General features: G+C 40.0%; 43 protein-coding genes and 1 pseudogene (1 of these 44 running past the window's edge). 23 read left to right on the top strand and 21 right to left on the bottom strand.

Annotation, left to right across the window (positions count from 1 at the left end; translation table 11 throughout):
• From ACM0OS_RS04415 to ACM0OS_RS04400, 4 genes are all read right to left on the bottom strand, one after another.
• On the bottom strand, positions 1-226 hold the 5' end (the start) of the coding sequence (locus tag ACM0OS_RS04415; protein ID WP_414541946.1) for a WecB/TagA/CpsF family glycosyltransferase. It extends 506 nt beyond the left edge of the window; only the first 226 of its 732 coding nucleotides appear in the window; its start codon is at positions 224-226; the stop codon falls past the left edge of the window.
• A gap of 327 nt (positions 227-553) precedes the next feature.
• Positions 554-1,075: a Ycf51 family protein gene (locus tag ACM0OS_RS04410; protein WP_414541945.1), complete on the bottom strand. Its 522-nt coding sequence runs from the start codon at positions 1,073-1,075 to the stop codon at positions 554-556.
• A gap of 573 nt (positions 1,076-1,648) precedes the next feature.
• On the bottom strand, positions 1,649-2,947 hold the full coding sequence (locus ACM0OS_RS04405; protein ID WP_414541944.1) for an O-antigen ligase family protein: 1,299 nt from the start codon (positions 2,945-2,947) through the stop codon (positions 1,649-1,651).
• Between the two features lie 32 nt (positions 2,948-2,979).
• Positions 2,980-3,822: a YaaW family protein gene (locus tag ACM0OS_RS04400; RefSeq protein ID WP_414541943.1), complete on the bottom strand. Its 843-nt coding sequence runs from the start codon at positions 3,820-3,822 to the stop codon at positions 2,980-2,982.
• 99 nt (positions 3,823-3,921) lie between these two features.
• On the opposite strand from ACM0OS_RS04400, the gene ACM0OS_RS04395 reads away from it, so the two are divergent.
• The 8 genes from ACM0OS_RS04395 (at position 3,922) to ACM0OS_RS04360 (ending at position 20,258) form a co-directional block, all read left to right on the top strand.
• Positions 3,922-4,911 (top strand): NAD(P)/FAD-dependent oxidoreductase, encoded by a 990-nt coding sequence (locus ACM0OS_RS04395; RefSeq protein ID WP_414541942.1) that lies wholly within the window; start codon positions 3,922-3,924, stop codon positions 4,909-4,911.
• Between the two features lie 1,267 nt (positions 4,912-6,178).
• The gene (locus tag ACM0OS_RS04390) at positions 6,179-8,560 is read left to right on the top strand and encodes a peptidase domain-containing ABC transporter (protein WP_414541971.1); all 2,382 of its coding nucleotides are present in this window, start codon (positions 6,179-6,181) and stop codon (positions 8,558-8,560) included.
• Positions 8,561-10,154: 1,594 nt separating this feature from the next.
• Positions 10,155-10,568 (top strand): HetP family heterocyst commitment protein, encoded by a 414-nt coding sequence (locus ACM0OS_RS04385; RefSeq protein ID WP_414541941.1) that lies wholly within the window; start codon positions 10,155-10,157, stop codon positions 10,566-10,568.
• 1,164 nt (positions 10,569-11,732) lie between these two features.
• A complete protein-coding gene (locus ACM0OS_RS04380) occupies positions 11,733-12,482 on the top strand; it encodes a peptidylprolyl isomerase (protein WP_414541940.1) in 750 nt (249 codons plus the stop codon).
• A 1,280-nt stretch (positions 12,483-13,762) separates the two neighbouring features.
• Positions 13,763-14,344, top strand: coding sequence for a helix-turn-helix domain-containing protein (locus ACM0OS_RS04375; protein ID WP_414541939.1), 582 nt, complete (start codon positions 13,763-13,765; stop codon positions 14,342-14,344).
• Positions 14,345-14,365: 21 nt separating this feature from the next.
• Positions 14,366-17,413, top strand: a complete 3,048-nt coding sequence (locus ACM0OS_RS04370; RefSeq protein ID WP_414541938.1) for an ABC transporter transmembrane domain-containing protein — start codon at positions 14,366-14,368, stop codon at positions 17,411-17,413.
• 119 nt (positions 17,414-17,532) lie between these two features.
• On the top strand, positions 17,533-19,080 hold the full coding sequence (locus ACM0OS_RS04365) for an HlyD family efflux transporter periplasmic adaptor subunit (protein ID WP_414541937.1): 1,548 nt from the start codon (positions 17,533-17,535) through the stop codon (positions 19,078-19,080).
• Between the two features lie 395 nt (positions 19,081-19,475).
• Positions 19,476-20,258, top strand: coding sequence for a peptidylprolyl isomerase (locus tag ACM0OS_RS04360; RefSeq protein ID WP_414541936.1), 783 nt, complete (start codon positions 19,476-19,478; stop codon positions 20,256-20,258).
• A 149-nt stretch (positions 20,259-20,407) separates the two neighbouring features.
• Here ACM0OS_RS04360 and ACM0OS_RS04355 read toward each other — a convergent pair whose 3' ends face one another.
• A complete protein-coding gene (locus ACM0OS_RS04355) occupies positions 20,408-21,631 on the bottom strand; it encodes an FG-GAP repeat domain-containing protein (protein ID WP_414541935.1) in 1,224 nt (407 codons plus the stop codon).
• Between the two features lie 469 nt (positions 21,632-22,100).
• Here ACM0OS_RS04355 and ACM0OS_RS04350 point away from each other — a divergent pair, with 469 nt between their 5' ends.
• Positions 22,101-23,411 (top strand): aminopeptidase P N-terminal domain-containing protein, encoded by a 1,311-nt coding sequence (locus ACM0OS_RS04350; protein ID WP_414541934.1) that lies wholly within the window; start codon positions 22,101-22,103, stop codon positions 23,409-23,411.
• 235 nt (positions 23,412-23,646) lie between these two features.
• Here ACM0OS_RS04350 and ACM0OS_RS04345 read toward each other — a convergent pair whose 3' ends face one another.
• The 5 genes and pseudogenes from ACM0OS_RS04345 to psbA form a co-directional block, all read right to left on the bottom strand.
• Complete coding sequence (locus ACM0OS_RS04345) at positions 23,647-23,958, bottom strand: helix-turn-helix domain-containing protein (protein WP_414541933.1); 312 nt, start codon at positions 23,956-23,958, stop codon at positions 23,647-23,649.
• A complete protein-coding gene (locus ACM0OS_RS04340; protein WP_414541932.1) occupies positions 23,945-24,343 on the bottom strand; it encodes a type II toxin-antitoxin system RelE/ParE family toxin in 399 nt (132 codons plus the stop codon). Before ACM0OS_RS04340 ends, ACM0OS_RS04345 begins: the two co-directional genes overlap by 14 nt.
• An 89-nt stretch (positions 24,344-24,432) precedes the next feature.
• Positions 24,433-24,540 (bottom strand): annotated as a pseudogene (locus ACM0OS_RS04335) (Uma2 family endonuclease); the annotation flags it as partial.
• Between the two features lie 76 nt (positions 24,541-24,616).
• Positions 24,617-24,832 carry a type II toxin-antitoxin system HicB family antitoxin gene (locus ACM0OS_RS04330; RefSeq protein WP_414541931.1) on the bottom strand — a complete coding sequence of 72 codons (216 nt, stop codon included), beginning with the start codon at positions 24,830-24,832 and terminating at the stop codon, positions 24,617-24,619.
• A gap of 172 nt (positions 24,833-25,004) precedes the next feature.
• Positions 25,005-26,087 (bottom strand): photosystem II q(b) protein, encoded by a 1,083-nt coding sequence (psbA, locus tag ACM0OS_RS04325; protein ID WP_414541930.1) that lies wholly within the window; start codon positions 26,085-26,087, stop codon positions 25,005-25,007.
• A gap of 161 nt (positions 26,088-26,248) precedes the next feature.
• Here psbA and ACM0OS_RS04320 point away from each other — a divergent pair, with 161 nt between their 5' ends.
• Together ACM0OS_RS04320 and ACM0OS_RS04315 are read left to right on the top strand one after the other, a co-directional pair.
• Positions 26,249-27,613 (top strand): NB-ARC domain-containing protein, encoded by a 1,365-nt coding sequence (locus ACM0OS_RS04320; RefSeq protein ID WP_414541929.1) that lies wholly within the window; start codon positions 26,249-26,251, stop codon positions 27,611-27,613.
• 18 nt (positions 27,614-27,631) lie between these two features.
• Positions 27,632-29,818, top strand: coding sequence for a WD40 repeat domain-containing protein (locus tag ACM0OS_RS04315; RefSeq protein WP_414541928.1), 2,187 nt, complete (start codon positions 27,632-27,634; stop codon positions 29,816-29,818).
• A gap of 102 nt (positions 29,819-29,920) precedes the next feature.
• Here the strand turns inward: ACM0OS_RS04315 and ACM0OS_RS04310 are convergent, their stop codons facing one another.
• Positions 29,921-30,775 (bottom strand): PD-(D/E)XK nuclease family protein, encoded by an 855-nt coding sequence (locus ACM0OS_RS04310; RefSeq protein WP_414541927.1) that lies wholly within the window; start codon positions 30,773-30,775, stop codon positions 29,921-29,923.
• Positions 30,776-30,881: 106 nt separating this feature from the next.
• On the opposite strand from ACM0OS_RS04310, the gene ACM0OS_RS04305 reads away from it, so the two are divergent.
• A complete protein-coding gene (locus ACM0OS_RS04305) occupies positions 30,882-32,321 on the top strand; it encodes a phosphoglucomutase/phosphomannomutase family protein (protein WP_414541970.1) in 1,440 nt (479 codons plus the stop codon).
• Positions 32,322-32,377: 56 nt separating this feature from the next.
• Entirely contained in the window at positions 32,378-32,656 is a 279-nt protein-coding gene (locus ACM0OS_RS04300) for a LapA family protein (protein ID WP_414541926.1), read from the top strand.
• A gap of 43 nt (positions 32,657-32,699) precedes the next feature.
• Here the strand turns inward: ACM0OS_RS04300 and ACM0OS_RS04295 are convergent, their stop codons facing one another.
• The gene (locus tag ACM0OS_RS04295; protein ID WP_414541925.1) at positions 32,700-33,068 is read right to left on the bottom strand and encodes a DUF3611 family protein; all 369 of its coding nucleotides are present in this window, start codon (positions 33,066-33,068) and stop codon (positions 32,700-32,702) included.
• A 40-nt stretch (positions 33,069-33,108) separates the two neighbouring features.
• On the bottom strand, positions 33,109-33,813 hold the full coding sequence (locus ACM0OS_RS04290; RefSeq protein WP_414541924.1) for a hypothetical protein: 705 nt from the start codon (positions 33,811-33,813) through the stop codon (positions 33,109-33,111).
• Positions 33,814-34,120: 307 nt separating this feature from the next.
• Here ACM0OS_RS04290 and ACM0OS_RS04285 point away from each other — a divergent pair, with 307 nt between their 5' ends.
• Positions 34,121-38,131, top strand: coding sequence for a response regulator (locus tag ACM0OS_RS04285; protein WP_414541923.1), 4,011 nt, complete (start codon positions 34,121-34,123; stop codon positions 38,129-38,131).
• Here the strand turns inward: ACM0OS_RS04285 and ACM0OS_RS04280 are convergent.
• Positions 38,128-38,544: an ATP-binding protein gene (locus ACM0OS_RS04280; RefSeq protein ID WP_414541922.1), complete on the bottom strand. Its 417-nt coding sequence runs from the start codon at positions 38,542-38,544 to the stop codon at positions 38,128-38,130. The two genes, ACM0OS_RS04285 and ACM0OS_RS04280, sit on opposite strands and share 4 nt — an antisense overlap.
• A 105-nt stretch (positions 38,545-38,649) precedes the next feature.
• On the opposite strand from ACM0OS_RS04280, the gene ACM0OS_RS04275 reads away from it, so the two are divergent.
• A complete protein-coding gene (locus ACM0OS_RS04275; RefSeq protein ID WP_414541921.1) occupies positions 38,650-39,810 on the top strand; it encodes a SpoIIE family protein phosphatase in 1,161 nt (386 codons plus the stop codon).
• Positions 39,811-39,921: 111 nt separating this feature from the next.
• Here ACM0OS_RS04275 and ACM0OS_RS04270 read toward each other — a convergent pair whose 3' ends face one another.
• Both ACM0OS_RS04270 and ACM0OS_RS04265 read right to left on the bottom strand, forming a co-directional pair.
• Positions 39,922-40,248, bottom strand: coding sequence for an STAS domain-containing protein (locus tag ACM0OS_RS04270; RefSeq protein ID WP_414541920.1), 327 nt, complete (start codon positions 40,246-40,248; stop codon positions 39,922-39,924).
• A gap of 111 nt (positions 40,249-40,359) precedes the next feature.
• Entirely contained in the window at positions 40,360-42,342 is a 1,983-nt protein-coding gene (locus ACM0OS_RS04265; protein WP_414541919.1) for a glycosyltransferase family 2 protein, read from the bottom strand.
• An 842-nt stretch (positions 42,343-43,184) separates the two neighbouring features.
• Between ACM0OS_RS04265 and ACM0OS_RS04260 the strand changes: the two genes are divergently transcribed.
• The 3 genes from ACM0OS_RS04260 (at position 43,185) to ACM0OS_RS04250 (ending at position 45,703) form a co-directional block, all read left to right on the top strand.
• Positions 43,185-43,616: a hypothetical protein gene (locus ACM0OS_RS04260; protein WP_414541918.1), complete on the top strand. Its 432-nt coding sequence runs from the start codon at positions 43,185-43,187 to the stop codon at positions 43,614-43,616.
• 137 nt (positions 43,617-43,753) lie between these two features.
• Positions 43,754-45,208, top strand: coding sequence for a DUF3131 domain-containing protein (locus ACM0OS_RS04255; RefSeq protein ID WP_414541917.1), 1,455 nt, complete (start codon positions 43,754-43,756; stop codon positions 45,206-45,208).
• A gap of 204 nt (positions 45,209-45,412) precedes the next feature.
• Entirely contained in the window at positions 45,413-45,703 is a 291-nt protein-coding gene (locus ACM0OS_RS04250) for a DUF3131 domain-containing protein (protein ID WP_414541916.1), read from the top strand.
• Positions 45,704-45,722: 19 nt separating this feature from the next.
• Here the strand turns inward: ACM0OS_RS04250 and pstB are convergent, their stop codons facing one another.
• The 4 genes from pstB to pstS form a co-directional block, all read right to left on the bottom strand.
• Positions 45,723-46,526 carry a phosphate ABC transporter ATP-binding protein PstB gene (gene pstB, locus ACM0OS_RS04245; protein WP_414541915.1) on the bottom strand — a complete coding sequence of 268 codons (804 nt, stop codon included), beginning with the start codon at positions 46,524-46,526 and terminating at the stop codon, positions 45,723-45,725.
• A gap of 104 nt (positions 46,527-46,630) precedes the next feature.
• Entirely contained in the window at positions 46,631-47,536 is a 906-nt protein-coding gene (gene pstA, locus ACM0OS_RS04240) for a phosphate ABC transporter permease PstA (protein ID WP_414541914.1), read from the bottom strand.
• 68 nt (positions 47,537-47,604) lie between these two features.
• Entirely contained in the window at positions 47,605-48,570 is a 966-nt protein-coding gene (pstC, locus tag ACM0OS_RS04235; protein WP_414541913.1) for a phosphate ABC transporter permease subunit PstC, read from the bottom strand.
• 115 nt (positions 48,571-48,685) lie between these two features.
• Positions 48,686-49,792 (bottom strand): phosphate ABC transporter substrate-binding protein PstS, encoded by a 1,107-nt coding sequence (gene pstS, locus ACM0OS_RS04230; RefSeq protein ID WP_414541912.1) that lies wholly within the window; start codon positions 49,790-49,792, stop codon positions 48,686-48,688.
• A 1,051-nt stretch (positions 49,793-50,843) separates the two neighbouring features.
• Between pstS and ACM0OS_RS04225 the strand changes: the two genes are divergently transcribed.
• Together ACM0OS_RS04225 and lspA are read left to right on the top strand one after the other, a co-directional pair.
• Entirely contained in the window at positions 50,844-51,431 is a 588-nt protein-coding gene (locus ACM0OS_RS04225; protein WP_414541911.1) for a biotin transporter BioY, read from the top strand.
• Positions 51,432-51,598: 167 nt separating this feature from the next.
• Positions 51,599-52,075 carry a signal peptidase II gene (gene lspA, locus ACM0OS_RS04220; protein ID WP_414541910.1) on the top strand — a complete coding sequence of 159 codons (477 nt, stop codon included), beginning with the start codon at positions 51,599-51,601 and terminating at the stop codon, positions 52,073-52,075.
• A 132-nt stretch (positions 52,076-52,207) separates the two neighbouring features.
• On the opposite strand, the gene ACM0OS_RS04215 is transcribed toward lspA, so the two are convergent.
• Positions 52,208-52,795, bottom strand: a complete 588-nt coding sequence (locus tag ACM0OS_RS04215; RefSeq protein WP_414541909.1) for a hypothetical protein — start codon at positions 52,793-52,795, stop codon at positions 52,208-52,210.
• Between the two features lie 440 nt (positions 52,796-53,235).
• Here ACM0OS_RS04215 and ACM0OS_RS04210 point away from each other — a divergent pair, with 440 nt between their 5' ends.
• From ACM0OS_RS04210 to ACM0OS_RS04200, 3 genes are all read left to right on the top strand, one after another.
• Positions 53,236-55,506 (top strand): transglycosylase domain-containing protein, encoded by a 2,271-nt coding sequence (locus ACM0OS_RS04210; RefSeq protein ID WP_414541908.1) that lies wholly within the window; start codon positions 53,236-53,238, stop codon positions 55,504-55,506.
• Between the two features lie 142 nt (positions 55,507-55,648).
• Entirely contained in the window at positions 55,649-56,782 is a 1,134-nt protein-coding gene (recF, locus tag ACM0OS_RS04205) for a DNA replication/repair protein RecF (protein ID WP_414541907.1), read from the top strand.
• Between the two features lie 87 nt (positions 56,783-56,869).
• On the top strand, positions 56,870-57,283 hold the full coding sequence (locus ACM0OS_RS04200) for a hypothetical protein (RefSeq protein WP_414541906.1): 414 nt from the start codon (positions 56,870-56,872) through the stop codon (positions 57,281-57,283).
• Positions 57,284-57,671 lie beyond the last annotated feature (388 nt).

Genomic DNA, 57,671 nt, shown 5'->3' with positions numbered 1-57,671 from the left:
GTCTGGCTGCCCAGCGAACACCTGTACCATCTGCAAAAACCACGGTGCTACTGTTTAAAACATCTCGGTACTCCGGGTGATCGGTTGCCAGATTGAGAGTGTGAGCGTTGACAATAGAGATGAGATGGACTGTATCCGGCTCTTCTTTGATAAATGATTCCATCATCTCTACAGCACCAAGCTCTGATGTATCTGTAATTTTTACTTTTAGAACAGATATATGCATATTACTTGTCCTTATGTCCTTAAACCTGGAACTAAAAATTAAAAGATCGCAAAAACAGCCGTAGCAAACTCTGTACAATAGTTTGCTGACAAGCACAAAAAAGGTATTTAAGGGATTAATTTCTTCTCCCCCTGGGGGAAAACACGCTATCTTAGCTTTTTTGGGGAAAACACACGTTATTTCGGGTTCTTTTGATTGAACCAAGGGTATTTTAACTTCTTTTGGTTCAACCAAAAAAATATTATTTTAAATTTTAAATTTTTCTGATGAAGAAAAAATCCCCCGGCTTTTAACCGTGGGGAGTGAGTCAGCCTGTATAGACCGAAATTAAGCCGCAGATTGTGGCAACTGAGCGAATTTATCTGGATAAATTTCGATTTGCATTTCTACATCTTCACGGCTAGCCAGTGTCCTTGTAATTTGACCCAAGTAAAGTGGTACAGAGATTCCTGGTTCCGGGTGAATAATGGTACGGGCGCGAATAGTCAGTTGATTATTTCCTCGTGTGCCTAAGCGACCATAAGAATAAAGATTACTAGCGGCTTGACGCAGAGTTGCTTCTAATTGCGTGGGGGAAATTTTAGGTGATGTCGCAATTACTGCTTTTGTAGAACCAGTATCATACACTAGAGTATATTTCACTGCGCCTGGAATCACAGTACGACTCAAAGGAACCAACGAAAGAGAAAATAAACCCACTGTCAACACCAGCATAAAGCCAGTCGTACCTACGAGCCGAAAGCGAAGACCCCATTTGAGGATAAAAGCCAGGACAGCTAAGGCAGCAAATACTAATGTAGCAATACCCGACCATTGGGCATACTGAAGAAAGTCAGCTGTTGTGAACATACAGATTGGCTACTTAGGCGTATTTTTGTTGATGACCGACACACCCATCTTACCGAGTAGCATGACCAAAACAATTGTCAATTCGCAATTCGCAATTCGCAATTCGCAATTCGCAATTTGCAATTCGCAATTTGCAATTTGCAATTAAAATGCACGACCATCTAATGTAGCGTTTCTCGTTTTTGAGGCTAGGGGCGAGAATATATTCCTGAACTATTTAATTAAAATACAAAATGTATAAAAGAGCATCTAAAATTAGATGCCCGTCATGCAGGAAAACCCAAAAGGGTTGTCCCTACACCTTCCCAACTATCAGCAACAGTGGCTAATTTGCGGTTAGCCACACTCACAGTCACAAATGTGAATATAGTTATATTAATCACTAATAACTATGAATGACTTCGGTGTAAACGCCGAATAAAATAACTGTTGTTGAACTGATGCCCATTCTATAATTCTTGGCGTTCTACAACCCTTGCAGGCATCTTGGTGAATCAGCGCTGTAGGAGGGTTAGCCCGACCTAGGCGACTGTGAACCCGTAGGGTGGTACTCTGCGGAAAGCCGCTTTGTATCTACGATAAATTAAGCTTTTGATGTTGTTGAAAGTTATAAACACCTCCGCACAAAACAGACAATAAAACCCAAGAAAATGTATTTATCCGAAAATCAAACAAAGTCACATCGACTGTATTAAATAGCACCCACTCAATAGTGACAACTAGATAACTAAAAAATATCAATTTATCTGTTAGAGCTATATTCTTTAATGTTCGCAATAGTTGGAACCCGGCAATTAATATCCAGCTCACTAAACCATAAAATAACAGGGCGCTAGGTAAACCAGTTTCCGCACATAGCATCAAAAATAGGTTGTGAGGATGACCCAAGTCAATCTGCATCTTGGCCTTGTAGAGTGCCGAGAAACTACGTAAACCCCAACCTGTCCAGGGCTGTTGTTGAGTCAAAGACCAGGCAAACTCCCATTGAGTTTTTCGCATCATAGCCACCGGTCTATCTGGATACATTTGGTCGTTTAATCGCCCCCAAAAGTAAGCAGGAACGACACGGCGAAAAATTTGGGCGATTGGTGAGGGAGCAAAAGCTGCCAACAGTACGGTAGTAACAACACCGACAACACTACCAACAATAATTCGCCAACCTTGATACATGGCATAGGCTAAACAGGCTACCATCGCCATCGCCCAGCCATTGCGTGAGTCAGTTAAAATCAAAGCGACAAAGTTGGTAATTATGGATATGGTTAAAAACAAAAGTAAGAAACGGCGAGGTTTTCGGATTTTTAATCGCCATTGTTCTAGCCACAACCCCAACCCTAGAGTGAAAGCGATCGCCTGATAAGCCGCAAAAATATTGGCGTGCATGAAAATAGCTGCCATGCGTCCTGGTGGTTCTCCTCCAGGTGCGATCGCTATATCTAATAAAATCCACAAAATTTGAATGTTGAGATTCCAACCCCAAAAAATCTGCCCAAAGCCCATCATTACTACTGGTACAGAACTGATGACCAGTATCCAGGCTATGTGACGTAATTGGGCGGGTGTTTGAATCAGGGTACTGAATCCAGCAAAAAAGAGAAAATAGGGTAATAGATTAAATAGACCCAGAAAAGCCTGTGTTTTGTCATAGGCAAAAATTGAACTAATAACTAGTAATACACTTAAGCCAGCAAATCCCCAGTTCAAGGGGCGGTGGATAATGGTGCGATATTCTCGCAGCCAAGTTAACAATGCTGCTAAACCTATACTGAAACCCCCTAGAGATGGACTAAAAGGCAATATTAGTAACCCAATTTGGGCATATCTCCAAGGGGCTTGTAAATTAGGGTCGGGGTGATCAAAAGCTAATTTCAACTGGAAATTTTTAGTTTTTAATGTTTAATTTTTCAAGCTATTTCCCAACATTCCGCACGAGTTAGACGAATTTGTGCCAAGGCAAAAATGGTAGGAATAATCCGACCATAGTTAGTAGAAATCGCTCTCCAGCCTAAATCGGCAAAAAACCAAGTCCACATCATCGGGCCTATCAAAGTAAAGACACTGCGTACAGCCCCATAACGAGCCGCATTCATCGTCATCCCTCGCCGTGCCATTTGCAAAGCTACATAGCCTTTAAACTGCGTGGTAGCTGCTTGAGAACCAGCAATTGCCGTCTGTTTAGCTACTTGATACTTAGCAAAGTGGATAGCAAATTGACGGGCGATTTGTTGCAGTACCAATGGCTGGAGTATAGAAGTAACAGCCAAAGCGCTACCACCTTTAAACAGTAATCCTAAGGGGTCACGTTGCAAGAAAAGTGGTAAGGGTTGTTTGATTTCTGAATTGACGAGATGAAGTTGTATACTCTCAGTCAACTTTTGTTTATCCTTTGTCGGCAACTTTTTCCAAACCTGCCCCAGTAGATGTAAAAATACTTCTGCTTCTAAATCAACAGTTGTCAACTCTTGAGAATAAGTAATTTTCAGATACTTACATACATGAATTAATGCTTGGCGGTAACTGACATGATTTGTCCGTCCCCGCAATACCGTCACCCCATCCGCCGCCAAAAACCGAAAACGATTTTCTAATGTGTCTAACCAAGATTTGCGGTCTTGACTTTGTACTTCTATGGGTTCGGGTGTATGAACATAGTCTAGGGGATTAAACTTACGACTAAATAAAATTGCCGTTAAGTCTTGTAATTCCTCTTCTGTTGCCAGTTCCAGCGCTTCCCTCAATTCATCCAATTTCCCTTCCTCCCGTTGTGCTGCGTCCTTGTACTTTATTCTACTATTAGCCCTCAGGAGTCATTGGTATTAGTTGCTTCCCCACTTTTTAAAAAATTTATGACTGATATTGCAGTAATCGGTGCCGGCATGGCAGGTTTGGTATGCGCCCAGCAGTTAACTCAAGCTGGATATTCGGTGCTAGTTGTGGAAAAATCTCGTGGTTTAGGGGGACGACTGGCTACACGGCGCTTGTATGGAACTTGGGCAGATCATGGGGCGTGTTACCTGAAGCCTCAAGGTGAATTATGCAAAAATTTAGTGCAATTGTTGTGCGATCGCCATATTTTAAAAGATTGGACAGACAACACTCAACTTAACTCTACACCCCGTTATATTGCACCTGAGGGAATGAGTGCCATCGCCAAATTTCTCGCCCAAGGTTTGGAAGTCTGGAAAAATCAACGTGTCATCGCCATTCACCCCACTCCCGAAAATAATTGGCGTCTGACTCTCGAATCTGGTGATGCAGAGTTAATAGTTAAAGCTGTAGTCTTAGCTATACCAGCACCCCAAGCTTTAATGCTGTTATCACCCTTGGGTGAAGATGTATTAGGCAAAGAATTTTTGGACAATTTGAGTTCTGTAGAATTTGCTCCATGTATTAGTGCGATCGCTGGATATCCGGCAAATTCTCAACTCCTACCAAATTGGCAAGATCAGAAGTTTACAGATGATGCTGTTTTGGGATGGATTGGTTTAGATAGCAGTAAGCGTCCCCATCCTCAGCAACCTGTATTTGTATTCCAAAGCAATGCTAACTTTGCCCAACTTCATTTAGAATCCCCAGATTTACAACCCGTGGGACAGGAGATGTTGCAACAAGCAGCCCAAAATTTAAAGCTTTCTTGGTTGGAAACACCAGAGTGGATGCAAGTACATCGCTGGCGCTATGCTTTTCCTAGTGTTCCTTGGAAAAACACCGTTTTATCTACAGTTACGCCCTTACCTTTAGTCTGCTGTGGTGATTGGTGTGGAGGACATCTCGTAGAAGACGCGATGATTTCGGGAATAGCCGCATCCTGGGAAATCAACAATTACCTGCGCTAAGTAGGACGAAGTAAATAATTAAAGGTTTGTAGTGAGTTAGCGCGATCTTGGGGGTCTCCCCCATGAGCGACTAACGTACAGCCTGCGGCATCGGTCGGCATCACTCGAAGAGTGAGGACTTTAGTCCTCAAATAAGGGCTAAAGCCCTTACTACGAAATGAATTTTAATTATTTTACATTGCTTAACATAGTTTGATTTTTTCTCGCCAACTTACTTATATATCAGTCAATTTGGGTGAAAAAATTTGTAATCAAAGATACATAAGAGATGGCACAGATGCTGAAAAGTTGCTGTTCTGATGGGTATTCTGCCTAAAAGTGAGAAACTTCGAGATTTTTAATTTTATTTTCCGGGTGTATCAATAACCCCAGGAAAATGTAACTAGGGTTAAAAAAGATTTTAAATACTGACAAATTAAAACTGTATTGTTTAATAAAAATATTATTAATGCTAGCCATAAATATTATTAATATTAATGACCTGATGTTTGTTATTAACTAATTTATTGTTCCAATTGATAATTAAACATTTTACAAACCAACCAGAAGTTAAATCATGAACCCCTCTTTGTCGTTCAGAGTTCAAGGAGATATGAACAAAGATATGAACAACGAGCAATCTCCTACTCGAGAAGCGGCTATCCTCAAACTTGTGCAGATAATTGCAGGGGATACAAGTCTCGCATCAGAGTTTAGCCAATGTTGGGTGATGCGTGAGTTTAAACTGGGTGATGAATTGAGTAGTTCTGGTCTTAATGAAGACAGTTCTCTACATTTTGTTTGTCAAGGTCGTGTGCGTTTGTTGAGTTTTGATGTAACTCTCAAGCGGGAAGTTTCCACACAATTAATATTAGCAGAACAAACTTTTGGGGCAGATCATTTATTTTGCCATCAACCTTTACCATACCGAGCGATCGCAGCGAGTGCGGGTTATGTAGCCAGCATAGCTATTGCTGATTTAAAACAGTGGTTAGAGCGTTTACCTAGTCTCGAAAGTTATTTACAGCATTTCACAGGTGAACAGCAAGCATTAATTTTCTGGAAAACTTATACTGAGTTGCGATCGCTTACTAGTAATACTGTGCGTGAATTGCTACCCTACTTCGTAGCCACTAAGATCACGGCTGGCTCATCTTTAGCAGAAGTTACCGCACTAGTAAAGGGGCATTTTTGGCTGGTAAGTGGCAAAATTGCAGGTTCACAACAGATAGGAGATAGCTGGGGATATGTCGATACCACACCGAATGATGGTATTGCCCAAACTGATTTGTTAGTTTACCACCTATCTCCAACACACTGGGAAACAGTCAGGGCGATCGCACCGCAGTTATTGGCTGGTGGTGAACCAGTAGCAGAAGTCTTGGAAGTTGCCCAAATACCACTTCCTGCACCATCAGAAACTAATACAGAAACTATTTACCCTTGTCCAGAGGAACCTCTAGTAGAGATTGCAGAAATTGATTTTCTGGAAACAGATGACCAGCTACCATCAAAAGCTAAGTCTTGGCGTGACTATCCATTTATTCAACAACAAAGTTCATCAGATTGTGGTGCGGCGTGTTTGGCAATGATTAGCCAATATTGGGGTAAGTACTTGCGCCTCTACACTCTGCGGAATTTAGCCCAAGTAGACCGCATGGGTGCATCTCTCCAGGACTTAGCCGCAGCGGCGGAAACTTTAGGATATGATGTGCTACCAGTACGGGCCAGTTTAGATAAGTTCGATACTTATGCCCATCCTTGGATTGCCCACTGGCAAGGCATTCACTATATAGTTGTCTGGCAAGTTAAAAGCGATCGCTTGTTGATTTCTGACCCAGCTTTAGGTAAACAATGGATGTCACGTCCAGAATTTATCGCCAGTTGGACAGGGTATGCTTTACTATTAAATCCCACTGAGCGTTTTCACACCCTCAAAAGCGAAAAAGTTTCTTGGGGTCGTTATGGTGATACCTTGTGGAATTACCGAAAATTAATTGGGCCGATTATTCTTTCTTTAATCTTGGTGCAATTATTTGGGTTAGCAACGCCTTTATTTACCCAAATAGTTATTGACCAAATAATTCCCCGACAAGATTTTGAAACCCTAAATATTTTTGTTCTCAGCTTTCTGGGTTTAGGCATCTGGCGCACTGTCTTAACAGCACAGCGTCAATACCTTTTAGAATATATTGCTAACCGCATCGACTTGAATTTAATTGGTAGTTTTATTAACTATACGTTGCAGTTACCGTTGCAATTTTTTGCATCGCGTCAAGTAGAAGACATTCTCAGCCGTGTCCCAGAAAATAGCAAAATTCAGTTGTTTCTCACCCGAAAAGCTGTCAGCGCCATTATCGACGTTTTCATGGTGGTGATTTATCTGGGGTTGATCACTTATTACAACTGGCAATTAACTTGTGTGGTGCTGGGTTGGCTGTTATTAATCGTGATTTTGACTCTCGCCACAACGCCATCTCTAAAAAAAGCAGCCCAGGAAATTCTCAAAGAATCAGCAGGACATAATTCTGCAATGCTGGAAATGATGACTGGTATTGTCACAGTCAAAACCACAGCATCTGAGTACCCTGTGCAGATGCATTGGGAAGAGCGTTTTCAGAAAATGCTCAAGGTGCGGTTACGGGGGCAAAAGTTAGCTAGTAATTGGCAATTAATTAGGGGTTTGATTAATCAAATTGGCAGTACCTTGGTTTTGTGGTTCGGTGTCAATATGGTGATTAATGGGCAAATGTCCCTGGGTAAGTTTATTGCTTTTAATTTACTCATTAGTAATATCACAATGGCAGTGTTGGCATTGGTGAGTTTTTGGCATGAGTTACCAGAAATTCAGATTTCTCTAGAGAAGTTGGCAGATATTTTTGCCTCCCAGCCTGAAGATAATTCCCCCACACCTTTACTAGTAATGCCCGCAATTCGCGGTGAAGTCCATTTTGAAAATGTTTCTTTTGGATACAACCCTGGTAAATATCACAACACCTTGCACAATATTTCTTTTCAGGTGCAACCCCAGCAGACCATTGGTATTATCGGTCGCAGTGGTTCAGGTAAAAGTACATTAATGAATTTGCTGGCTGGTTTATATCGTCCCGACACAGGCCGGATATTCATTGATGGACAAGATATTGCCCTAGTTTCGCCGCAGTCGTTACGCAGTCAATTAATTTTGGTACCCCAGGAATGTTGTTTATTTTCTGGAACCATTTTAGAAAACATTACCCTGTATAGTTTGGAGTTTAGTTTAGAACAGGCGATCGCCTCTGCCAAAGTAGCAGAAGCACACAGCTTTATTCAATCATTGCCTTTGGGGTATAACACCCAAGTTGGAGAACGGGGAATGATGTTATCTAGTGGACAAAAACAAAAAATTGCCATCGCCAGGGCATTAATTAGGAATCCCCGGATTTTGATTTTGGATGAAGCAACTAGCGGCCTAGATGCAGAGTCAGAACGCTGTCTACAAAAAAACTTAACCCGGTTCAGTAGCGATCGTACTACTTTTATCATTTCTCATCGTCTCTCTAGCGTCCGTCATGCAGACTGTATATTCGTCCTAGACAGAGGTGTTTTGGTGGAACAAGGCACTCATCAACAATTAATGGCCACAGCTAGTCTTTATCACCACTTAGCCCAACTGCAATTACAGATGTAAATAAAGGCTTGTAGTAAGTCTTTTCTAAAGTCCTACGGGTATACCTGTGCTTTACCACCGCAGATGTCCCAAGATATCTTCTCGCAGAGTAGGGTGTAAAGCCCCTCTACAAACCTAACGTCATATATCAGCAGTTTCCCCATAGGTTAGGAAATCGATTAATCATAAAACCCCGGACATCCACAAACTTTCAAGTCTGTACTCTTCTAGCCCCTAGCCCCTAGTACTCCTAACCATTCCAAATAAGTAAAAAGTCTAATCTCTAAGCATTAAGACAGCGCTAATATTTCTAGCTGTATGAATATAATAAATTTCCATGTAGGGTGTGTTGTCGCGTAGCACAACGCACCGTCAACAATTCAAGGTGCTTTAACTACGGCATTACATACCCTACGGACTATAGGTGATTTTTGTGGGTTAAAAAAGTTAGTAGAGCATCGCAATTCTAAATTTTTTATAAAGACCTGCTATATTTCTACTCCCAATTATCTTGGTATTAATTAAAAAGTAACGATACATACCATAAAGCATGACTGAATATTCGACAAGATCCAAAAAATTTTGCCGTAAAGTTACTAGCCATACTATGTCTAGAACTCTTGAATGTTAAGCAATTTAGCCGCATTAACCCACTTAACCGATGCATAGCAGGTAAAAATAATTTTCAATAACTCAACCTCAAACCTATTAACTTAACGTTTTAATGATATTTATCTTGTTCTTTTTATTAGTTATTTATCAACTCATTGAGTGGTAAACTTTTCTAGTATACTGATAAAAGATAAAGCCTCAAATACGGAGTTACTGAGGGGTTTCACCCCCCATTACTTAGTAAAAAGGGGACGAAAACCAAAGTTGCACAGCATACTAGGAATCCGGAAAAATGTTCAGTAAATTTAATTTATGATCATGTTAGAATAGCTGATGACATTAAAGATAAAACGTAGTATAAATACTAAAGTAGTCATTAATGTTTTAGGAACAACAGTTTTCATCTTCTAGCCTAAAACAAATGAATTTCTCTAGAAACACCTTGATTTTAGAGCCAAAAAATATACAATAAAGTTATCAGGTCAGAAATTAAACTAGGGTTTCAATCTTTCCAAATAGGTAAAAACTGCATCTACCGCGAGCCAAATAAAGACTTGTTTCTGTTAGTCAAATTCCATACAAAATGTGGATTTTATACCGTTATTTTGCTGCCAAGCAAAAGTTACAAATGAACAATCATCAGTAATGGCTACTTCTATTAGCGCCGCAGGCAGTCTCAAAAACTACGGCACAGCAGTAAACAGACTTGATTAAACACAGTCAAGTTTTTCGTTAAAAGTCAGCTCATGGAAAGAATCATCAGGTCAAATGCAGTTGCAACCTCACGTCAAGGAGGAAGGTTAGAGATGAAGCTCTATGATTTTTATTTTTACTACTATCTAAAAAGATTTTTGTACACAGTTGTGGATGTAGCTAATAAATTTGCTCAACATCCGCTCAATATCTCATATTTTTTTTGGACTCACTAAGTAATTAACAGCCAACAGTAACCCTAATAACCAACGAAACTCAGCCAGTTTCAACAACAACAACAACTAACACTATGAATCAAGATATTCCTGGAATTAGTAGCAACTTCAACAAAGCCATGAATCCTCAACAATTTGACCAAATAGTGGAAGCAATTCTTGCTGGAAAGTATTCCTGGGCATGTGTTTTAATGCTACGCATAGTTGGTTACAATCCTTTGCATTACATTCCCTACCGCACTTATAACCGACTACTTAAAGAAAATACCCAAAACAGAACACATCAACAGCATCACGAAAATAATAATGCTGCTAAACCATCAATTAACCAAAAACCGCATTCTCAAGCTTCCACCAGTTGTTTAAGTAAAATTAAAGATCTGGCGTATCTAGAAGTAGTCGGAAAACAAAAAGCAGAAATTCGGGGTGCTGGTATGGATAATTACTCAGCGCAGTCAAACCAAGACTCTCAAACTTTAGCATCTTAATTAAAACCGGGAAGCACTCAAAATTTATCCGGCAAAAGTTGTAAATTCAATTAAAAAATCTCTTGCATCGATAGATTCTGCTTTACAGTTGTAGGGAACATTGTTGTCTCCCTACAGCTTGGTCTATTTACCTCAAAATATTGCTACTAATGACGAAAATAATTGCCAAAATCTGCCAAAATGGCAAATATTATTATCTAAAATCAGCTAAATTATAAATAACTACTCAACCAGAGGTGTTTGAAGTAAAATTCATTTACAACGATAAAATCAAACATTATCTGATTATGAAACACCTCTAATTGATTGCTATTGCTGAAGCAGTCAATATTTTAGGGAGTAAATAACTCCTAAACCAAAACTAACGATTTTAGCGTTGCTATCGGTGGTTCTTTTTCCTAGAGAGTTTAAGCATAACAAGTTGGAGTAGCGTCTCCCCGCCATCCTAACTTTGAATGCCTTTTATCAAGTTTTCAGACGTGGGGAAACTGGATAAGGATTCCTAACTGGAGTTGATGTTATTTGAGCCTGAACCACTCATATTTAACAGTATTAACACCAGTGGAAAAAGAAAAGTGACAAATTAATCGTTGTTATGGCTGATAGAACTTATAGCTCTTACGCTTTTTTGCTAACATAATAATCCTCTTCTCCCAACTAGGATTATTTATGCTTGATAAGCTTACAATTTATATAGCTAATACTGGAAGCTCAAACATTTGAACAGCTTCCAGTTTTTTTATAGTTTTTAGTGAATTTTAGTAAATATAGGAGTCCTATTTGATATTTGTTGGTGTATCCTGCACTATGCGCTTAAAAACTCAATACAACTCCAATAGTCTGATGGTTTATTACTTTACCTGCGTAAGCAAGCTATAGAACTCCTATTTGTTGCAATACACGCAGAGTAGGCTTCGCCCACAGTAAGTAGAATGGTGTAAATAATTAAAGGTTTGTAGTGAGGACTTTAGTCCTCTAATAAGGACTGAAGTCCTTACTACGAAACAAATGCAATTTTTTTTACATTACTTCACATAGTTTGGTTTTTTCAAGTCGTTCTACTTATCCAGATTTTGTGGGGCTGAAGTTTTTTCAGATATCATTTAGGATTCCTATATCAAAAATCAACACCGACTACTAAATATCCTCTAGCCCTTATCACCCATGAGTGACCTTTCTAAGATAGTAATTACATCAGCAGAAATTATCGACTTCCTCAAAAAAGAAATGAATTTGAGGGAAGTATATCAAAAAATCTTATTTAATAAAATAATCTGGCGCGTAGCCACAGAAAAGGGAATAATTGTTACCAATGAAGAAATTGAAGCTGAAGCTAATCGCCAACGACGGGAACAGCGCTTAGAGAAAGCTACAGACACCCTAGCATGGTTAACTGACCAACTAATTACTCCTAGTGACTGGGAAATGGGAATTAGCGATCGCCTACTAGCACAAAAACTATCTCAGGCATTATTTTCTCAAGAAATAGAACAGTTATTTATGCAGAAGCGGTTGGAGTTTGAGCAAGTTATTCTCTATCAAATTATTGTAGATTCTGAAAAACTGGCTCAAGAAATTTACTATCAAATAGAAGATGGTGAAATCAGTTTTTATGATGCTGCTCATATTTATAATATTCATCCTTCATCCAGACAAAAGTTCGGTTTTGCCGGAATCAAGTATCGCTTTTCGCTGCAAATAGAGATAGCTGCACTTGTATTTCAAACACCACCCAAACAGTTGATAGGGCCTTTAAAAACCGAGCAAGGTTATCACCTGTTGATGGTAGAAGAGTTTCTTCCCGCTGAATTGACATCGACAAAATATCAAGAACTGATCAATAGTATGTTTCATAATTGGCTAGTGACCGAGTTAGATTATTTACTTAATTCTCAGACTGGGGTAATTTCATAAACTCAATACATCATATCAAATTATTTTTTAGATATCTAATAGTTTTCATGATTATATAAAATCAATAATTTTCATTCTCAGGATAGATACTTGTAAGCTTGAAAGCTTTGATTTTGAGACATATTTTTCTCATTCTAGCGATAGATGTAGAGGTATTATTAATTTTATATCATAACTTTTTGGTAATCAAATATCTGGAATAAAGTCTTATTTATCTGTAACTAATTATGGTTGATTGCATAATTTAATTAACACAAATTTGCGTTTAAGTAAAGTTAATAACTCCGCAGACTTATGACCGATAAAATTAATCATTAATTTCTAATAAAGATATAATCAATATTGAGTAAAGATTTCATATTTTTTCTCAAAACCCTTGACTCAATGCCGAAAAATTTCTAAAAGAAGAACAGTAGGTTAAGACAACAAAGTGAAAAACTGTCACTTGCTCGTTGAACTTGTTTTTCCGATAATTCCAGATTTATCTAAATCTGCTGATGAAATAATAACTAGTTTTAGGCTAGTCTAAGAAGTAGATTTGTATTCATACCTGACCTTAGCTGCTTCTATGTTCCAATTCATTTGGAACACGTTTTGGCATCTTTTTGGTAATCCAAACATAACCAGGATAAATATTTTGAGGTTTAACTATAAACTTGTATTACATAGTTAAATAACATCCTCAAAACAGGAGTCATCACAAGACTCCATATTACTTCCCTGTGATCATCAACCAAGATCAATGGTTGAAAGCACTACCAACATCAAACCAGGCTGCGGGGAAGGCTATTAAATTTTTGACGTTAATCAGTGAGTAGTTCACTGGTTTAAGGTGTCTTACCAGAAATCGCTGTTTATGAGAGTAGACAACAGCTATGCTTGCTGCATATTTTGTCAGGTTTGCTTACTACTACTTATTGACTATTGGCGCTTCTATCTTGGGAGCGCACTCTTCAACGAAGAATTTGTTAACTGGGAAAAATAGAAAAGTCCCGTGATTTTATGCGAGCTTTTTAATTACTCCTCTCATTTCCATCCTGGCTACAAATATGCTGGAGTGTTGAGGCTAAAAGGCAAGTATAAACCGGGTATATATCCCCTACATGCTCATGGTATTAGGGGTAAACACCAAGCATAATCCACGCATCATTTCAATACTTGGTTAGTCGGACAAGGCTGATTAACTTTTTAATGGCAAAACCTAATTTATCAAGGTTTTTGCCATAGCTGCAACGGATAAATTTGCCCACATTTTCAGTAAATGGCAATTGGTAATTTTTATGTCACACTCTTTTGAAAACTACGACATGCAAGAAAGTAAGTTTTTAACGCCTTTTCAAAAAAAGGCTTTGCTGAAAAGCTTACAGGCTAATTTACAACCAGAATATCGGCGGCGCATTGAAATTATGTTATTGGCCGATGTGGGTAAATCTCAAAGCCAAATCTGTGAAACATTAGGTTGTTCGCAAGAAATGGCGCGCTACTGGATTGGTTTAGCAGAAGCAGGTTTGGCACATAAATGGAATGAGCGCCCAATTGGTAGACCAAAAATTGTCAATGATCAATATTTGGCAAGGTTGAAGGAATTAGTTAGCCATAGTCCCCGTGATTATGGTTACGCATTTACCTATTGGACAGCCCAATGGTTGAGCAAACATTTAGCCAATGAGTTTAACATTCACATCAGCGATCGCCATATTAATCGCCTACTCAAACAAATGGGACTATCAACCAAACGTAAAAGTTCCAGCCCACCGGAAACTGACCAAATCAAAGATGCTGGAATTACGATTTGTGACTTGCAATCTACCTCCGAGCCGAATTTTAACTGGTCATTAAATCTTATTCAGGCCAATAAATAATTTTGTCTTGGAGGACAGGTAATGACATCAGCGTTTTCCCAGGAACAACTAGCTCAACAACTGATCCAAGTTTTAGGTGAGTCGCTATCAGAGCGAGAAATTGAAAGGTGCTTGGTAGGGGTAGAAGTTGTGGAACCACCAGTAGCCAAGCAATTTTGGCAAGCCGCAACCGCGCCTAATGGCATTTATATTGTCCTCAAGGGTAAAGTCAGACTTTTAGATGGTTCTAATAACTTAATCACCACCCTGACAATCGGAGGCTGTTTTGGTGAACTGACTTTATTTCCCGAAGCCAAGTTTAGCCCTTATGTCGCTAGAGCTTCTGTCAATCTAAAACTTGCCTATTTTCCCCAAGCCGCCTTACAAGAAGTGATCCGCAAACATGGGAGTATCTGCGATCGCCTCAAACAACGTGCTGAAGTGTGGGACTTACTATTATTATGTTGCCAAAGCACCCTGATTCCTCACAACGGCTCTGTAGAAGGGGTTCTCAAAGCACTGTCTTTATTTGAACGACACACATTAGACAGTGGGCCACCTGCATCTGAGTTATTTCAAGATACCAAACTTTGGTTACTACACCAGGGAGAACTATTACACACTGATGGACGCAAATTAACACCAGGAAACATCTATGTGTATCCCCAACAAGATAGTTGGCAAGCGACACAAGCATCAACTGTTTACAGCCTGAGAAATGCTGATTGGCAAAGAGCCATAGAATACTGGCCCCAATTGACACAGTTAGCCAACTTGCAAGAACGCCAAGATGCTGACAATAATTCTCTGGTGGTAGAAAATAAATCCCCAAAAATTAGCCAATTACCCCTACCAGATCCAGAACCCCAAAAGAAGCAAAAACGAGCTTATTTTCCTAGTCCCAAAGTTAAAGCAGGGCATTGGTGGGGACATTTAACTAAACGGTATCCCTTCTTTGAACAACAAAGTGCCTCAGATTGTGGCGCGGCTTGCTTAGTGATGATTAGTCGCTATTGGGGCAAGCGTTTGAGTGTCAATCGACTGCGAGATTTAGCCAATATTAATCGTACTGGTGCATCACTACGGGGTTTAACAACGGCGGCGGAAAGTATTGGTTTTACCACCCGTCCGGTAAAAGCCAGCCTAGATAAATTAGCCCAACAAACCCTACCTGCGATCGCCCACTGGGAAGGCAAACATTATATTGTTGTTTACGAAGTCAGCAAAAAATATGTGATTGTGGGTGATCCTGCCATTAGTCAACGCACCCTCACCCATGAAGAATTTAAAACTGGTTGGACTGGTTATGCGTTGTTATTGCAACCCACAGCCCTCCTCAAAGAAACCGCAGAAACGAGTACACAATTCTGGCAGTTATTTGATTTAATCAAACCCCACTCCAAAGTTTTGCTAGAAGTCTTCATGGCTTCAGTATTAATTCAAATCTTTGGACTAGTTACACCTTTATTTACCCAGTTGCTATTAGACCGGGTAGTGGTGCAGGGAAGTACCCTGACATTAAACGCTGTGGGTTTAGGGTTACTAATATTTGGCTTGTTCAGTGTGGTCATGAACGGACTGCGGCAATATCTCCTAGACCACACAGCCAACCGCGTTAGCGTAGCTTTGTTGGTAGGTTTTATTAAACACACCTTCCGCTTACCTTTAGCTTTTTTTGAGTCACGTTATGTAGGGGATATTATTTCCCGTGTCCAAGAAAACTATAAAATTCAGCGATTTCTCACCGGAGAAGCTTTATCCATCACATTGGATTTGTTGACAGTTTTTATCTACGTGGGATTAATGTTTTGGTACAGTGCATCAATGGCGTTGCTGAGTTTAGCTATCGTCCCACCATTTTTTATTCTGGCAGTTGTCGCCACACCTTTCTTTCGCCGCATTAACCGCGAAGCTTTTAACGCCACAGCCAGCGAAAACAGTTATCTGATTCAATCCCTCACAGGTATTAGCTCAATTCGCTCAATGGCAATTGAACAGACAGTGCGCTGGCATTGGGAAGAGCTATTGAACAATGTGATCAAGAAAACCTTTATGGGTCAGATAATTAGTAACCAAATGCAACTTTTTAGCTCCGCCATTGAGACTTTAGCAACTACAGGATTACTGTGGTTTGGAGCTTGGTTAGTAATTCAAAACGAACTCACCATTGGACAATTAGTTGCTTTCAATATGTTATTGGGCAATATTATTCGTCCTTTTCAAAGATTAGTAGTTTTGTGGAACCAATTTCAGGAGATAGTAATTGCTACTGAGCGCATCAATGATGTTTTAGAAGCCGAACCAGAAGAAGATTTACACCATAAACCCCGGCAGTTTATCACTAGATTAGAAGGTCACATTAAATTTGAAAATGTCACTTTTCGCTATCACCCAGAAAGTGATATTAATGTCCTAGAAAATCTCAACTTTGAAATTCTGCCTGAGCAAACGGTAGCAGTCGTAGGGCGTAGCGGTTCCGGGAAAACTACCCTCTCCAAACTGATTTTAGGACTATATCTGCCGACAGATGGCAGAGTATTAATTGACGCTCAAGATGTGACTAGTATTTCCTTGCGATCGCTACGTTCACAAATTGGTGTAGTTGACCAAGATACCTTTTTGTTTGGTGGCACCATCCGAGAAAACATCAACATCGCCCATCCAGAAGCCTCCTTAGAAGAAATCATGGAAGCCGCACGGTTAGCAGGAGCAGATGAATTCATCAAACTCATGCCCAGCGGCTACGAAACCCAAATTGGTGAAGGTGGGGGGATGTTATCGGGAGGACAACGCCAACGCCTAGCCATTGCCCGTGCTTTACTGGGTAATCCGCGCTTACTACTTTTAGACGAAGCAACCAGCCACCTCGATGCCGAATCAGAGCGGATTATCCAAAATAACCTGAAAACAATTCTCAAAGGGCGCACAAGTTTGATTATTGCCCATCGCCTGTCCACAGTGCGTCATGCCGACCTCATTCTGGTATTAGATCGTGGCTTACTTGTCGAAAGCGGCACTCACGATGAATTAATTGCCAGCAGAGGTCATTATTATTACCTCAACCAGCAACAACTGGCACCAACCGCTTAAAAACCTGGGAAGTATCCGAAGTGATTAGGGACTGGGGACAAATCAATTCAAAATCGAGACTTTTAATTACGAATTACGAATTGTCCCAATTCCCTTGCAATTAAATTGTTGAATTACTCATGCCAAATTTATCTCAACATTTATCATCTGTACTTGCGATACCAAAGCAAGATCAGCCTCCCCAGGTTGAAGATTCTCGTGCTGTTGTTGATTATCAAACCCAGGTAGCAACTGAGGCCAATGATTGGTTTTACGGTACAGAAGAACTGTTAGATGCTTTACCAAGGGTCTGGACACGTTCCATGCTGTACTTTTTGGTAGCATTTGCTGCCATCGTTTTACCTTGGTCGATGCTCACCAAAATTGATGAAACAGGTAGTGCTAGAGGGCGTTTAGAGCCTCAAGGAGCAACCCATCAATTGGGGATTCCTGTTCCTGGGAGTGTGAAAACTGTGAATGTGCAAGAAGGCTCGACGGTGCAAGCCGGACAGGTTTTGATGGAATTAGACTCTGATATTCTGCAAACAGAATTGCAACAAGCCCAGACACAACTAAAAGGATTAGGCGATCGCCAAGCGCAACTCAAGCTACTGCAAAACCAATTAATGCTGGCGATTAACATTCAAGAGCAACAAAACCAAGCTCAAGAATTGGAAAAACTGTCTCAAGTGAATCAGGCCCAGCAACAACTTGATGCTAGACAAAGTGCCTATAACTTACAGAGATTAGAAAGACAGGCTTTAGTTGAGCAAGCTAGACAAAACATTAATTCTAGCCAAACTGCCGAAAAGTTAGTCCAGAGTCGTTTTAACCGAGATTTCGCGGAAATTGACCGCTATCGTCAATTATATGAGCAAGGTGCAATTCCCCAAATTCAAGTTGTGGAACTAGAAAAAACGGCAGAGGAAAGCCAACGTTTACACTTGCAAGCACAATCTGAAGTCACCCAAGCTCAACTGCGTTTAAGAGAAGAAACGAGTCGTTATCAAGCGACTATGAGCCAAATTGTCGCAGATATTCAACAAGCCAAACTACGCCTCCAAGAGCAGCAAAGCAGCTATCAAAGCGTCGTCCAAGCAGGCAAACTGGCTCTACTGAGAAGCCAGGAACAACTCAAAGACATGGAAAGGCAAATTAGTACCATCAACTCAGAAATAGCTCAAACTCAAAGTCAGATTCAGGGTTTGCAGATTCAGCTACAACAGCGAGTAGTGCGATCGCCTATTGATGGCATCATTTTTGAAATGCCTGTGCAAAAACCAGGCCCTGTGGTGGAACCAGGACAAATAGTGGCCCACATAGCACCTAAGGGTAGTAAATTAATCCTCAAAGCCCAAATACCCAGTCAAAATAGCGGTTTCTTAGAAGTGGGAATGCCAGTCAAAATCAAATTTGATGCCTATCCCTTCCAAGATTATGGAGTGCTTGAGGGACGTGTTAGTTGGATTTCACCTAACTCCAGAGTTCAAACTAGTAATCAAGGTAGCGTAGATACTTATGAATTAGATATCACTCTAGATCAGCCTTATATGGAAGCTGGTAACAGACAAATCGCCCTCACACCTGGTCAAACAGCAACCGCAGAGGTGATTATTCGTCAACGTCGAGTCATTGACTTCATCTTAGATCCATTCAAAAAATTACAAAAAGGCGGTCTGGAACTGTAGTCAACACTCAAAGATAGTAACTTAGGCTAGGAGTAGGAAATAGGGACTAGGATTCTTTTTGAACGCAATTTAACGTAAGTTTGATGAACCTCTCCTCAACCCCTCTCCGACGCGGAAAGGGGCAAAAATATCCTTAATTACCAACGAAAGTTAAATATTACCCCTCTTTTGATAATTTTTGAAAGCTGATAAAGGAGGGGTATATGCAATTGTTATTAATCTAATTAATAAAAAATAGTTGCTCATACAATAACCTTTAATTTAAATATTAAAACTATCATCAGATAGAGACAATAAAAGATATATCAAGTGAAGATGATGAATACAATACTGATTTGTCTGTAAACCATCAGCAACTAATGTTTGGTTAGTTGGTTAATTGGAGGAATTTAACTATGTCAAATATTTTAAAAGTGTCCAGTGACGATATTATTTACTATATAAAACTAGCTTGCCAAATACCTGGAGTGTTAGAGGCGATCGCCACTCAAAAAATCATTGCTGATGCTGCCGATAAAGCTGGAGTTGAAATCACCACAGAAGAACTACAACAAGCAGCAGACAACCTCCGTTTAGCTAACAGACTGCTTAAAGCTGAAGATACTTGGGCTTGGTTAGAAAAACATCATCTATCTCTAGATGAATTAGAAGAAATAGCCAAAATTAACCTGTTATCTTCCAAATTAGCAAATCATTTATTTGCAGATAAAATTGAACCATTTTTTTATGCACATCAACGCAACTATTCTGGAGCAGTCACTTACGAAGTTGTTTTAGATGATGAAGATTTGGCTTTAGAACTATTTTATGCCCTCCAAGAAGGCGAAATCAGTTTCCAAGAAATTGCTCGCCAATACATCCAACATCCAGAAATTCGTCGTGCTGGTGGCTACCAGGGAATCCGCCGTCGTGTTGATTTCCGACCTGAGGTAGCAGCAGCAGTTTTCGCCGCTACTCCCCCACAAATTTTGAAGCCCATAATGACACCAAAAGGAGTGCATATTATTGCAGTTGAGGAAATCATTAAACCAGAATTAGATGAAAATCTGCGTATGCAAATTATGGGAGATTTTTTTACAAATTGGTTACAGCAACAAATCGCTACTATAGAAGTTGTGGCGCATCTTCCAGAAAATAGCAATTCTTTGATACCACAAAATCTGCTCAAACCAGCTTAATTTCCGATCAAGTCATCTCAGTTGAGTAGGTTGCTTTGTTCGCGTCAGCGTTGCGGAGCAATGAAAGGAAACCCAACATTTTGCGGGGTTTGTTGGGTTTCACTATCGCTCAACCTACATTGATTGAGTAATTTATTTTTCGGTAATCCCTAAGCAGTGAACCATTCTGGGCCAAATCTTTCTTCTTCAGCTACGAAAGATTCAGTGGCTGTTGTGCCATCCACAGACCAAATTCTATCTACACCTGCTTGTTGATCACGCCAGTAGATGTCGGTTTTGCCATCACCATTGAAGTCGCCCAAGGATGGCGTTAAAGTAGGATCATTACTGGGAAGAAAAGCTTCAGTAGCTATTGTTGAGCCATTCATCAACCAAGCAGTGTTTTCACCAGTTACCTGATTGCGCCAGAAGATATCAGTTTGACCATCACCATTGAAATCACCAATAGAAGATGTCCAAGATGAGTCTAGTGTAGGTAGGACACCTTCAGTAGCTAAGATACCGTTCATTGTCCAAATCTTGTTCTCACCTGTTGCTGCGTTGCGCCATAGCAAATCAGTTCTCAAGTCACCGTTGAAATCACCAACAGTAAAGTCCCAACCTACTTCTTGTGATTGCAGCGCAAACTCAGTCTTGTTGGTGCCATTCATAAACCAAGCTTTATTTTCACCAGTGGTTTCGTTGCGCCAGAAAATGTCACTTCTGCCATTAGCGGTGAAATCAACAATGGTGGGAGCGAATGCTGTATCAGTGGTTTCTAGAACAGTGGCATCAACAACTCTGGTGCCATCCATCGTCCAAATCGCATTTTGACCAGTTTGTGCATTATGCCAGAAAATATCGGTCTTGCGATCGCCATTAAAATCACCAATTTTAGCATTCCAGTTGGGGTCAACGGTTTCCAATGCTACTGTATCAGCAATTCTGGTGCCATCCATTAATACAATACGATTCTCACCTGTTGCTTGATTACGCAACAAGAAATCAGTCTTACCATCGCCATTAAAATCGGCAATTGTATAACTCATGGCTGATAAGTCAAATTGACCTAAAGAAGCCTGCTCAACTACTCTGGTACCATCCATTAAGCGAACAACAATTTCACCAGTTTCAGCATTAACCCAAAGTTTATCTGTTTTGCCGTCACCGTTGAAATCAGGTACAATCGCCGCACTTGTTAAGTAAGGATTGGGATTGGGGTTGGCTCCTCCAAATAAGTTTTGAGGTGTTGGTGTAGTTCCAAATGATGAGGAACTACTACTCATTGGTAAAGACGAAGAATCTAATAGAAAATCATTACTCAATAAAGATTCAGATTTTGCTAAAGAAGTAGCAAACAAATTCGCTTCTGGTTGCTTTGACTGTGATAACATAATGTATTTTATGACTGGTTGTCTTCTCAGTTTTACCTCTTGCGTTTAGTTAAATTCTGTACTCAAAAAACATTTGTTGTGATTTAAATGTTTTGCTTATAAACATTTTATTTTTATAAATATCATGTTCTGCCTACATTTGTTTGGCGGGTAAATTGTTTTTATAATGTCAAGATATGCCTATATTGTTTTGAGCTTTAGATATAAATTGTCAAACCGCCAAGATGCTAATAACGCCAAGAGAATTAACCAATAATTTCAGGAATCATTTAGAAGTACTAGCTAGAAAAACATGGATGTTGTCACCGCATAACACACTTAAAATACTCAAGTGATGAATATGTCATAATTGATGATTGGAGATAAAATAAGGATTTGCCTCAATAATTTAAATTAGAAATTACAAAAAGGCATAATCTCCAATTATCAAAAGTGTACACTAATACTAAAATTGACAATTTGATTCACTATGCAAGCAGAATATCGGCAGCGTCGCAAACAGTTAATGGCAAAAATTGGTAACAGCACAGCCATTTTTCGGAGTGCGCCAATGGCAGTGATGCACAACGATGTCGAATATACTTATCGCCAAGACAGTGATTTTTTCTATCTGACTGGGTTTAATGAACCGCAAGCAGTAGCAGTTTTAGCACCACATCACCCAGAACATCGCTTTGTGCTGTTTGTACAACCGAAGGATCGAGAAAAGGAAGTTTGGACGGGTTATCTTTGTGGGGTAGATGCAGCCAAGGAAATATATGGTGCAGATGCAGCTTACCCTATTGCCGAACTAGATGAAAAGTTGCCCCAGTACTTGGAAAAAGCCGATCGCATTTATTATCATTTAGGACGCGATCGCAATTTTAATGACAAAATTCTCGGACATTACCAAAGCTTACTGCGGTCTTATCCCAAGCGGGGTACAGGGCCAATTGCCATTCAAGATACTGGTAGCATCCTCCACAGCATGAGGTTGGTGAAAAGTGAAGCGGAATTAGACTTGATGCGCCAAGCTGCTGCAATTGCTGTAGAAGCACATAACCGCGCCATCGAATTTACCGCACCTGGACGTTATGAATATGAAGTCCAAGCAGAAATAGAACATATATTTAAGCTACGGGGTGGGATGGGGCCAGCTTATCCTTCCATTGTGGCTGCTGGTGCTAATGCCTGTGTATTACATTACATCGAGAATAATCGGCAAATGCAGGATGAAGAATTGCTGCTGATTGATGCGGGTTGTGCTTATGGTTATTACAACTCTGATATTACTCGGACTTTCCCTGTAGGTGGTAAGTTTACATCAGAGCAAAAGACATTATATGAGATTGTCTTAGAAGCACAAAAACAGGCGATCGCTCAAGTACAGCCAGGTAATAGTTTTAACGCAGTTCATGATACAGCAGTACGAGTTATCACAGAAGGCTTAGTAGAATTGGGCATCCTCAAGGGCGAAATTGACAAGTTAATTGAAGAAGAAAAATATAAACCCTATTATATGCATCGTACCAGCCATTGGTTAGGCTTAGATGTTCATGATGTGGGTGTTTATCAACATGGTGAAGATAAACCGCAGATTTTGCAACCCGGTCAAGTGCTGACGGTAGAACCAGGAATATATATTGTTCCCGATACCAAATTAGCAGAAGACCAACCAGCAACAGACCCGCGCTGGGTGGGGATTGGTATTCGCATTGAAGATGATGTTTTGGTGACACCCACAGGACATGAAGTGTTAACAGCGGGGGTTCCCAAGGAAGTTAGCGAACTAGAAAGATAAAACAACTGGGATGGTGTATACCATCCCCAACTTGTCTGTGACTGAAACCCCTTATCTCAGATCTTGCACCAGGCGACTGGAAGTCACGGCTACACAGGCCAAACCCGCCTACGCGGGTTAGAATCCTTGATTTTCCGTAAGTCCGCGCAGGACGTTCGGCGAAGCTCAGTCGAGCCGCGGACTTCGTTTGTATAGCCGCGATTTATAATCGCCAGGGCTAGGTGCAATATCTCAGTTATGCACTTTGCTCATGTTCTATTGGTATTAGTTGAATTACTACCCGATGATTGAGAGCGTGAGCAACCTTTTGCAACATCGAAAGTGAGTGACCCTCATAATTAGCATCTTCTAAACTTGCAATCACAGGTTGTTTTGTACCAATAAGTTCAGCTAATTGTTTCTGAGTTAATCCTGCTTTAGTTCTAGCTTCATAAATCAGCTGCGCTACCTCTGCATTAATAGAGGCTTCTTCTACCATTACTTCCAAATCAGGTTCACTTCTAGTTATTTTGTCAATAATTTTGATTGCATCACTAATCTTCGCCATTTTTTTGTTCCTCTTCGTAGGTATGAGCTTCTGAATTTTCTTCAAATAAAAGCTTTCTTGCTATTGCTCGTTCAATATCAATGGGTGGGACTGCGACTTCTTCTTTGGTTATGGCGTGTGCGAGAATCGCTACATTTTGCCCATGAAAGAAATATAGAATGCGGTATTGCACATGAATATGCTTTGCCCGTAGCTCATATATACCATCCTTCAAGTAATCTGCTGCCGGACGACGAAGTTCATAACCTGAGTCTGCAAGTTGTTTAATTCGAGCAACACAATTGGCATAACCTTTGCGGTTTTCTTTCACAAGTTGCATCAGCCATTGCAGGACAGGCACTTCTCCATCCTCTTCTTGGTAGAAAACAACATGGGTTTTAGGCACAGCATATCCTCTAAATTAAATAGATATCAATATTGTTATCTTCATCAGGTTGAGAAAACCATATAAAATAGCAAAATATCTCGTTAAATTTAAGAGCGATCGCATATATCTTCTACCGAAACAGATATATCTGGAAATGCCAATGGTTGAATAGTTCCTGTAGTCAATGTCTGTTTTGTCGCGTATTCACCATCTAAAATGTTCATGTAAAATTCTGACATCTTGCACTCAGCCCTGTATTCCCAAGTCAGTTTCGTTGCCACAATCTTAAAATCAAGTGAGTTGCGCTTCGATATAATCGACTTGACTTGACGGTTGTGGAATCTCCTCTCCGTCCTCATGTAACCCTTCCAAATGAAATTGAAGGGCTTGAGTAATTAAAACCTTGACTTCTGCTAAAGTCTCCCTTACAGCTACACATCCAGGTAAATCAGGAATATAAGCCCCGTAGCTGTTCTCTCCTTTTTCAAACACAACAGCGTAGTGCATTAGTTATCTTCCTCCAATTGAGCCTGTTTCCAGATGCTTTTAAGAGTGCCTACAGGAACATAAATTTAAGCATAGCTGAAAATTTCCTACAACCATAAAAAATGAGGATGGCGTACACCATCCCCAAAATTAAGCAATCATAGAAAACGAAATTCAATCTTGAACAACGCCCTTAGCTGTGAATAGCCGGAGTAGTCAAGGCTACAGGTACAACCTCACTTGTTGCTAAATCTAAAGGGAAGTTGTGCGCGTTGCGTTCATGCATTACTTCCATTCCTAAATTAGCCCGGTTAATAACATCAGCCCAGGTATTAATGACCCGCCCTTGAGCGTCAATTACAGATTGATTAAAGTTGAATCCGTTCAAATTAAACGCCATTGTGCTGATACCCAAAGCAGTGAACCAGATACCAATCACAGGTAAAGCTGCTAAGACAAAGTGCAGTGAACGGGAATTACGAAAGCTGACATATTGCCAGAATAGCCTTCCCAGATAACCATGAGCTGCAACAATGTTGTAGGTTTCTTGTTCTTGGCCGAACTTATAACCATAGTTAGCAGATTCGGTATCACTGGTTTCTCGTACCAAAGTTGAAGTAACCAAGGAACCGTGCATGGCGGAAATTAAAGCACCACCAAATACACCAATCACGCCTAACTGATGGAATGGGTGCATCAAAATATTGTGTTCAGCTTGGAACACCAACATAAAATTAAATGTTCCAGAAATACCCAAAGGCATACCATCAGAAAAAGAACCTTGACCGATGGGGTAAATTAAGAAGACTGCGGTAGCACTAGCTAAAGGTGCGCTGTAAGCTACGCAAATCCAAGGACGCATCCCCAAGCGGTAAGATAATTCCCATTGACGACCTAAATAACAGGTGCAGCCAATCAAGAAGTGAAAAATGATCAGCTGGTAAGGGCCACCGTTGTACAACCACTCATCTAAAGAAGCAGCTTCCCAGATGGGGTAGAAGTGTAAGCCAATGGCGTTAGAAGAAGGTACGACTGCACCAGAAATAATGTTATTGCCATAAATTAAAGAACCGGCAACAGGTTCGCGGATACCATCGATATCTACGGGAGGTGCAGCAATAAAGGCGATGATAAAGCAACTGGTGGCAGTTAAAAGAGTGGGAATCATCAAAACACCGAACCAACCGATGTAAAGACGGTTATCAGTGCTAGTAATCCACTCACAGAAACGTTCCCAGACATTAACGCTAGAGCGTCTTTGTAAGGTGGTAGTCATAGATTAAAATAATTCCAATGATTTTGTGAATGATTTAAAGTTGCTGTTTCTTGGGAATCAACAACTGATAGCATCATAGAAAAGCTGCTAATTGTTTGCAGTAATTAAAAGTTATTTAAAGTTATCAATCATAGTTATCTTTAGTAAGCAATATTAGACAAATGACTGTCGAAGAAGCCTTAGTAATTGTAGAAAGCATTCTGGGAAGCGCATCTTTAAATGATTTACAAGAAATCATCTTGCGACAGTCGTGGGAACAAAAAACCTATCCAGAAATTGCTGAGAAATTTGGTTATGATGCTGACTACATCAAAATTGTGGGCTTTCGACTGTGGAAAAGTCTTTCTCAAGCAATGGGAGAAAAAGTAACTAAAGATAACCTCCGCGCCTCTCTCAGAAGATGGTATTCCCAGCAACTTGTTACTCCCACTCCCCATTATGACTGGGGTGAAGCGCCTGATGTATCTATTTTTTATGGTCGTTATCAAGAAGTAACAACTTTAGAAAAATGGATTATTCAAGACCGTTGTCGGCTAGTGGCGCTATTAGGTATTGGGGGAATTGGCAAAACTTCTTTATCTGTGAAATTGGGTGAAAGACTTCAGAAAAACTTTGAGTATGTGATTTGGCGATCGCTCCAAAATTCCCCTACAATTACATCACTGTTAACTAATCTGATTCAAGTTATTTCTCATCACCAAGAAGGTCATGTATCTGCATCTATCTTTGAGCAGATTTCTTTATTACTTAGCTATCTACAAAAACATCGCTGTCTAATAATTCTCGATAATGCAGAGATTATTTTGAATGGTTGTGAAGGTCGCACAGGTCAATATCGTCCTGGTTATGAAGGGTATGGCGAACTGTTTAAAAGAATTGGTGAATTTCGTCATCAAAGTTGTTTACTGCTAACCAGTCGAGAAAAACCTAAAGAAGTAGCAATACTAGAAGGTGAAATTTTACCAGTCAAGTCTTTGCCATTATCAGGTTTATCAATTACTGATGGAAAAGCAATCTTTAATTGTAAAGGAAGTTTTACTGCTGCAAAAAATGAATGGCAAACTTTAATTCAATCTTATGCAGGCAATCCATTGGCATTGAAGATTGTCGCTACTACCATTCGTGATTTATTTGATAGTCAAATCAGTGATTTTCTGGCTGAAGGAACTGTAGTTTTCGGTGATATTCAAGATTTAATCGAACAACAATTTCAACGATTATCAGATTTAGAAAAACAAGTGATGTACTGTTTAGCCATCAACCGCGAACCTGTAAATTTTCCAGAAATTCACTCGGATTTACTTTTTCCCATTTCCTCGGCGCAACTTCTAGACGCACTAGAAAGTTTAGAAAGGCGTAGTCTAATTGAAAAAGGTAGTGGCTTATTTACATTACAGCCTGTGTTAATGGAATATATGACCAGTTGTTTAATTCAACAAGTCTGTGATGAAATTAATACTCAAAATATTTCCTTATTCAAAACCCATGCGCTAATTAAAGCGACTGCTAAAGATTATATTCAATAAATTCAAATTTATCTGATTTTGAAGCCTATTATTAAACAATTACTTGCTACTTTTGGTGATACTCAACGCATTGCTGCACACCTAATCACAATTCTGGCATCTTTACGGAAACAAAAACCGATTGATACCGGATATACGGGCGGTAACACAATTAATTTACTCCGACAAATGCAAGTTGATTTAAGTGATTATGACTTTTCTTATTTAACAATTTGGCAAGCTGATTTAAAAAGTATTAACTTACACAATACTAACTTTGCTTACTCAAATTTCAGCAAATCTACCTTTACAGCCAATCTTAGTTACACCTTTACAGTAGCAATTAGTCCTGATGGTACTTTGTTAGCAACAGGCGATAGTCATGGGAAAATTTCTCTTTGGCAAATCTCAGACGGACAGCAAAGCTTAAGTTGGGAAGCACACGGAGGTTGGGCGCGTTCTCTGGTTTTTAGCGCCGATGGTCAAACTTTATTTAGTGGTAGTGATGAACGAATCATTAAAAAATGGAATTACCAAACAGGTCAATGTCTGCAAACTTATACAGGTCATACTAGTTTTGTTTGGTCTGTGGCCTTGCTGGAAAGTGAAAATTGTTCAGTACTAGCAAGTAGCGGCGTTGACCTGACCATTCGCTTTTGGGATATCGAAACAGGAGAATGTTTAAAAACTCTGCTAGGACATACAAATTGGATTTGGTCTATTGCTTTAAGTCCAGATGCTCAAATTTTAGCTAGTGGTAGTGCTGACCAAAGAATCAAATTTTGGGATGTAACCACTGGGGAATGCTTAAAAACCCTACAAGAACACACAGATGTAATTTGGGCTGTAGTATTTAGTACGGATGGTAAAACTTTAGTCAGTGGTAGTGCTGATTGTACTATCAAGTTTTGGTGTGTAGATACAGGAAATTCTTTAGCCACACTCAATGGTCATACAGGCGCTGTTTGGTGTTTAGCTTGTAGTCAGGATGGCACAACTTTAGCCAGTGGTGGTGCAGATACCACAATTCGTCTTTGGGATATGCACACAGGAGAATGTCGCCAAACTTTACAAGGACATACTAATGGGATTCGTTCCCTGGTTTTTAGTCCTGATAGTCAAACTCTCATTGCTAGTGATGAAGACCAAACAATCAAGTTTTGGGATATTCGCACAGGACGTTGTACGAAAACCTTTCCAGGATATAGTAGCGGTGTTTGGGCGCTGGCTGTTTCTCCATTGACGAATAATTCTCCACCGCAAATTTTAGCCAGTGGTCATGAAGACCAGACAGTGAAACTGTGGGATATTCAAACGGGAAAATGTTTGAAGACTTTGCAAGGACATACCCATTGGGTGCGAACTGTAGCTTATAGTCCTGACGGTAAGACGTTGGCTAGTGGTGGTGCTGATGGAACTGTAAGAATTTGGGACGCACAAACAGGAAAATGCTTACATATCTGTCGTGGTCATGTAGAGTGGTTAATCTCTCTGGCTTACAGTCCTGATGGTAAAACTTTAGCTACTGGTTCTACTGACCGTCAGATGAGGCTATGGGATGTGAAAACAGGGGAATGTATTTATTTATTTCATCATAATCATGCGATCGCCTTTGTAACTTACAGTCCTGATGGCCAACTTTTGATTAGTTCTGGTGCAGAAGAAATAATTAGAGGTTGGGATGTAGCGACAAAAGAATGTTGCAAAATTTTTACAGGACATAGCAATGCAGTTTGGTTAACTAAGTTCAGTCCTGATAGTAAAACCTTAGCCAGTGGTAGCGAAGATAAAACAATCAAAATTTGGGATGTTCAAACCTGCGAATGTATAAAAACCCTAAAAGGACATACTGAACCAATCATTACAGTAGCTTATAGCCCAGATGGCCGTCTATTAGCTAGTGGAGGTAAAGACCAAACAGTCAGAATTTGGAATATTGAGACTGGGGAATGTTTAAAAGTACTACAAGGTCATACACGATGGATTTATGCAGTGACTTTTATCTATCTTCAGTCAGATAAAAAACCTCTCTTAGTGAGTAGTAGCGAAGACCAAACTATCCAACTATGGGATGTTGACACTGGTGAATGTATTAAAATTCTCAGCACTCCCCGACCTTACGAAAATATGAATATTGCAGGAGTTATTGGTTTAACGCAGTCCCAGCAACAAACACTTTTAGATCTGGGCGCAAAAATTACAAAACAGGAGGTTGATATAAGTTAACTTTTATTGTCATTTTTCTAATTCATCTAATAAATATAGATACAATAAAAGCTTTTTGAATTTTGACTTCCGCGTAGCGGTACTAGTCTCTAGTCCCTTTTTCTACGATTCATGCTTTTTCAAGGTAGGCATGGAATGAACATGAGAGCCTGGCTCGGAAAATTCACATATAGGGTTAAATGGGCAAAATCGGCAGTGATAACCTGGATTGGGAGGGAAAATTTTGCTGAAATTACTAGTTTTTTCGTGATATTTTTGCAAGTCGTATTGATGTTTGTGGGCAATGTTTGCTAAATCAAGCTTTAATGATTCTAATTCGCTATTATTGATGCTAATTAAATCAGATTTTTTAGATAGTTCTAAATTATAAAACGATGCTACCGCTGGTAATCCAGGATAAAGATAACGAGCGGCTAGTAAATAAACTAATGCTTGTCTGTGGTCAAAAGCAGATTTACCCGTTTTGAAATCTAAAATATGTAAAGTGCGATCGGATTCAATAAAAACGCAGTCCATCGCCGCATACAAACGGAAGCGGTAAGCTTCTTGATCAATAAAAATAGGTTTGGGAAATCCCTCATCCCCCGGAGTTAATTGGATAATTTGTTTGTTGATTAATAATGGTTCATCATAATACTTTTGTAAAATTTGCAACACGCGCTGTTGTACTTGATAAGTTGAGTTACTTAATTTGAGAATTTGTGCAACTTGTTCTACACCGTCTGATTGCTGTAACAAATGTCTATTATGATGGAATTCATAAACGCCTTTTTGGGCGAGGATGCCAATCCGCTGGGGTGCAGTGGCTTTACCTAATAGTGCTTTAACTTGTGGCTCATGTTGGCGCGCTTTAATAAATCCCCGTCTCATCTGGCAATGCCAACGTTCTTGCCCTGTAGCTGGGGCAACTAGAGACCAAAGGTGATAACTGGCAAAAGGTCGATCAGGAGTTGACATTGCTCAATAGCAGTGAGAAAAAATACGTTCGGGGAGACTTGCGGCTACGCACGCTTTGCGAGAAGCTTCCTATAGTACTGAAGATGGACGGGAGACAGTGGCATCTATGAGCGCTAGTAGTAATTCCAGCAAGATAAAATTTGGTACTGACGGTTGGAGAGGGATTATTGCCGATGATTTTACTTTTCCCAATGTGCGGAAAGTAACAAGAGCGATCGCAAGTTACCTCGAAACAGCCTATTCAAAAGATAGACCAGTTCTTATTGCCTACGATACTCGGTTTTTAGCTGACCAGTTTGCCCAAACAGCGGCTGAAGTCTTAGCAGACTTGGGTTGGACTGTGAAAATTACTGATCGGGATTGCCCTACACCAGTAATTGCCTACAACGCCCGTCTCTTAAATTCCGCTGGGGCGTTAATGTTTACCGCCAGCCATAATCCAGCACCTTACTGTGGGATTAAATATATCCCTGATTATGCTGGGCCTGCCACTCCAGAGATTACTGATACTATTGTGGCAAATATTGAAAGTGCATCGGATGCACTGCCCGATAATATTCCTGTGGGTAAAATTTCCATTTTTGATCCCAAACCAGATTACCTAAAATTTATCTACACCTTACTCGATGTAGAACGGATCAGAAGTGCGAATTTAAAGGTAAAGTACGATGCCCTTTATTCTACCTCTCGCGGCTACTTGGATGAAGTTTTGCAATACTGCGGTTGTCAGTTAGAAAGCTTCAACATCAAACGGGATGTGTTATTTGGCGGCGGAATGCCCGAACCTAAAGGCGAACAATTGGTTGGGTTAGTGGAAGCAGTACGTGCCGATAAAGCTGATTTAGGCTTGGCTACAGATGGTGATGCTGATCGCTTTGGTATCGTGGATGAATTAGGTAATTTCCTGACTCCTAATACTGTGCTGCTGTTGTTAGCCCGTCATTTAATTAAAAACAGAGGTAAAAGCGGCGCTATAGTACGTACTGTAGCTACAACTCACCTGCTGGATAATTTTGCAGCTAAACATGGGTTGCCAATTTATGAAACAGCTGTTGGCTTTAAATACATTGGTGAAAAAATGCGGGAAACTGCCGTACTGATTGGGGGTGAAGAATCAGGCGGTTTAAGTGTAATTGGGCATATTCCTGAAAAAGACGGCATTTTAGCTGATATGTTGGTGGCAGAAGCCATCGCCTATGAAGGTAAACCTCTGAGTCAACTTGTCAAGGAAGCGATCGCCGAAGCTGATGGCCCACTTTACAATAACCGTCTGGACTTGCATCTGACAGAGGCACACAAAACCGCTGTTATCGACTCCTTTACTAAAAATCCCCCTGCTGAGGTAGCCGGGATTAAAGTCAAAGAAGTCGGACGCAAAGACGGGATTAAGTTGTATTTAGAAGAAGGTAGCTGGATTTTACTGCGTCCTTCCGGTACAGAACCCCTGGTACGCGTTTACATGGAAACCAACTCTCCAGAGAAACTGAGCAAAATCGCTCAAGAAATGGAAAGTGCCATCGCTAAACTAGAAACAGTAGCAGTCTAGTAAAACCTCACCTCTAACCTCTCTCCTTACCAAGAGGAGAGGGGAAGTAAATTATTATGAAAACTTTGACTCCTATTTTAATATCTCTAGTAGCAGCTATTTGGGTAATAGCGATCGCTATTATTTCCGTCCAAAATGCCACACCTGTATCTTTGAAATTCTTAACATTTCAATCAATTCAAATACCTGTTGGTTTGGTGCTGGCCTTTAGCGCCGGTATTGGTTTAATTGGTATGGCATTACTGCAACCTCTGTGGGGTCTGGCGGGTTCTTGGCAAGGTAAATCTAGGTTAGATGACGATGCTGAGTTTTTCGTTGATGATGAAGATTTTTAGGTAAAGTTTGTAATCTGGTGCATTCCGATTTTATCTAAACTCGTCAATCTTGAGATGCGTTTGTCCTGACACGACTTGCAAGCCAAAATGGAATGCCAATCCCCACAAATTGAGCCACAATCATGCTGATATTTGCTTGGACAACAAAAATATCAATAGGCTCAATCAGTTGCCCTGTGCGATAGACAGCAGCGCCTTGTGGAACTGATAATGTTTTGAGAAGCAATGCTCCAATAATTGTTTGGATACTCAGTAATGTCAATAACATTGCTGCCAAGTTCACTGAAACTCCTAGTTGCAAAACTTGAATTATTTCCTTGCGGCTAGGATGTAAAGCTGGTTCTGGGGCTGACAATTGTTGCCCATTATTTAGAAAATTTCTGTCTATGTATGAATGCAGGCAAGCGGCCACAACCCCGGTTTATTCTCATGTTTTCTAAGAATTAGAATACTTACTTTGTGGTTACTTGAAACTTTAGGTAATTAATAAATTCCTGAAATTCTGTATTAGTGAGTTGTAGGCGCGATCGCTTGCCATATGTTTGCTGCAAATACTCCTTTCCTTGTTCTGGAGTCCAATTTAATTGTGCTAAATATGTATCAGTTTCAGCGATGAAACATTCATGAATTTTATCTGTGGTTGTATTAGCCGATATTTCTGTTGACTCTTGATGATTGGGTTGATAATTTACGTTGAGTTTTAAGCTGATTCTTTGGGCTAAAACCTGCCAATCAATTTCCTTATGTTCATCCCAAATAAATCCTAGAGAGCGATAAGTAAACGGATCATAAATTTTGCAAAAAACTACTGTTTTATCTCCTGGACTAACCGTAATTGTTAATGGTTTAAGCAATTGTTCAGAAGTCAGGACATCCAAAGATAATAATAACGTTTTAGAAAAATAAGAGTCACTTCCTGAGCGGATAATATAAGGTTTATCTGCCAAAATATATAAATCGTTTTTTTCTGCTGCACCGAATTTAGTTTCTACCTTCTTATTAACTTCTATTCCCGTGATGACTCCTGTTAAAGCTTTGTCATAAATTGGTATCCTTTTTTCATCTTCGGCTAGCATATACCAACAGTAATCTGCTTCTCTGCTGACAAATACATATTGCGGTTTGGGAATAGCTCCGAATCCTAATTTGATTTGCATATTTTTTTGGATATTATTCTCAAATAATTTATTTGATGACAGGCTGTTATAAAAGACCTCATCAAGCTATATAAATATAATTCCCTGAATAGTCAGCTAATTAACATACAGACCACAAAAAATACATAAATTTAATAATCTAGCTTTTTTTGGAGATGTGAACCCTTACAGATCAAGCTAATTGTCTGTCCGATGGATTTATATTAATTTACTTTTATGACATACTGAATTACCTGTGTCATTATTAATAGCACTAACAATCATCTAACAAACCACGAATAATGACGATAGTCATGGATTAGCACCTATGAAAGCATCATTACCTGATGACGAAGCAGCAAGAATTGAGGCGCTTTTACAATACAAAATTCTGGATACTCCCGCAGAAGAGTGTTTTGATGAACTAACTCGTTTAGCTTCGTATATTTGCGGTACTCCCATTGCCTTGATTAGCTTAATTGATACTAATCGTCAATGGTTTAAATCTCAAGTTGGTTTAGAGGCGCTAGAAACCTCCCGTGATGTGGCGTTTTGCGCCCATGCTATTTTGCAAAGTGATATTTTTATTGTTCCTGATGCCACAATTGATGAGCGGTTTGCTAGTAACCCATTAGTGACATCAGACCCCAATATCCGTTTTTATGCAGGTGTACCACTGACTAACGCCGAAGGATACAGTTTGGGGACGCTGTGTGTAATTGACCAAATACCGCGAAATCTGACTACGGAACAAGTAGATGCCTTGCGTATTTTAGGTAATCAAGTCATTAAACAACTGGAACTGCGACGCAATTTAGACAATTTGGTATGGGTAAATCAAGAACGTCAACAATCTAAGAAGATACGCTTACAGTTTTTTAAAAAAATTGCTGGAGGATTTGGGTTAGCATCAGCAATTCTCATTTTAATTGGAATGGTTTCATATCAGAATACAAAAACTTATTTAGAAATTAATAACCAACAAAAAACAACTTTAGAGAAACTGAATATTCAAGAACAAATAATTGCTCTGATTATGGATGCGGAAACTGGACAAAATGGTTATATCTTGACTGGTGATGCGTCTTATTTGGAGCCTTATAAATTGGCAGTTAATAAGATTGATCAAAAAGTTGAAGAATTAAAAAAAATAACAGAGAATCAACTAGATTCACAAAAGCAGATTACCACTTTAGAAAATTTGATAGCCAAGAAATTAGCAGGAATAAAACAGACCATAGATTTGCGGCAAAAGAATAAATTGGATGCCAACTTGCAGGTAATCAAAACCAATCAGGGTAGAAATCTCATGGATGATATCCGTAAGATAATCAATGAAATAGAGAATGAAGAAAATCAACGACTACAACAACAGTCTTTAGCGGCAACAATTAGCAGACGTAACAGTATTTTGGCAGTAGCGATCGCTATTTGTTTATGTTTTCTGATTTTGGCTTTTGTTTACTACTTAATTTATCGAGAAGTTACTGAACGCATACGCACAGAGGAAGCATTAAAACAAGAGCGTAATTTTATTTCGTCCATCCTTAATACAGCTAGTGTTTTAGTAGTAGTTCTGGATTTACAGGGGCGAATCGTGCGCTTTAATAAAGCCTGTGAGCAAATTACTGGTTATTCATTTAATGAGGTGAGAAATAGATATATTTGGAATTTATTCTTAGTTCCAGAAGAGATGGAAGCAGTGAAAGCGGTTTTACAACAAGCTGCTTTTGGTCACAAAATCAAAGACTATGAAAATTACTGGTTAACGAAAGATGGTAATCGGCGGTTAATTGCTTGGAGTAATGCCAATCTAAATGATGCACAGGTGAACGTTGAATATATTATTGCTACTGGGATTGATATTACCGAACGCAAGCAAGCCGAAGAAGAATTACAACGACAAAACTTGCGATCGCAATTATTAGCCGATATCACTCTTAAAATTCGTGAGTCTTTACAAATCGATGAAATTCTGCAAACTAGCGTCACAGAAGTACAAGAATTACTTCAAGCAGATCGTGTAGTCATTTCGCAATTACAATCCGATGGTTTCTTAACGGTTCTCAAAGAAGCATTAATTCCTGGATTACCTGTAATTATGGGGCAAAATATAATTGACCCTTGTTTTACAGATGTTTACCTTCAAAAATATCATCAGGGAAAAATAGGCGTTATTCATGATATTGAACAAGCTAAAATTCAGTCTTGCTATGAGGAATTTTTGAAAAAATATCAAATTAAAGCTAATCTTGTTATCCCTATTTTTTTGCAAAATAAATTGTGGGGATTACTCATAACTCATCAATGTCATCATTCCCGTGAGTGGAATAATTGGGAAATTGAACTTTTGCGATCGCTTGCTGATCAAGTAGGCATTGCTTTAGCCCAAGCTCAATTATTAGAAGTAGAAACTCGCCAACGCCAAGAATTAGAAATTGCCCGTCATCAAGCCGAGTTAGCTTCTCAAGCAAAAAGTGCATTCTTAGCGAATATGAGTCATGAAATTCGCACACCCATGAATGCTATTTTGGGGATGACTGGTTTGTTATTAGAAACTGATTTGAAAGCAGAACAGCGTGATTTTGTGGAGACAGTTCGCATTAGTGGTGATGCCCTTTTATATTTAATTAATGAAATTTTGGATTTATCAAAACTAGAAGCTGGAGAAATGATTCTAGAAACTTTAGATTTTGACTTATCTACTTGTGTAGAAGAAGTATTAGAATTATTAGCACCCCAAGCCCATAAACAAGGATTAGAAATAGCCGGATTGATTCATCGTAATGTGCCAATTAATTTACAAGGTGATGCTAGTCGGTTACGGCAAATTTTAATGAATTTAATTGGTAATGCTATCAAGTTTACCAGTAGTGGTGAAATTGTAGTTAGAGCAGAATTGGTATCACAAACTCCCCACACAGCCACTATCAATTTTTCTGTGACAGATACAGGTATTGGTATTTCTGCTGAAGATAAAAGCAAACTTTTTCAGCCTTTCACCCAAGTAGATGCTTCCATTACTCGCAAGTATGGTGGTACAGGTTTAGGATTAGCTATTTGTCAGCAATTGGTAAGTTTGATGGGAGGAAAAATCGGTGTGAATAGTCAGTTAGGGAAAGGATCTCAATTTTGGTTTGAGTTAAATTTTACTAAACAGTCTCAGTCTGTTTCTTCTGTACATGAAGGGAAAATTCTCCCCCATCGTCGTTTGTTAGTAGTGGATAATAATGCTACTAACCGCAAAATTATCTACCATCAAGCCACCCCTTGGGGAATGCAAGTAGATGAAGCTGCTAGTGCGGCTGAAGCTATCAATATTTTACAACTTGCTGCTGCACAAGGCATACATTATGATGTGGCTTTAATTGATATGCAAATGCCAGAGGTAGATGGTTTAACTTTAGGAATACAAATCAAAAGTAATACGGTGCTTGCTGATCTTCCTTTAATTATGTTGACTTCTACTAATCAAAAAAATGAAGTTCAAAAAGCACTAAATATAGGATTTACTAGCTATTTAGTTAAGCCTGTTAAACCATCTCGCCTACTCGATACTATCATGAATATCTTAGGTATCCGGCAAAATTCCCTAAAAATTGAGCAACCAATTGTTAATGAATATCAAGTAACTAAATCTAATTTAAAAATTTTGCTTGCAGAAGATAATTTAGTAAATCAAAAAGTTGCCCTAAAGCAACTACAAAACTTAGGTTATGAAGCTGATATTGCTGCCAACGGTCAAGAAGTTTTACAGCTATTAGAAGCAGTTCCCTATGACTTAATTTTCATGGATTGCCAAATGCCAATTTTAGATGGTTTAGAAACTACCAAACAAATTCGGCGTTGTAGTCATCGGCAACCTGTAATAATTGCCATGACAGCTAATGCCATGAAAGAAGACCAACAAAGCTGTTTAGATGCAGGGATGAATGATTATTTGAGTAAACCAGTAAATAAAGATAAATTGGCAAGTGTCCTAGAGCATTGGAGCCAATTAATATTACATAAAGATATAGATATTGATTGGGAACATTTACATCAACTCTCTGAAAACAATACCGAATTTGAACTAGAATTATTACAAATATTCGTTGAAGATAGTCAGTTACATTTAGCAGCAACCAAGGCGGCGATCGCCTCACTTGATTTTCAGCAATTAGCGCGAGAAGCTCATAATCTCAAGGGATCTAGTGCCAATATAGGAGCTATCTCTATGCAGCAAGCCGCAGAAAAGCTGGAGCAACTGAGTCATCAACAGCAGTGTGCTGGTACAAGTGAATTGATAGCGGAGTTAGAAAGTTTTGTTAAAGAAATTCAAACTTTTTTAAATTATTAATATTTAATTTTCAAAAATAAACAATGACGATGAGCATCTATTGGGAGATAATTTAATTCTTCTGCTATTGAGTCCATAATTTTTAAACCGCGACCCCTTTCTTGAAAGTTATCTGTCAGTTCAGGTTTTGTCTGTAATTGCTGCTGTAAATCAAATGCTTGACCAAACGACCAGATGCGAATTTCTATATATTCATTTAACCGCAGGACTTCTAATTCAATGGGAGTTTCTAAGGGTAAATTTTTATGTGCGTGTTCTACAATATTGGCGAAGCCTTCAATGAGTAAGGTTTGACATTGCCACCAGATTTTTTTATCAGATAATGGAGGTTGATTTATTTGCTCAAACCAGGATAAAACTTCGCCTGTGGCGTTGAGGTCTGTGTTAACTTTTAAATGAATTTTTTTATTCACTCTTAGCCTTAATAATATTTGGATTTTGGTGGTGAATACAATAAATTAACCGCAAAGGATGCAAAGCACAAGAAGAAGTAACAGAATATTATTTTATGGAAATTTATGTTGAAGATACTGATTATTGATGATGATCCTACAGTGCGAGTAGCGCTAAAAAGAACGCTGCAAAATCAGGGTTATGATACTACTGTAGCCAGTAATGGGCAATCAGGAATTACACAAGCGAAAATATTATGTCCGGCTTTGATTATCTGTGACTGGGTAATGTCGGAAATGGATGGCTTGGAGGTATGTCGTCAAGTTAAGGAAGATTCTGATTTGGCGACTACGTTTTTTATTTTGTTGACTGCAAAGGGTGCAGCACCGGGGGAGGAGGGGGATAGAGTTCGAGGATTAGATGCTGGTGCAGATGAGTTCATTTCTAAGCCGATTGAAATGAAGGAGTTGAAGGCGCGGGTAAGAGCAGGGTTAAGATTGTATCAACTTAATCAGGATTTAAAAAATAAACAAATAGCTTTAGAAAAATTAAACCAAAACTTAGAAGCAGAGTTGGCGGAAGCTGCTGATTATGTGCGATCGCTCTTACCATCACCGCTGGTAGGGACTGTAACTACAGAGGCTTTGTTTGTTCCTTCGGCGCAGTTGGGGGGAGATTGCTTTGATTATTACTGGATTGATGATGATAATTTGGCTATTTATCTATTAGATGTTTCTGGACATGGAGTTGGTTCAGCACTATTATCTATGTCTGTTTTAAATGTGTTGCGATCGCAGTCGCTTCCCAATACAAATTTTTGTCATCCAGGTGAAGTTTTAACAGATCTGAATCATAGTTTTCAAATGAGTAGTCATGGTAATAAGTATTTTACAATTTGGTATGGAGTCTACAATCAGTTAACACATCAATTAATTTATGCCAACGCTGGACATCCACCAGCTATATTAATTGATCAAGATGCAAAAGATATCAAACAATTAAGTTCTTTAGATTTACCCATTGGGTTTGTGCCTGATATTGATTTTACAGTGGATACTTTAGAAATCGCCGAAAATAGCATTTTATACCTCTTTAGTGATGGCGCTTATGAAGTTTTACAAGCTGACGGTAAAATGTGGGGTTTTAATGCTTTCTTTGATTTGTTAATCCACTCTAATCAAGCCAATATTTATAGTCTTCAACAAATATTAGCCCAGATTAAAAATCTCAGCACCAGTAATACTTTTGATGATGATTTATCTCTACTCAAAGTTACTTTTGATTAAGAGAATTAAAAACAAACCGCAAAGACAAGCCAATACATGGGGGAGAAAGCGCCGGGTGCTTGTGCCTTTTTTTCTCTCTGCGATTCTGCGCCTTTGCGTGAAATAAAAAATTTATTGTATAGCCAACACCTGACTATTAAACTCATCTCTAGTAGCAAAAATTTGTAAAATCCTATCCATTTTAGTCAATTCAAATACCATCCTCACTTGATCATTCACAGAGCAGATAAATAGCTTACAATTAGCTTGTTTTACAGATTGCATTGCCGCCACCAAAGCACCCAAACCAGAACTATCAATAAAAGTCACATCCTGCAAATCAATTAACACAATTTCCATGCCAGTAGAGATAAGATTAGTAATTTCACGACGTAATTCATTACCATTGACTGCATTTAAAATCCCCGAAGGTTCAATTACACTAACTGTAGGATTCATAGAGTTTCCTTGTAGATTAAGTTACTGATAAGGCAATTTTTACATTGCATATAGAAAACAGCAAGGTTTGTAAAGCTATATTAACACTTTTTAAATCATGCTTTTGCTTAATTATGAATTAGCATCGGTTTGCCAAATATAAGCATTAATAATTGCCCAAAGTAAAGACAAATTATAAATACCCCAAGCACCATTTAACAGATATATAAGCGGCGTATTTAAAGTTCCCATGCCAAAGCGAAAAAGACTCCATGATATTCCTAAAATTGTGAGAACAAAGACAACTAACTGGGGAAAAATTAACCGCAGATAAATTCCTGATTGACGCTGTTTAGGTGTAACTTGAAATTTAATTGGTTGTCCAGTAAACACACTCCAGACTGCTTGGATTAATAAAGGAAATAAGGCGATCGCATATTGTTCTGAACGCCATATTTCTCTAGCAGGAATACCCCAAGTCACCGCTAAAAAAGTAAGCCGATTAATCATGAAAGCTGGTAAGAAGTGTAAGGTAAAATCAAATCCTAAGGTTTTCACTGGCATAGTTTCTGTAAAAAAATAGATAATTGGACACAATATAAATACCAAAGTGGCAAAACCAGAAAAATAACTATACATGGTTTTGAAATATTGTAACCTTTGCCAAAAACTTAGTCCGGCTTTTGTTAATGGATTTTCTCTTACCAAGACTTGTATAGTTCCTTGGGCCCAACGTAATCTCTGTTTTAATGTAGAACTTAAATCATCAGGTGCTAATCCTTCCGCTAACAATTCGTTGTGATAAACAGATTTCCATCCAGCACCATGTAAGCGCATCGCTGTATTCATATCTTCGGTAATACTATTGCTAGATACACCGCCAATTAATTCAAATTCATCTAACCGCTTTTCATTTTTGGTATATTCATCAGCAAAATATTGCAGTCCTACACTAATTAATGCTTCTCTTCGCAAGACCGCATTTGTTCCTGTGTAGAAGGCTGCATTCATCCCATCTTTACCTTGTTGTAGTGGCCCATAAAACAAATTGGCGCGATGTCCAAAAGGATCATCAGGGGGGATATTATAAAAATCTTGGGGTGTTTGTACAAAGGCAATTTTATTTTGTTCGTATTTTCCGGTAAATAAATTGTAAGTATAGAAATATGGTAAAACTCGTTTAATAAATTGAGGTTTGGGGATATGGTCTGCATCTAAAGTTAAAATAAAATCTCCTATGGTTTCGCCAGAAAAAATGGCGTAGTTGAGATTACCAGCTTTGGCGTGATGGGGTACCCCTGGTTGTTTCGGTAGAGCAATATACCGCAAACGAGTAAGTTCAACTAATTCTAATTCTTTTTGATAAATCGCTGATTCTAATAATTGTTGTTCTTGAGTTAGACGTTCTTGGATAGTATTTGTAGGTAATTCTAGATTTAGCCATAAGATAAATTGCCCCAGGCTATTTAGAAATTTGGGATAATTATTGGCTTCTGACGCACTGTTTTTTAACCATTCTTCCGCATCTGCTAAATCTGGTTGTAAATTATTTAATTGCTCAAGACGTTCTACCAAAGCCGAACGTTCAGCATCAATTCGATTAGCTTCTTGTTGTAATAACGGCGATTGTAAATCTTCAATACATAATCTTTCCGACATTGTTCGCATCTGCTGAGAATTACCATCATCCAATATATAAACGCGTAGTTTAATTGTGGGGTAATCCATTGCTAAAGCCGATTTAGCAGTTGCTTCGACAATTTCTGGTGATTCGTTATAGCAGGTAATAAACACATCTATAGTCGGCCAATCAGAGGTAGGTATGGGTGGTGTTAGCTTGTCGAGTGACTTAATTTGTCTAACTAAAGGTCGCCAAAGTCCAATGACAAACATGACCCCGCCGAAATAGCTATAAATTTCTGCAAGTAATAAGGGAATTGATAGCCACAGCGCATCAAAGTTGATGGAATTAGTAATTCGCCAATGCAAATACCAAGCACCAAAAATTAAATTTATTTCTGCGAGATAGCGAAACAGTAAAGTTCTTTTTTTTAGGCTAGAACGACTATTCCCGGAAAAATTTGCTGCATCATTAACCAGAGAAATTGAAGCCATATTGTACCTGAAATAAAAGTAAATTAATGGTTTTTGGTTTCTTGCTAAGGAATGTGGATTTAATAAAATACAGAACCTCACCCCCAACCCCTCTCCTTGGTAGGCGGGGTGAGGTCAATCTTGCTAGGGTACTCGCCAGTGTGGCAGCTTGATTAAGAGTAATTATAAGAATAAACAGGTTCAGTATTTCCTCTGAAGTGTAGTAGATTTATGTATGTTACTTGGTTCGAAAAACAGTGGCTGGGGATAAAAATTTTCTGGGGCAGAAATAATCATATAAGGTGGACATTGCCTTGCTTCTGGAGAACAGATCAATAGTTGCTGACTAGTTATGACATACAATACAGATTCTATAATCACCTGAAATCCACCCATGACACCGTAACTTAGGCAATGAAGTTATTACCCGTTGCTAAGTATAGTTCACTACTCCAAATTTGCCATCTCTTGTTATAAATTTTTTATCTATTTATACAAGTATCTAAATTCAAGGATTTATTAATTAATGTTGTATAAACAATCTGTTCAATTTAATTGAATCAATTACAAACATTCCCTTACAAGTAGGCTGGGAAGTAAAAATTGGAGATGTAACACTACAAACAGCAACAGGAATAGATACTTTCAATCGTCTACCCACAGCGATTAACTTCAATGCCAAAGTCGAAGCGCCTATTTCTCCCGCCAAAGTTGCACCAGATGGTCAATTAACATCATTTTTAGCTATATCAGGAAATATAGAACAAGGCCCCTATAAATTCAACGCTCAAACCTTAGACAATCAAATTACAGCTTGGCGATTTGGGCCAAGTTTATTCTGGCAAATTGACTGCAACACTAGTTTGTTTGCCTTATATCGCTGGGGCAGTTATAACGATGGTAATTCTGAACGACAGTCTTTTAGCAGATTAGAACGCAAATTAGGGCAATTTTCCGTCTCTGCCAATTTATTTACGTGGAATTACGCACGCGAGGTAGAACGCCAGAGTGGGTATTTTTCTCCGCCAGATTTTCTAGTTTATAATGCCGAGTTGGGTTGGGAAGGAGATTTATTTGATACTTTGCGTTGTCGCTTTGCTATCACTCTCGAACAACAGCGACTAAACGGCAAATTCGATAACGCTAATAGCTACCAAACTGGCTTCAAAGCTAAACTTGCACCGGATATCGAAGCAGAACTGGGTTATACATTTAGTAACGTTCGCAATCGTAACATAAGTGGAAACATTTATGGCAATAACGCCTTTACAGGACAATTACGACTTAAATTTTGAACAATTTTCTACGTACTTGGGCGTGAAAAAAATCCCCAGAGACTTTGTATAACTTTATATTTGCCAGCAGTCCAAAATGAAATTGTTATTATCTGTGAAACCGTATATTAACTAACACAGCAAGGACTTAAACAAAAATGACATCTGACTTTGAACCACCACCAAAAAATCTATCAATACTAGCTTCTGTAGGCGGAGTAGTTACAGCAGCTATCGCCATTGCTGGACTCAATTTCTGGTCTACATATCTAACTCGCTCTCAAATTTCCTCTGTAGAAACACCAGACATATCTATCACTCAACCTTTCCTGGTGAAAGAACCAGAAGCTGATCCAGAAGAAGTGGCCAGACTAGATGCAGAATCTTTAGTTTTACCCGGCGACCCCATTAGTCCCAACCAAGTGACAGTCTCCTTCATCCCCTATGTCGCACCCAACGTCGGAGAATTAACCCCAGGCGAAATAGCGATCGCCCGTCAAGCCTGGGCATATTTTCAACGCAACTGGAACGATGAAACAGGTTTGGTGAACTCAGTTGATGGCTTTACCTCCGTTACCATGTGGGATCAAGCATCTGCGATCGCGGCTTTAGTCAGCGCCAAGGAACTGAATATTGTATCTGAGTCAGAATTTAACAAGAAAATGGCGACAATGTTGCAGACCTTAGCAACTATGCCCTTATACAAAAAAGAACTACCCAACAAAGTCTATAACGCCAAAACCCTCGTCCCCGTCAACTATGGTGAACTAGAGAAACGCGAAGAAATTGGCTGGTCAGCCATTGATTTAGGGAGAATGGCACTGTGGTTAAAAATAGTCGGTACAAAATATCCTAACTTGCGATCGCAGACCGAAGAAGTTTGGCAACATTGGCAAGTTAAACGCCTGACTAGAAGAGGTGAAATGTATGGTACCAGCATCGTCAAAGGCAGAGAACAATATAACCAAGAAGGACGCTTAGGTTATGGAAACTATGCCGCCTACGGTCTTAAACTCTGGGGCTTAAATGTGAATGAAGCCTTAGAATATCAAACCAACACCGCCTATGCCAATCTTTACGGTCAAGGCATACCCTACGACAAACGCGACCATAAAACATCAGGCGCAAACAACTACGTCCTCAGCGAACCCTTCATATTAGATGGCATCGAAACCGGATTTCAATCCTTACCAAAAGTCTTCGCAGATCGCATATTAGCAGCCCAAGAAGCCCGTTATCGCGCCACTAAACAATTAACAGCCGTCACCGAAGACAACCTAGACCGTGCGCCCTACTTCGTTTACAACAGCTTATTTGTCAACGGCGAACCTTGGGTAGCCATCACAGACACCCGCGAACAACATCAGAACTTAAGATTTGTCAGCACCAAAGCAGCCATCGGCTGGCACGTACTTTATAACACCGACTACACCCGTAAACTATCCAACTTCGTCCAAACAAATCTGCAATCCGATAACGGTTGGTACAACGGCTACTACGAATCTCTCCGCCAACCCAACAAAAGCCTCACCGCCAACAACAACGGCGTAATTCTCACCAGCCTACTCTACAAACAAGTAGGAAAACCCCTCACAGTTTGGGCAGGCTTATAGACCTTCTTTTTACGAACCGCCCTTCGGGTTCAGCAGTTCCTCATGGGGGAAACCCCCAAGACCGGACTGCTTCACCAAGACGCACGCGCGCAGCGATGCCCGTAAGGGCTGTAGAACGCAAAGCATAGAGGCTTACCAGAGATCCTCTCATACTCTCTGCGTCTCTGCGCCTTTGCGTGAGAAAAAAACATAAACCCTCAAACCATGCAAAAAAACATTCCCAAAAAACTCCTTCAACTCACCGCCTTATTCCTCTGCGGCACATTCCTCCAACTCCTACTTTACATTCCCCCAACAACCCTGGCCCAAACTGAACGTTATCGTCGAACTAAAATTCTTACGGCTGCGGGGACAACTTTAATCGAACAGCAACCATATACCGTCCACAGTACAATTACTGGTCAAAATCAACCTTGGTTATTATTTCCGATAAATCTCAAAACTATTGGGTTTCTGGGACTACCAAATAAAACTAGAGATGTCCAGCATCCCTAGTTTTTCCCAACTATCATATCTAACCGAATCTGCCACTAACGTAATTACGAGTATCTTCCTGCTGAGGATTATTGAAAATAGTTTCAGTGGAATCGTGTTCAACTAGGTAGCCACTCCGACCACCTTCAGCAACTTTCACGTTAAAAAATGCCGTGTAATCAGATACCCGTGCTGCTTGCTGCATATTATGGGTAACGATGACAATGGTATATTTTTCTTTGAGTTCGTGGATGAGTTCTTCTACCCGGATAGTAGAAACAGGGTCAAGAGCCGAACAAGGTTCATCCATAAGGATAACTTCTGGTTGCACTGCGATCGCCCGCGCAATACACAAGCGTTGTTGTTGTCCACCAGATAAAGATGTACCGCTTTGGCGCAATTTATCTTTGACTTCATCCCACAAAGCAGCTTGTCGCAAACTCTTTTCGACTAATTCATCTAAATTACCTTTGTAGCCATTGATTTTGGCACCAAAAGTAATATTGTCATAAATCGTCTTCGGAAATGGGTTTGGTCTTTGAAACACCATGCCAATTTTCCGGCGCACTACTACCGGATCAATTTCGGGTGCATACAAGTTTTTATCGTAAAAGAAAACTTTACCTTCTGCGTGGAATGACTCAATTAAATCATTCAGACGGTTATAACACCGCAGCAGGGTACTCTTACCACAGCCAGAAGGGCCAATAAAAGCTGTCACCTTATTTTTGGGGATGTCCAGCCAAACATTCTGCACAGCTAAAAACTTGCCGTAGTAAATATTTAGATTTTCTGTCCGTAAAACAGTTTGGGTGTCATTCACGGTACTAATGTTAGTAGTCATAATTGAGTGTAATGTGGATTGTTGTCATCAAGAACTGTATTTGAGATCCAGTTGCACTAAGATTTTCGGTGAGTTGCCCAGACAGAGATGTTATTTCTCTGATGCTAGAACTTCTTCTGCCGACTGAAGTACCGAGCCAAAATACTAAACAACAACACAATTGATAATAAAACCAAGGCTGCGGCCCAAGCTAAAGACTGGGAAGCCTTATAAGGAATAATCGAGAAAAAGTAAATCAACACTGGCAGAGTTGCCACAGGTTCCCAAACATTCCCAGCCCAGAAATTATTGTTAAAGGCAGTAAACAGCAAGGGAGCAGCTTCCCCAGATGCACGAGCAACAGATAAAACTACACCTGTAACAATTGAAGTCAAAGCCGCTGGTAACACAATCTGGATAACGGTTTCAAATCTGGTGGCACCAATACCCGTTGATGCCAACCGCAAATCATTAGGTACTAGCAACAAAGCTTCTTCCGTAGACCGAATAATAATCGGGAGCATTAACACAGCCAAGGCTACCCCACCAGAAAAAGCCGAAAATGAACCTAAAGGTCTAACCACAATGGAATAGGCAAATAAGCCACAGAGAATAGCCGGTACTCCAGTAAGTACGTTGCAGGAAAATTTCACTAAATAAGCCAACTTAGTTCCCCGACCAAACTCGGCTAGGTAAACAGCAGCAATGACACCGAAGGGAACTGAAATTAGTGTACCAACTCCCAGAGTCATTAAAGTCCCAATAATGGCATGACCAAAACCTCCCTCAGTTAAACCAGGAGGCGGGGGGAGCTTAGTAAAAACATCTGGAAATACCAGAGCATCAACACCCTTTTGAAACACGCTAACCAGAACCCATATCAGCGGGACAATTACTATGGCAGCAAAGACTATAGTTAAAGTCGTCAACACCTTTTCGGTAACGCGGCGATGGGGAGCCATGCCCTTAGCACTGATATCGAAATCATTACCTTCATACGCAAAGGAAGGCTGATTACCTGAAGTATCCATAATTGATATTTTGTAAACTTAATCTTGCATCCACTCTTATTTAAAAGCTGAGGAAAAAACCTGACACTTTACTCAATATTTTGGAATCGACGAATAATTAACTCAGCTAAAATGTTCACCACCAGCGACAAAATCATTAGCACTAAACCCGCATACATCAGAGCTGCAACTTGGGTGCGTCCGGCTTCTCCGAACTGGGAAGCAATTAAACCTGTGATAGTTGAGCCAGGGCGAAGCCATGATATGTTGATGCTGTTGGCGTTACCAACTAGCATGGCGGCGACCATTGTTTCCCCCATTGCCCGACCCATAGCCAACATGACGGAACTGACAATGCCAGACAAGCCAGCAGGAATCATGACTCTGAGAATCGTTTCCCAACGGGTTGCTCCCAAGGCTAAGGAACCGTTGCGGAGGTCTTTAGGTAGGACTTCTAAGGTGCCACGGGTAATAGAGATAATAATAGGCACAATCATAATTGACAGTACCAAGCCCACAATCAGCAGGCTATTGCCTATAGGCGTACGGCCACTGAAAATGGGAATCCAGCCAAAGTAGGTATTGAGAAACCTGAAAATCGGCCTAATAACCGGAATGAGGACGAAAATACCCCAAATCCCTAAAACGACACTAGGAATAGCGACGATTAGCTCAATGGCAAAGGCGATGGGAGTTGTCACCCACGAAGGAGCAAATCCTTCAGTTAAAAATATTGCTACTCCGATGCCCAGGGGGACGGCAATTATTAAAGCAATAAAAGCGGTGACAATGGTTCCATATATCTGAGGCAGTACCCCATAGACATTGGTGACAGGATTCCAGGTTGTACCGACTATAAAACCCAGACCAAATTCTTGAATGGCTGGTATAGCTTCTAGAGCTGTCTGTGCGATTACCCAGAGTAAAACTGCTCCGGCACTTATGGCTAGTAGCAGGGTTAGTCCCCAAAAACCAACATCAAGAACCCTAGCCTTACTGTTTTGTTTTTCCAGGCTACGCCCAGCGAATGAACTTGATTGATCAGCCGTCGTCATGACGTTTTTCGCTCCATAAAAGGTTTTTGTTACATGGTGATGTCTCAACTCAGGTATCCTGGATCTATTTTGGGAGTGCTTGATCATCAAGCACACTCCCAAGCATCTCGGTTCCTTACTTGGCGTTCACTGTGTCAAATTCTTTTTTAATCCGTTCTACTAGAGGTTCAGGAAGGGGAACATAAAGAAGTTCTTCTGTCAATTTCTTGCCTTCTGGGCCTAAAGACCATTCAAAGACATTACGCATGGCTTGCCATTTGGCATCGTCTTCATAGTTTCGATAGATCATCACCCAAGTTAGACCAACTATGGGGTAGGAATCCTTACCTGCGGGGTCTGGGACTAGAAGGGCGAAGTCATCAGGTACTGGATCATCTAATAGAGCGTTGCCTGCTGCTTCTGGGGATGGGGCTATAAAGGTGCCGGCTTTGTTTTGAATTAAAGCTGAGTCGATGTCGTTTAGGGCAGCATAGGCATAGGATAAATAACCAATGGCTCCTTCATTCTGCTGAATGCTGGCGGCTACACCTTCGTTACCTTGACCACCAATTCCTACAGGCCAGTCTACTGAAGTTCCTGCACCAGATGTCCAGTCTGGGCAGACAGTTTGAATGTGGTTGGTAAATACAAATGTGGTGCCACTCCCATCAGATCTATGGGCAAAGGTCACGGGTAAGTCAGGAATATTTAAACCAGGGTTATCCGCTGCGATCGCGGGGTCACGCCATCGAGTAATTTTGCCTGTGACAATGCCACAATAGGTTGTGCGGGAAAGTCTTAGCTGTTGGTCTTCAACTCCTGGCAAGTTGTAGGAGAAAGATAAAAAGCCCCCAGTCATGGGAATTTGGATCGGATCGTAATTGTACTTTTCTTTGAAAGATTTTAGCCGATCTGCCGAGTCAGTAATGGGTGCTTCACTAGCCCCAAAGTCCACGGTGCCATTGATATACTGCTCCAAACCAGCCCCACTGCCGATGGACTGATAGCTCACCTGGGTATTGGGATTGACTTGGCGATTATAGGCATCAAACCACCGTTGAAAAAGAGGTGCAGGAAATGTCGCCCCAGCCCCACTAATGGTTACTTTTTCACCAGTAGCGGATACATTTTGCCCACTACCGTTACCAGTGCTACCAGGCTCCGAGCTAGGCGCACAGGCTGTTGCTACCAACATCATGGGTAGAGAGGCGATTGCTAAAAGGACTTTGCGATTGAGAATCATGAAAAATATGTTCACTTTGCGAAACGACTACGGATTCAGATCAAAAAGACCTTGCTTCATCGGTCATGGCAACATCACTGGCACCAAAGTCTACAGTTGTAGTACCACCAGCAATCACTGTGGCTCACAGTCAGCCACAAGGCGCTAGGCTCAATGTCAGATTTAACACCGATGCTGTAGCTGCTAGGCGACTCCTTTTCATTACATGTAGGTAGACGTGATAGCATTGCTGTCAATTTTGCGTGAATTGATTCACGTGGGCCACACTAAAAATACCCCTAATAGATAGAGTTAAAGGTAAACGGAAGGTTAACAAAGTCAAAAAAGTAGATATTTTTTGATGAATTTTTCTATATAAATTTTTTGTTGCTGGATAAAATTTATACTAAAATTCGACTTTGTTACAGAATTTAGTCCGACTTTCATCCCAAAGTCTTGCTACACAGGACTCTCTCAATAAAACCAGATAATTGACGATTATCTCTGTGCAAGGGTTGGAGGTATTCATGCAACAAATTCCTGAAATTCTGTAAATAAAATCACAACCTATATTTAGTAATTAGACATAATCAGGACTGACGTAACTAACCACGTATTTTCGTCATTGCAACCGTAGGGTAAAGCCCTAACGGGCATGGCTACGATTACCGAGTAGCGTGCCGGAGGCTCTAGCAATCTCAAAGCCTTGATTTTCGTAGCCAGTGCGTAAGTTCTAGTAATATATATTTTTTTTGATATACAAAATTTGATTTTTTATGTAATTTCCTAGAGTAACTGGCAAAAATATGTCATTTGATGACGAAAAATTGTGTATAAGTTTTACACACAAATTGTTTGCAAACCTAACTTTAATTTGCTGATATATCTATATATTTATTGTTAAAAAACACTTAGATCAAAAATAAAAAATATACACTTCTCAGCCAACAAGGACATCATCAATCAAGCAGGCAGTCAAAATACACGTCATTCTCATAATACCAGGAAAAATCTCATTGACTTAAATTAATGCCTATACTGGTTGCTGTTGCTTTTTCCTTTTGCCTAATAAATGTTTGCCGCTTCCAATCAATTACTATGGTCCATGATTGGCTTGCTCCTGACAATGGGTGGTACCTTCCTCGAAGCCTATGGTGTCACCTTGCCTTGGAATTGGAGTGACCAAGGATTTCAGACTTATTCTTTAGGTGTCACCTGTCAAGTTGGTGCGGTGCTGTTAGTAGGTTGTTTAGGAGGCAAAAATGCTGGCGCATTATCACAAATCGCCTATTTAGTCATGGGGTTAACCTTGCTACCTGTATTTGCCGATGGCGGTGGTATTGGTTATGTCAGATTCTCTCACTTTGGCTATTTGCTAGGCTTTATTCCTGGAGCTTGGATTTGTGGACTGCTTGCCTTTAAAGCCAGGCCTAAACTAGAAACCCTTGCCTTTAGTTGTGTTAGTGGCTTGTTAACTATCCACATTTGTGGTGTTACTTATTTAATCATCAGTTATATTTTTCAGTGGACAGGCGGGGAAAACTTGCCTTTGATGCAAGCAATCCTCAGATACTCTTGGTTCGCACTGCCAGGGCAACTAGCTGTAGTCTGCGCTGTTACTGTAATAGCATATTTATTAAGACACTTAATGTTTTATTAGTTCTAGGGGTTAGGGGCTAGAGGCTAGAGGCAGAAGTGCAGAGGGGATGAATTTGGGCTATTACCACAATCTTTCTTCCTCATTTCCTTCATCATCCCTCATCTTGCCACTTTCCAATCCCTATTGCCCCTTATCCCCATTGCCCCCAATCCCCAGTTCCTAATTTCATGCGTTTAAAAAATCGTCTTTTCTGGATTGCTGCCTTTATTGCTTTTTTCTTAGACCAAGTGACAAAATACTGGGTTGTACAAACTTTTAGCTTGGGGCAGACACTACCAATACTACAAGATATCTTTCACCTGACTTATGTGACTAACACTGGTGCTGCTTTTAGTCTGTTTAGTGGGAAAGTAGAGTGGTTAAAGTGGCTATCTTTAGCTGTAAGTTTGGTTTTGATAGGGTTGGCCTGGTTTGGTCAAGAGTTAAATCGTTGGGATCAGTTGGGCTATGGTCTAATCCTAGGTGGAGCTATTGGTAATGGGATTGATCGGTTCGTTTTAGGCTATGTAGTTGATTTTCTCGATTTTAGATTGATCAATTTTGCTGTCTTTAATTTGGCAGACTCATTTATTAGTATTGGTATTGTTTGTTTGCTAATTGGTTCCTTGCAAAAAACACCGCCTTCCAGTGACCAGTCACGCTAAAATTAGAAATTCCACGACTTTTTTGACAATAAGCGTCGTGGAATTTTCATAGTTTTAAGACTCTTCAACAGAGAAGGATACTTTAGCTTTCAACCACCTGTAATGAGAGTTGGTGTCCCGCTAAATTTTGCTTTATTGAGGCATTGGTTCGCTAATAATGTTAGACTCTGGCCGCATTAAGTTTCCTGGTGCGGGAGTCAAATCGCTAGAAGTACCAGACTGGGGTCTGATTTCGCCTTTTTGTGCGGGAACGAATTCGCCTGGAGTCTCAGACTGGGGTCTGATTTCGCCTTCTTGTGCAGGGACAAATTCGCCTGGAGTCTCAGACTGGGGTCTGATTTCGCCTTCTTGTGCAGGGACAAATTCGCCTGGAGTCTCAGACTGGGGTCTGATTTCGCCTTCTTGTGCGGGGACAAATTCGCTTGGAGTTTCAGACTGGGGTCTAATTTCGCCTTCTTGTGTCGGGATGGTTGTAGTGTCAGAAGATGGTACTGTAGTACTATCAGGAACGACTCCATCCCCTGAACAACGGGAATTTAAGGGGGAACGCTCACACAGAATTTTCATCCCTTCTAGTGAAAGCTTAATTTCCGTTGGTGAACTTGCAGATGAGCTATCGGATTCTGTTAGGGGGGATTTACTTGATTGAGCAAAAGCGACATTGGTAGTTAGTGCCAAGGTCAAAGCTGTACCAATCAGGGTCAGAGATTTTCCCTTCATTCTGAAATTAACCTCAACGGAAACGGAACATTCCGCCAATTAAATCAGACAACATATTAGAGAAAATCTTCCTAAATGAAGATGTATATTTTAGCAATAAAAGATATCGCTCACTGAAGATGGTAAACTTTAAATTTGCTATAAATTAATAGTTAGTTATTAGAAGCACAAAAGCCCAAGTAATAACCCTTATTATTTTACAAAAAATAGTAGATAAAATCAGCATGACAGACTAAATACACAAATTTTTACCGATCACAAAAGTTAACTAAACTCACAAAGTACATTTTCTGAGTAAAAATTATCTGGATGTAAAATTGCAGCGACCAAAATTCCGTACAGCCAATTTATGCTTTGGCTTATGAGTAAAATGGTGGAAGATCAATATCCAGATTGTCATTCGCTCGATTTTTTGCCAATAACTGTGATGTAAATAGCCGATGAGTGCCCCCCAACCTCCTCATAAACCACAAACTTTACTGGGTCAACTGACTCAAGCAGTGCATACAATTCAAGCTAGGGTTGACTTTTCCAAGTTAGCCCTCAAGCCTAATGCTAAAGTCCCAGAAATATGGGTGCAGGATTCGGGGGCGGATAAAGCCGAAGTGTATCCGCTATTAGGCGATCGCTATCTCCTTGGTCGCAGTTCCAAATCCTGTGATATCGTCATTCGTAACCCAGTTGTCAGCCAAATTCACTTGTCACTTTCGCGGGATTCTACTCAACGCACCCCCGCTTTTGTGATTAAAGATGAAAACTCTACTAATGGGATTTATCGTGGTAAACGGCGGGTTAATTCTCTAGAACTACGTCATGGCGATATTTTCACTTTAGGGCCACCAGAACTGGCAGCTTCTGTGCGACTGCAATACGTCGATCCACCACCTTTACATCTCAAAGCAGCAACTTGGACTGCTTATGGAATTGGTGGTGCTAGTGCCTTGATGGCGTTAGTCATAGGCGTAGAATGGATGAAATTTTCCGTGAAACCTCTACCTACAGCTACTAGCGCCCCCATAGTTATTTATGCCCGTGATGGTTCTACTCCCCTGCGTGAGCCTCGGACGACCTCTCACGTAGATATGAGGCGCTTAGAGGAATTTGGCCCTTATTTGCCCGCAGCAGTGGTGGCTTCAGAAGATAGTCGTTACTATTGGCACTTTGGGATTGATCCGCTGGGAATTTTGCGCGCCGTACTCGTAAATACCCGTAGTGGAGATGTACAGCAAGGAGCCAGTACAGTTACCCAGCAAGTAGCCCGGAGCTTGTTCCGCGATTATGTAGGCGCTCAGGACTCATTAGGACGTAAACTGCGAGAAGCAGTTGTTTCTTTGAAGCTAGAAACTTTTTACAGTAAAGATGAAATTCTTTTAACTTACTTGAATCGGGTGTTTCTGGGCGTGAATACATCCGGGTTTGAAGATGCGGCTCGTTATTACTTTGAAAAATCAGCCAAAGAATTAACTTTGGCAGAAGCCGCAACATTAGTGGGAATTTTACCTGCGCCTAATGCCTTTAATTTTTGTGGAAATAGCCCCAATAAATTTGAAGCCGCCGAATATCGCAATCGTGTAATTAGGCGGATGTTAGATCAGGGCAACATTTCACAAGAGGAAGCTAATCGAGCTAGACGCTCAACAGTGCAAATTAGTCCCAAAGTTTGTGAACAGCAAGCTGCTACCGTTGCTCCTTACTTTTACAATTATGTCTTTCAAGAACTGGAATCAATTTTGGGGGTAGGAGCAGCCAGAGAAGGGAACTATATCATCGAAACCCAACTTGATCCAGCAATTCAAGCTCAAGCAGAAACATCTTTGCGTAGTGCTGTCAACAACGCCGGTTCAACTCTGCGTTTTTCCCAAGGAGCGATCGTTACTTTAGACTCCACAACAGGCAGCATTTTATCTATGGTGGGTGGGACTGATTTTAGAACCAGCCAATTTAATCGTGCTGTTCAAGCCCAAAGACAACCAGGTTCTACCTTCAAGGTCTTTGCCTACGCTGCTGCTCTAGAAAAGGGGATACCAGCCTCCAAGACTTATTCTTGTGCTGCTATGCCCTGGCAAGGCTTCACTTATAGACCATGTAGAACTGGCGCCGGCAATTTTTTAAATATGACTGTAGGGCTAGCGCTTTCGGAAAATCCCATCGCTTTGCGAATCGCCCAGGAAGTAGGGTTAAATCAAGTAGTGTCTATGGCTAGGCGTTTAGGTGTCAAGTCGTCACTGGAAGCTGTTCCTGGGTTAGTACTAGGTCAAAGCGTTGTTAATGTATTAGAAATGACAGGTGCTTTTGGTGCTATTAGCAATCGTGGAGTCTGGAATCCACCCCATGCAATTACTAGAATTTTAGACAGTAGTGATTGTAGCGATCGCGAAAACTTAAAAACCTGCCGTGTCATATATAGCTTCGACCAAAATCGGGAAGCAAATAGGCAAGCTATACCCACAGGGGTAGCCGATGAAATGACCCGGATGATGCGTCAAGTAGTCACTAATGGTACTGGACGAGCTGCTGCAATTGGGTTAGGAGAAGGCGGTAAAACTGGCACAACTGACAAAAACGTTGACCTATGGTACATAGGCTTTATTCCCAATCGGCGACTTGTCACGGGTATTTGGTTAGGTAACGACAATAATTCCCCCACATCTGGAAGCAGCGCCCAAGCCGCTCAGTTGTGGGGAAATTACATGAGGCAAATTACAAGATAGGGAGTAGGGAGAAGAAGCAGGGGGGCAGGGGGCAGGGAGCAGGGGGGAAAAACTTCTAGCTATGACCAACATTTTCCCTATTGCCTTGTCCCCTTGTCCCCTTATCCCCTTCCAGAGGAGGCCCCGATTTCCCCAATCCCTTATGTATCTAAAAAACCTACACCTGAAACATTTTCGTAATTACCAAGACCAAAAGGTTGAGTTTACTGCTGCCAAAACAATTTTGGTGGGTAATAATGCTCAGGGAAAATCCAATTTATTGGAGGCTGTGGAGTTACTGGCAACATTGCGATCGCATCGCATGGGGCGCGATCGTGATTTCGTTCAAGAAGGTGAGGATATAGCTCAAATTCATGCCACTCTAGAACGACAAGCAGGTACCCATGATTTAACTCTCACTCTCCGTCGCAATGGTCGTCGGACTGTGGCTATTAATAGCGAATCTATGCGCCGACAAATAGATTTTCTGGGGATGCTGAATGCGGTGCAGTTTTCTAGTTTGGATTTAGACTTGGTGCGGGGTGGCCCTGATCATCGTCGTAACTGGCTCGATACACTGTTAATTCAACTGGAACCAATTTATGCTCATCTTTTGCAGCAATATAACCAAGTATTACGTCAGCGCAATGCTTTTTTAAAGCAAAATCAAGACTCAGCACTTAAGACTCAGCAATCAGCACTTGCTATCTGGGATGCTCAATTAGTTACTACTGGTACTAAGGTAATTAGAAGACGCGATCGCGCTCTTCAAAGACTTGCTCCCATCGCTGCGGCTTGGCACGCTAGTATTAGCGGTAGTACCGAAGTCTTGCAAATCAATTATTTGCCTAGTGTACCTTTAGAGGAAAACCAACCAGAAGTTATAAAACAAGCTTTTTTAACCAAAATTCAACAACGATCTGCGGCCGAACTCTCCCGAGGTACTACCCTTGTCGGCCCCCATCGTGACGAAGTAGAATTAATTATTAATCAAACACCTGCACGTCAATACGGTTCTCAAGGTCAGCAACGAACCCTAGTACTAGCTCTCAAATTAGCAGAATTACAACTAATTGAAGAAGTTATTCAAGAGCCTCCATTGCTCCTACTTGATGATGTCCTAGCTGAATTAGATCCGTCCCGCCAAAATCAATTACTTGATGCTATTCAAGACCGTTTTCAAACTCTGATCACTACCACTCACTTGAGTTCTTTTGATGCCCAGTGGTTAAATTCTTCGCAAATTCTGTTTGTTAAATCAGGGGAAATATTATCGGGAGTGGGGAGTAGGGAGTAGGGGCTATGGGCTAGAGAATTAGATTTTAGATTGCTATCCAAATTTTGTTGATCTATACCCAATCTCTTCTTGAAAAAAACCTAATTTATGCTCAAAAAAAATCATGTTATGGATAAAAATGAGATTGCCTCACTAGGGGCTTCCCTTCGAGAAATTGAGCAAAAGCTACTTAAACCGGGTCATCAAGCAGGTCATACTAAAATTTGGTTTCAGGGCGAGGAACCTTATTTTGATATGTTTTTTGAATGCAATAATGATGAAATATTATGGTTTCAATTTACATTAAGAGGTAAATCTCTTTCTTGGGATAAAAGAAAACCAGAATGGCAAACTGGTACTACTAACGAATTATGTTTGAATGATGTTGGCTTTTATGCCGCGACTAAAACAATTGATAATGATCATCAACCAGATTGGGGTTTTATTTATTTAGTTAAATCAATTCTAGAAACTAGAGCAAAAGAACCGATTTTTGCTCAGGCTCTGGCATTGTTTAAATAATGCAATGTACATTCTATTCTAGATTACCAATTTATTTAATTTAAAGATTGGGAATTATAACCTAACAGGACTTAGGTAATTAACCACTTATTTCCGTCATTGTGACCGTAGGGAAGTAATCTCAATGCCGGGATTTGCGTGGCGAGTGCGTAAGTATTACCTAATTTACATTCATTGATAATAATCATTTAAGTTTAAAATTATCACATCTTTGATGAAGTATATTTTGCACTAATTTCTATTTCTACTAAAAGTTTATTTTATATTGTCAATCATCATATAGGATTCCTATTTGATTTTTGAACAAATTAAGTACCAATTGAAAAGGCTTATTCCCTACTCCCTACTCCCTACTCCCTACTCCCTACTCCCTACTCCCTACTCCCTA

Origin of the sequence: Nostoc sp. CCY0012 (genome assembly GCF_963920855.1) — a bacterium.
Lineage (GTDB): Bacteria > Cyanobacteriota > Cyanobacteriia > Cyanobacteriales > Nostocaceae > Cyanocohniella.
The sequence above is the reverse complement of the archived record's forward strand: the minus strand, read 5'-3'. Positions and strand labels throughout refer to the sequence as shown.

Coding starts and splice junctions, on each gene's coding strand:
- ACM0OS_RS04410 (WP_414541945.1), bottom strand. CDS start 1,075: ATGTTCACAACAGCTGACTTTCTTCAGTATGCCCAATGGTCGGGTATT.
- ACM0OS_RS04395 (WP_414541942.1), top strand. CDS start 3,922: ATGACTGATATTGCAGTAATCGGTGCCGGCATGGCAGGTTTGGTATGC.
- ACM0OS_RS04385 (WP_414541941.1), top strand. CDS start 10,155: ATGAATCAAGATATTCCTGGAATTAGTAGCAACTTCAACAAAGCCATG.
- ACM0OS_RS04380 (WP_414541940.1), top strand. CDS start 11,733: ATGAGTGACCTTTCTAAGATAGTAATTACATCAGCAGAAATTATCGAC.
- ACM0OS_RS04375 (WP_414541939.1), top strand. CDS start 13,763: ATGTCACACTCTTTTGAAAACTACGACATGCAAGAAAGTAAGTTTTTA.
- ACM0OS_RS04370 (WP_414541938.1), top strand. CDS start 14,366: ATGACATCAGCGTTTTCCCAGGAACAACTAGCTCAACAACTGATCCAA.
- ACM0OS_RS04365 (WP_414541937.1), top strand. CDS start 17,533: ATGCCAAATTTATCTCAACATTTATCATCTGTACTTGCGATACCAAAG.
- ACM0OS_RS04360 (WP_414541936.1), top strand. CDS start 19,476: ATGTCAAATATTTTAAAAGTGTCCAGTGACGATATTATTTACTATATA.
- ACM0OS_RS04355 (WP_414541935.1), bottom strand. CDS start 21,631: ATGTTATCACAGTCAAAGCAACCAGAAGCGAATTTGTTTGCTACTTCT.
- ACM0OS_RS04350 (WP_414541934.1), top strand. CDS start 22,101: ATGCAAGCAGAATATCGGCAGCGTCGCAAACAGTTAATGGCAAAAATT.
- ACM0OS_RS04345 (WP_414541933.1), bottom strand. CDS start 23,958: ATGGCGAAGATTAGTGATGCAATCAAAATTATTGACAAAATAACTAGA.
- ACM0OS_RS04330 (WP_414541931.1), bottom strand. CDS start 24,832: ATGCACTACGCTGTTGTGTTTGAAAAAGGAGAGAACAGCTACGGGGCT.
- psbA (WP_414541930.1), bottom strand. CDS start 26,087: ATGACTACCACCTTACAAAGACGCTCTAGCGTTAATGTCTGGGAACGT.
- ACM0OS_RS04320 (WP_414541929.1), top strand. CDS start 26,249: ATGACTGTCGAAGAAGCCTTAGTAATTGTAGAAAGCATTCTGGGAAGC.
- ACM0OS_RS04310 (WP_414541927.1), bottom strand. CDS start 30,775: ATGTCAACTCCTGATCGACCTTTTGCCAGTTATCACCTTTGGTCTCTA.
- ACM0OS_RS04305 (WP_414541970.1), top strand. CDS start 30,882: ATGAGCGCTAGTAGTAATTCCAGCAAGATAAAATTTGGTACTGACGGT.
- ACM0OS_RS04300 (WP_414541926.1), top strand. CDS start 32,378: ATGAAAACTTTGACTCCTATTTTAATATCTCTAGTAGCAGCTATTTGG.
- ACM0OS_RS04290 (WP_414541924.1), bottom strand. CDS start 33,813: ATGCAAATCAAATTAGGATTCGGAGCTATTCCCAAACCGCAATATGTA.
- ACM0OS_RS04285 (WP_414541923.1), top strand. CDS start 34,121: ATGAAAGCATCATTACCTGATGACGAAGCAGCAAGAATTGAGGCGCTT.
- ACM0OS_RS04275 (WP_414541921.1), top strand. CDS start 38,650: ATGTTGAAGATACTGATTATTGATGATGATCCTACAGTGCGAGTAGCG.
- ACM0OS_RS04270 (WP_414541920.1), bottom strand. CDS start 40,248: ATGAATCCTACAGTTAGTGTAATTGAACCTTCGGGGATTTTAAATGCA.
- ACM0OS_RS04265 (WP_414541919.1), bottom strand. CDS start 42,342: ATGGCTTCAATTTCTCTGGTTAATGATGCAGCAAATTTTTCCGGGAAT.
- ACM0OS_RS04255 (WP_414541917.1), top strand. CDS start 43,754: ATGACATCTGACTTTGAACCACCACCAAAAAATCTATCAATACTAGCT.
- ACM0OS_RS04250 (WP_414541916.1), top strand. CDS start 45,413: ATGCAAAAAAACATTCCCAAAAAACTCCTTCAACTCACCGCCTTATTC.
- pstB (WP_414541915.1), bottom strand. CDS start 46,526: ATGACTACTAACATTAGTACCGTGAATGACACCCAAACTGTTTTACGG.
- pstA (WP_414541914.1), bottom strand. CDS start 47,536: ATGGATACTTCAGGTAATCAGCCTTCCTTTGCGTATGAAGGTAATGAT.
- pstC (WP_414541913.1), bottom strand. CDS start 48,570: ATGACGACGGCTGATCAATCAAGTTCATTCGCTGGGCGTAGCCTGGAA.
- pstS (WP_414541912.1), bottom strand. CDS start 49,792: ATGATTCTCAATCGCAAAGTCCTTTTAGCAATCGCCTCTCTACCCATG.
- ACM0OS_RS04225 (WP_414541911.1), top strand. CDS start 50,844: ATGTTTGCCGCTTCCAATCAATTACTATGGTCCATGATTGGCTTGCTC.
- lspA (WP_414541910.1), top strand. CDS start 51,599: ATGCGTTTAAAAAATCGTCTTTTCTGGATTGCTGCCTTTATTGCTTTT.
- ACM0OS_RS04215 (WP_414541909.1), bottom strand. CDS start 52,795: ATGAAGGGAAAATCTCTGACCCTGATTGGTACAGCTTTGACCTTGGCA.
- ACM0OS_RS04210 (WP_414541908.1), top strand. CDS start 53,236: ATGAGTGCCCCCCAACCTCCTCATAAACCACAAACTTTACTGGGTCAA.
- recF (WP_414541907.1), top strand. CDS start 55,649: ATGTATCTAAAAAACCTACACCTGAAACATTTTCGTAATTACCAAGAC.
- ACM0OS_RS04200 (WP_414541906.1), top strand. CDS start 56,870: ATGCTCAAAAAAAATCATGTTATGGATAAAAATGAGATTGCCTCACTA.